Source organism: Kitasatospora sp. NPDC001159 (assembly GCF_053598235.1).
In genome coordinates this window covers 112,845-168,190 of record NZ_JBSFJV010000003.1, presented here as the reverse complement: position 1 = coordinate 168,190, position 55,346 = coordinate 112,845, and the positions used below count along the sequence as shown (strand labels likewise).

The window sequence follows — 55,346 nt, the reverse complement described above, 5'->3', positions numbered from 1 at the left end:
GGGGTGGCCCCCGCGCCCGTTGCCGTCAGGAGCGCCGCCGAACAGGCCGGCGAGCATGAGCCGCTGGGCGACGGAGGTGTCCTGGTACTCGTCGAGCAGGACGACCTTGAACTGGCCGCGCAGCAGTTCGCCGACCTCGGGGCGCTGCTGGGCGAGGCGGGCGGCGGCGGCTATCTGGTCGCCGAAGTCCATCAGCCCGGCGGCCTGCTTGCGGCGGCGGTAGTCCTCGACCAGGCGCAGCAGTTCCAGCCGGGCGCGGGCGGTGGCGGGGACGGCGCGCAGGTCGTCGTTGCTGAGCTTGACGGTGGAGAGGGTGTCGAGCAGGTCCTCGTCGTGGGCGCGCAGGGTGGCGGGCTCGATCAGGTGCTCGGCGAGTTCGCCGTCCAGGGCGGTCAGGTCGGCGACGAGGTTGGCGAAGGTGCCGGTGAGGGCGGGGAAGGGGCCGCGGGCGGCGCGCAGCACCTTGGCGGCGAGCTGGAAGCGGGTGGCGTCGGCGAGCAGGCGGACGTCGGGCTCTATGCCGATCCGCAGGCCGTGTTCCTTGAGGAGGCGGCCGGCGAAGGCGTGGTAGGTGGAGATCTCCGGGTCGCCGAGCGGTTCGGTGTCGTCGCGGTCGGCGATGCCGGCCCGGAGCAGGGCGGTGCGGACGCGTTCGGCGAGTTCGGCGGCGGCCTTGTTGGTGAAGGTGAGGCCGAGGACCTCTTCGGGGCGCACGGCGCCGGAGCCGACCAGCCAGACGACCCGGGCGGCCATCACGGTGGTCTTGCCGGAGCCGGCGCCGGCCACGATCACGGCCGGGGCCAAGGGTGCGCCGATGGCCGCCATCTGCTCCCGGTTGAAGGGGATGCCCAGCAGCTCCTTGAGCTGGTCGGGATGGCTGAGCACGGCGGTCACCCTGCAACCGTAACCGGAGCGGCGGACAGGCGGTCACGCCTGTCCGCTCCGCCCCGAGCCGAAGGGCGCGCCGGTGCCGAAAGCGAAGAGCGACAAGCGCCCGACGAGGGAGGGAGCGCCGGAGCGAAGAGCGTCGGCCCCGGGTCCGAGCGCCCGGAGGCGAGCGGGCGAGTCACGGACAAGCCCTCATTCCACGAGCTGCGCTCCGTCGCGCTGGGCGGAGCAGCTGCGGCGGAAGGTGCAGCGGTCGCAGCCGCCGCCGCTCTGCGGGACGAAGCGCTCGGCGAGGACCTTGCCGGCGGCCTCGGCGAGCAGGTTCTCGATCCACGGCTGGCCCTCGGGCGGCTCCTGGCGCTGCACCTTGGGGGCGTCCGGGGCGGCCTTGGCGGCGGGTTCGCGCAGGTGGACGAGTTCGGCGCCGCCGGTGGCCGGGGGGTGGGCGGTGAAGCCGGGCAGGTCGTTGAGGGCGCCGGCCCGCACGGCGAGCTGGTAGACGGCGAGCTGCTTGTGGTCGGGCAGCGACTTGTCGGTGGGTATCTGCTTGCCGGTCTTGAAGTCGACCACGTAGGCGCGTCCGGCCCGGTCCTTCTCGACCCGGTCCATGGAGCCGCGGATGCGCACCGAGACACCGCCGACGTCGAGGGTGACGTCGAAGCCGTGCTCGGTGGCGACGACGTCCCGGCCGCGTTCCAGGACGTGCCAGTTGAGGAAGCGCTCCAGGGCGGCGCGGGCCTCGGTCTTCTCCTGCTGGGACTTCCAGGGGGCGTCGAAGGCGAGCGCGTCCCAGACGGTGTCCAGGCGGGCCATGAGGACGGCGAGGTCGGCGGGGGTGCGGCCGGAGCCGACCTCGTCGGCGAGGGCGTGCACCACGTTGCCGAAGCCCTGGGCGGCGGAGCCGGCGCCCCGGGCCTTGACCTCCTTGTCCAGGAACCACTGCAGCGAGCATGCCTCCAGTTGTTCCAGGCCGCTGCCGGACAGCCGTACCGGCAGGTCGGCGCTGTGCAGCGGTTCGGGGGCGGTGGTGGCGTCGTCCAGGCCCCACCAGCGGTCGGGGTGGGCAGCGGGCACCAGCGGCAGGCCCTCCTCGTCGGTGGCGGCGGCGAGGGTGGCGAGGCGTTCGGCGGCGGCGCGGCGCAGTTCTGGCGAGCGGGTGGGGTCGACGGTGACGGCGCGCAGTTCGGCGACCAGGGCGGCGACCGACAGCGGGCGGCGCGGGCGGTGGGTGACGTCCTCGACGGTGACCGGCGGGGTGCGGCGCAGCACCTTTCCGGTGCGCGGGTCGACGTCCTCGCGGTAGAGCTCGCGCAGGAAGCGGGAGGGTTCGTCGCCGTCGTCGGCGGGTGCCTTGACGGCGGTGACGATCAGCCGTTCCTTGGCGCGGGTGGCGGCGACGTAGAAGAGGCGGCGTTCCTCGCCCAGCAGGGCGGCCGGGGAGAGCGGTTCGGCGAGACCGTCGCGGCCGATCCGGTCGGCCTCCAGCAGGGAGCCGCGGCGGCGCAGGTCGGGCCAGAGGCCGTCCTGGACGCCGGCGACGACGACCAGGCGCCATTCCAGGCCCTTGGCGCGGTGGGCGGTCATCAGCCGTACCGCCTCGGGGCGCACGGCCCGGACGGTGAGGGTGTCGGCGGCGATGTCCTGGGCTTCGAGTTCGGCGAGCAGGTCGAGGGCGCTGCGGTGGCCGGTGACCTGTTCCTCGGCGCGGGCGGCGGTCTCGAACAGGGCGCACAGCGCGTCCAGGTCGCGGTCGGCGTTGCGGCCGGCGGCGCCGCCGCGCAGGGCGGCGCGTTCCAGGCGTTCGCGCCAGCGGCGGCTGCCGTCCCACAGTTCCCACAGCGCCTCTTCGGCGGTGCAGCCGCCGGCCAGCAGTTCGCGGACCTTGCGCAGCAGGGTGCCGAGGTCGCGGGCGCGGCGGGCGATGGCGGGGTCGAGGGCGATCAGGCGGTCGGGTTCGGCGAGGGCCTCGCGGATCAGTTCGCCGGCCGGGCGGGGGGCGGCGGGGTCGCCGTCGGCGCGCAGGGCGGCGCGTTCCTCCTCGCGCAGGGCGCGGCCGAGGCGCCGCAGGTCGGAGCCGTCGAGGCCGCCGAGCGGGCCGGTGAGCAGGGCGTGGGCCAGTTCGGCGGTGAGCGGCTCGGGGGTGTCCGGCCCGGCGGTGTCCGGGTCGCCGTGCTTGCCGCGGGCGGCGAGTTGGGTGGCCTGTCGGGCGCAGACCCGCAGGGCGAGCAGCAGCTGGGCGACGGCGGGCTCCTCGCGCAGCGGCAGGTCGTCGCCGTCGATCTCCAGCGGGACCCCGGCCGCGCCGAGCGCCCGCCGCACGCCGGGGATGGAACGGGCGCCGGCCCGGACGAGCACGGCCATCTCGCCCCAGGGCACGCCGTCCTCCAGGTGGGCGCGGCGCAGCAGGTCGGCGATCGAGTCGAGTTCGGCGCCGGGGGTGGGGTAGGTGTAGACCTCGACCCGGCCGCCCTCGCGGGAGGGCAGCAGGGCGCGGTGCTGGGCCAGTTTGTCGGCGGGCAGGCGGCCCATCGGCATCCGGCGGGCGATCTCGCGGGAGGCGGCGAGCAGGACGGCGCCGGAGCGGCGGGAGACGCGCAGCACCTTGACCTCGGCGGGGCTGCCGTCGGCCTGTCGGAAGGTCTGCGGGAAGTCGAGGATGCCGTTGATGTCGGCGCCGCGGAAGGCGTAGATCGACTGGTCGGGGTCGCCGACGGCGACGAGGTCGCGGCCCCCGCCGGCGAGCTGGCGCAGCAGCCGGACCTGGGAGGGGTCGGTGTCCTGGTACTCGTCGACGAAGACGACGTCGTAGCGCCGGCGGAGGTCCTCGCCGACCTCGGGGCGTTCGGCGAGCAGGACGGCGCGGTGGACGAGTTCGGCGTAGTCGAGGACGCCGCGCAGGTCGAGGACGTCGAGGTAGTCGGCGAGGAAGTGGGCGGCGGCGGCCCAGTCGGGGCGCTGGACGCCCTGGGCGAAGCGTTCGAGTTCGGCTTCGCCGAGGCCGAGTTCGCGGCTGCGGGCGAGAACGGCACGGACCTCGTCGGCGAAGCCGCGGGTGGTCAGGCAGGCGCGCAGGTCGGGCGGCCACTGGATGCGGGTGCCCGCGGCGGAGCCTCCCCCAGCCTCCGGCCGGGGGTGCTCCCGGATCGACTCTGTGAGTTTGGCGTCCTCGGCGCCGCCGGCGAGCAGTTCGCGGACCATGACGTCCTGCTCGGGGCCGGAGAGCAGCCGCAGCGGTTCGGCGTAGTCCTGCGGCTCCTGGTGGGCGCGCAGCAGGGCGTAGCAGAAGGAGTGGAAGGTGGTGGCCTGGGGGGCGGCGGCAGTGCCGAGGCGGCCGGACATCCGGTCGCGCAGTTCCATCGCGGCCTTGCGGCTGAAGGTGAGGACGAGGATCTTCTCGGGGTCGGTGCCGTCCTGGACGCGCCGGGCGACCGCCTCGACCAGGGTGGTGGTCTTGCCCGTGCCCGGTCCGGCGAGGACGAGCAGGGGGCCGCCGGTGTGCTCGACCACGGCGCGCTGGTAGGCGTCCAGCGCGGGCGGGTCGGGCTGGACGAGCGGGCTGCGCACGAGCCGGTAGGGGGAGCTCACGCGCCCGCCTCACTGCGCTCGGCGGGGGCGTTCGCCCGCACGCGCCTCTTGACGGCTCGCTCGCTGCGCTCACTCACGGAATTTCCTGGGGTTGTACACAAGGGGGGTGTGGCCGGGGCGGGCCCGTCGGGGGCCCGCCCGTATCGAGCCTACGATCCTGCCCCGTCAATCCCGTCCGCGCGGGGGTTTCCCCTGACCGGGCCGCCCGTCCCAGCGGGCGCGCCTGAGGTCGACCCGGGGCGGGTCGGCGAGTTCGCGCAGCGGGGTGCCCTCCTCGCTGTAGTGGGCGAGGGCGCGGTGTTCGTGCCCGGGCAGGAAGCGGCCGTCGGCGCGGATCACCCGCCACCAGGGCACCGAGCCGCCGTAGAGGGCCATCACCCGGCCGACCTGGCGGGGACCGCCCTGGCCGAGGTACTCGGCGACGTCCCCGTAGGTCATCACTCGGCCGGGTGGAATCCGCTCGGTCAGGTCGAGCACCAGTTCGGCGAAGGGCGGCAAGGAGTCCGGGAGGCCGTCGTCTGTTACGTCCGTCACCTGCGGCATTCTTCCTTACAGGGGCGCACGCGCGGCCCCGGGTGAACGATCCGCCGCGCCCGATCCGCCCCCTGTCCAGCACAGGGGCGCGGGACATGCCACCATCTTCGGGGCGGTGAGTGGTGATACGAGGACAAGACCAGATGACCGGGACGGCTGACGTGGGCGTGGGCAGGGACTCCGACGAGTCCGAATCCGCCGTGCCCCCGGCGCCCGGCGGCGAGTCCGGAGGTGGGCCCGAGCACGGGCCGACGCCGGAAGTCTCCCTGATCAAGGACCTGACGATCAAGACCCCCACACCCGAGAAGGCGCCCGAGCCGACCGAGCGGCCCTCCGTGCCCGCGCCGTCGGCCCCGCCCGCACCGCCCGCCCCGCGGGCCGAGTACCACGACCCGCTGGAGGACGCCCCGCACCTGGACGTCGACGAGCCGCTGCTCGCCGCCCGCGCGCACCGCCCGTCCGACCTGATCCGCTTCCTGGCCGGCGTGCTCGGGATAGTCGCCGTCTTCGTCCTGGCCGGCATCGCCACCTCGACCACCACCGGCATCGAGCAGGACATCGCCACCAACGCGCCGCACTTCTCCGCGGTGCTGTCGACCATCACCGGACTGGTCTCCAGCGTCGCGGTGCTCGCCGTGCCGCTGGCGTTCGCCGTCGAGCGGCTGATCAAACGCGACGGCCTGCGGGTCGCCGACGGCGTGCTCGCCTCGGTGCTGGCGTACGGCGTCTCGCTGGGCATCGACTGGTGGGTGGCCGAGGGCGCCTCCGAGCACATCCGGGAAGCGCTGACCCGGCTGCCGATGGACAGCAACGGCACCCTGACCGACCCGGTGCACGGCTACCTAGCCCCGGTGATCGCCTACATGACCGCCGTCGGCATGTCGAGCAGACCCCGCTGGCGGGTGGCCCTGTGGGTGGTGGTGGTCTTCAGCGGGGTCACCGAGCTGCTCGGCGGTTACACCACCCCGCTGTCGCTGCTGCTCACCGTGCTGATCGGCTGGTCCGTCGCCTACGGCACGCTGTACGCGATCGGCTCCCCCAACATCCGGCCCACCGGCCAGCACCTGATGATCGGGCTGCGCAAGGTCGGCTTCACCCCGGACGGCGCCCACCGCGCCCCGGACGCCCCCGGCGGCACCCGCCGCTACCACGTCACCCAGCAGGACGGCCCGCCGTTGGACGTCCACATCATCGACCGCGAGCAGCAGGCCACCGGCTTCTTCTACCGGGCCTGGCGGCGGCTGCGGCTGCGCTCGGTGGCGGTGCGCCGCAGCCCCCAGTCGCTGCGGCAGGCGCTGGAGCAGGAGGCGCTGATCGCGTACGCGGCGGCCGCCTCGGGCGCCCGCGCGCCGCAGCTGGTCGCCACCTCCGAGCTGGGCCCTGACGCCGCGATCCTGGTGTACGAGAACGTCGAGGGCCGGACCCTGGACGAGCTCGCCGACGAGGAGATCACCGACGAGGTGATGGCCTCGTTGTGGCAGTCGGTGGCCGCCCTGCACGAGCGCCGGATCGCCCACCGTCGGCTCACCGGCGAGTCGCTGCTGGTGGCGGACGGGAAGACGGCCTGCCTGGTCAACCTCTCCGGCGGCGACATCGCGGCCACCGACCTGACGCTGCGCATCGACGTCGCCCAGCTGCTGACCACCTTCGCGCTGCGGATCGGCCCCGAGCGGGCCGTCGACACCGCCAACGCGGTGCTCGGCGCCGAGCGGGTCGCCCAGGCGCTGCCGCTGCTCCAGCCGGTCGGGATGAGCCGCTCCACCCGGGTCGACCTCGCCAAGCTGACCAAGGAGCGCAAGGCCGCCGCCCGGGCCAAGGCACTGGAGCAGGTCGCGGCCGGCGAGCGCACCCAGCAGCAGGCCGAGGAGGACATCGCGGCGGCCGGCGAGGACCTGCTCAGCCGCATCCGCGGCCAGATCCTGCAGATCGCCCCCGAGGCGCCGATGGAGCCGGCCAAGCTGGAGCGGCTGAAGCCGAAGAGCCTGATCATGGTGATCGCGCTCACCTTCGCCGCCTACCTGGCGCTGACCACCATCAAGCCGGCCCAGCTCAAGCTCTCCCAGATGAACTGGGCCTGGGCGGCGGCGGCCCTGCTGGCGGCCGCGTTCAGCTACGTCGCCGCAGCGATGAGCCTGACCGGTTTCGTCCCCGAGCGGCTGCCGTTCCGGCGCACCGTCGCGGCGCAGCTGGCCGGATCCTTCGTCAAGCTGGTCGCCCCCGCCGCGATCGGCGGCATCGCGCTCAACACCCGCTACCTGCAGAGGGCCGGCATCCGTCCCGGCCAGGCGGTCGCCTCGGTCGGCGCCTCCCAGCTGGCGGGCCTGGCCGGGCACCTGCTGCTGCTGTTCAGCTTCGGTCTGATCACCGGCAGCCAGACCAACGGCGACCTCTCCGCCTCCCGCGCGGTGATCATCGGCGTGCTGACCGCCGCCGTGCTCGCCCTGGTGGTGGCCGCCGTCGCGCCGCTGCGCCGCTTCGTGCTGGGCCGGCTGCGCTCGCTGTTCTTCGGCGTGGTGCCGCGGATGCTGGACCTGATGCAGACGCCCAGCAAGCTGCTCACCGGCTTCGGCGGCATCCTGCTGCTGACCCTCTCCTTCACCGCCTGCCTGGACTTCTCGGTGCAGGCCTTCGGCGGCGACGTCAGCTTCTCGGCCGTCGCGGTGGTCTTCCTGACCGCCAACGCGGCCGGCTCGGCGATCCCCACCCCGGGCGGCATCGGCCCGGTCGAGGTCGCCCTGATCGGCGCCCTGCTCGCCGCGGACGTGCCCCCCGCGGTGGCCACCCCGGCGGTCTTCCTCTACCGGGCGCTCACCTTCTGGCTGCCGGTGCTGCCGGGCTGGATCGCCTACAACGTGCTGCAGCGCAGGAACGCGCTCTGACGGCACGCGGGAACGCACGAGGGAGGGCCCGCCGGAGACGGCGGACCCTCCCTCGTTCCAGCCCCTCGGGAGACCGGCCCTCGCCCGACCGACCTCTAGTAGACCGGCTTGTGCGGCTCGATCTGGTTCACCCAGCCGAGCACGCCGCCGCCCAGGTGGACGGCGTTGGCGAAGCCCGCGGCCTTGACCACGGCCAGCACCTCGGCCGAGCGCACGCCGGACTTGCAGTGCAGCACGATCTTCTTGTCCTGCGGCAGCTTCTCCAGCGCGTCGCCCATCAGGAACTCGTTCTTCGGGATCAGCACCGCGCCGGGGATGTTGACGATCTCGTACTCGCCGGGCTCGCGGACGTCGATGAGGTAGATGTCCTCCTCCTCGTCCTGCCACTGCTTGAGCTGCTTCGAGGTGATGGTCGAACCGGCGGCGGCGGCCTGCGCCTCCTCCGACACGACGCCGCAGAAGGCCTCGTAGTCGATCAGCTCGGTGACCGTCGGGTTCTCACCGCAGACGGCGCAGTTCGGGTCCTTGCGGACCTTCACCTGGCGGTAGTTCATCTCCAGGGCGTCGTAGATCATCAGCCGGCCGACCAGCGGGTCGCCGATGCCGGCCAGCAGCTTGATCGCCTCGTTGACCTGGATCGAGCCGATGGACGCGCACAGCACGCCCAGCACGCCGCCCTCGGCGCAGGAGGGGACCATGCCCGGCGGCGGGGCCTCCGGGTACAGGCAGCGGTAGCAGGGGCCGTGCTCGGCCCAGAACACGCTGGCCTGCCCGTCGAAGCGGTAGATCGAGCCCCACACGTACGGCTTGCCGAGCAGCACCGCGGCGTCGTTCACCAGGTAGCGGGTGGCGAAGTTGTCGGTGCCGTCCACGATCAGGTCGTAGCCGGAGAAGATCTCCATCACGTTGGAGTTGTCGAGGCGCTCCTCGTGCAGGATCACGTCGACGTAGGGGTTGATCTCCTTGACCGAGTCTCGCGCCGACTCCGCCTTGGAGCGGCCGATGTCGGCCTGGCCGTGGATGATCTGACGCTGCAGGTTCGACTCGTCGACCACGTCGAACTCGACGATGCCCAGCGTGCCGACACCGGCTGCGGCCAGGTACATCAGCGCGGGCGAGCCCAGGCCGCCGGCGCCGACGCACAGCACCTTGGCGTTCTTCAGCCGCTTCTGCCCGGCCATCCCGACGTCGGGGATGATCAGGTGGCGGGAGTACCTGCGGACCTCGTCAACGGTGAGCTCGTCGGCCGGCTCGACCAGGGGTGGCAACGACACGGGGACTCCGATGGGTGTCTTGTTCAGGTGGCCCGGGGCCGCCTCGGACGGGGTTGTTGCTCCGCCACTCGGGTGGCTCTCTAGGCCAACAGTGTCATGCCCCTCCGGTATTCCGAGACAGCCCGTCCGGTGGGCGAGACGGGCCGCGCCGGATCGTGGAACCGCCCGCAGGGCCGCTCCCGGCGCCCCGGGCCCGGGATTCCGGGCCCGGGACCCTCCCCGCCCGACCTCACACCCGGCAGGCCGTCTCCAGCCAGACGTCCCCCAGCGACTCCTCCAGCGGCACCTGCGTCCGCCATCCGAGACGGTCCCGGGCGGTGCGCACGTCCGCCTGCCGCCACGGCACCGGCTCGCCCGGGGCGGGCCGGCCCTCCGGCCGCTGGCCCTCCGCCCGGTGGCCCGGCAGATGCTGCCCTGACTGGTGATTATGGCCGGGCAGGGGGTCGCCGGCCTGCCCGGCGACCTGCGCGGGCACCAGGACCTGCCGGTTCTCCTCGACGATCGCCCCCTCGAAGCCCGAGGCCCGCACCAGCAGCTGGGCCGCGTCCCGGGCCCGCACGGCGTGCCCGCTGCCGATGTTGACCACCCCGGTGGCGGCCGAGACCGCCGCCGCCTGGATCGCCCGCGCGACGTCCCGCACGTCCACGAAATCCCGGTATCCGGACAGGTCCGGCATCCGCACCTGGTTCTCGCCCCGCTCCAGCGCCCGGCGCAGCCCCTCGGCGAGCCGCCCGAACAGCGAGGCGGTCGGCGCCCCCGGCCCCACCACGTCGAACACCCGCAGCACCGCCGCGTCCAGCCCGGAGGCCAGCACCAGCTCCGTCCCGGCCAGCTTGGACACCCCGTACGGGCCGACCGGCCGCGGCTCGGCCTGCTCGGAGACCGGCACTCCGCCGGGCACCGGCCCGTACTCGGCGGCCGAGCCGACGTGCACCAGCCGGGCCGGCTCCCGACTGCGCCGGATCGCCTCGCAGACGGTCGCGACGGCCAGCGTGTTCGACCGGATCAGGGTGCGCGAGCTGCCGTAGGTGGCGCCCGCGCAGTTGATCACCACCTGCGGCGCGACCGCGTCCAGGAAGCGGGCCAGCGCGCCCGGGCTCCCGGTGGTCAGGTCGAAGCGGATGTCGGCCGAGTCGCGCCGGCCGAGCACCGTCACCTGCAACTCCTGGTCCATCAGCAGACGATCGGTCACCCGGCGGCCGATGAAGCCGTCGGCGCCCAGCAGCAGCACCCTCATCGGGGGCGTCCTTCCACGAAGCGAGGTCGGGGACGACCTGGCGGACTGAGAACTACGAACGAACAGCGTCTTTCGAGCATCGAAGCGTCGAAGCGGCAGGGCGGGCGTCGGGCGTCTAGGCGTCAGCGGTGCGAGCCGGCCCGGCCGAGCCGCGCCCAGGCGTACGCCAGCAGCACCGCCGCGACCGCGCCGCCGCCCAGCAGGACGGCCGACGGGGTGGAGCGGCCCAGGGCGAGCGCCGCCGCCGTCGCGGCGGGCCCGGCCAGCGCCCCCAGCGCGGCGGCCGTCGTCCGGCCGCAGCGCGCCAGCAGCGCGGGCAGCACCAGCAGCAGGCCCAGCACGCCCTGCGCCGCCCACTGCGCGGCACCGGCCCGCTCGGCGGCCACGTGCAGCAGCCCACCGCCGTGGCCGGGTCCGGGGCGCGGCGCCACCACGGCGAGGACCGCCAGCGCGGCGTACGTCAGCACTGCGAGCACCGCCAGGTGCAGCGCGACCGCGACCGGCAGCACCGGCCGCATCCGGGCCCGGAACCCGGCCAGCGTGCGGGCCGCCCCCAGGTGGCCCTGCCCGACCTGCCGGTACCAGCGGGCCGCCCGCTCGGCCGAGCCCGTCGACACCGCGGCGGCCAGCACCAGCGCGGCGGCCAGCGGCCGGTCCCCGCCCGGCGCGGCCAGCGGGAGCAGCAGCAGCGCGGCCAGGCCCAGCCCGTACCCGAGCGCGGCGGGGCTCCGGCGGGAGCCGGGGTGCGGGGGCGGGGTCCGGACCGGCCCCAGGGCGTCGCAGGCCGGGCCACCCGGCGGCGGGCCGGGCTCGGCCGGGGCCGGGGCGGTCAGCGCCGGCAGCAGCCCCAGGGGTAGGGCGGCGGACAGCAGCACCGGCCAGCGGGCGCCCAGCGCGGCCACCCCGGCGCAGGGCGGCGCGGCCAACGCGGCGGCGGTCAGCGCCGCCCGGGCGGCGGCCCCGCGCGGCCCGGGCCGGGTCGGCTCCGGCGCGGTGGGCGGGCGGCGGGGCACCCGGGCGTACAACTCCTCGGCCAGCGAGAACACGTCGGCGTGCCGGCAGCGCGCGGCGGCGTCCGGGCCGAGCCCGGCCTCCTCCAGCCCGGCGGCGATCTCCAGCGGGTCGACGGCGCGCTCGCACAGCTCCCGGTGCTCGGCCATCACTTCGCGCACCGGGTCGACAGCCGCGCCGCCGGACATCAGACGGCCTCCGCGAGTTCTTCGGCGAGGTCCTGCCCGCCGGGGTCGACGCTCCCGCCCTGCGGGGCGTCGGCGACGGACCGCAGCGTGGCGGGGTGCGGGTTCCGGCCCTGCCGGGCGGCGGGCTGCTCCGGGGCGCCGTCGGGGTCGTCGCCCCCATCCTCCGGGGCGTCGGCCCGACCCCCGCGCGGGCCGTCGGTGAGCCAGTACTCGGCGGGGCGGGCGAACGGGCGCGGCGCCCGGCCGCCCTCGCCGCCGTCCCCGCCGCCGGGGAAGGCCGGGTACTGCGAGACCAGCTCCAGGTAGACCTCCCGGAAGGCGCCGATCACCGGCTCCACGGCGAAGCGTTCCTGCGCGCGCAGCCGCCCGGCCAGCCCCAGCCGGGCCCGCCGTTCCTCGTCGCGCAGCAGCGCCAGGCAGGCCCCGGCCAGGGCGTGCGGGTCGCGGGCGGGCACCAGCAGCCCGGTCGGGCCGACCACCTCGCGGGCCACCCCGACATCGGTGGACACCACCGCCCGGCCGCTCAGCATGGCGTCCGCGAGCAGCCGGGGGCTGCGCTGGGAGAGTGCCGAGAAGACGGCCACCGTGCCGCCCTCCCAGGCCTCGGCGAGCGAGCCGGGGCGCCCGGCGAAGTCCACCGCCGTGGTGATCCCCAGCCGCTCGGCGACCGCCGCGCAGTGCGCCCGGTAGCCGGGGGCCGTCTCCTCGCCGTGCACCACCAGGCGCGCCCCGGGCAGTGCGGCGCGGACCCGGGCGAAGGCGTGCAGCATCAGTTCGGTGTCGCGCCCCGGCTCCAGCGCGCCCGCCCACACCAGGGTCGGCCGCTCGGGCTCCGGGCCGGCCGCCGGGCGGTCCACGGCCGGGGTGCCCTCGTACACCACCCGGGTGCGCGCCGGGTCGGCCCCGCAGCGGCGCTGCCACTGCTGGTCGTGGGCGCTGCCCGGGGTGAGTATCGCCGCTTGCCGGTAGGTCTCCTCGGTGAGCGCCCGGAAGAAGGACAGCAGCAGTGCGCGCACCGGCCAGCGGTACGGCGCCTCGCGGTAGCCGAGGTACTGCTCGCGCAGGTGGAGGCCGTGCTCGGTGACCACGAACGGCACCCCGTGCAGGTGCCGGGCCACCAGGGCGGGCAGCGCGGCCGGGCCGCCGCCGACCACGTGGCACAGGTCGGCGGCGCCCAGGCCCCCGGGGCCGGTGCCGTACCAGGGCGCGGACAGCGGCCGCAGGCACTGCTCCAGCAGGTCGGCGGCGACCAGCACGTCGCGGACCAGCGGCCGGCCGGCCGAGGTGTCCGTGCCGGGCAGCCGCCAGGTCCGCTCCAGGAGCCGCCGGGCGTGCGCGGAGGCCAGGAAGGCGGGCAGGGTGCCGTCCTCCCGGGCCAGCGCGGCCAGCCGGTAGAGCCCGGCGCCGAAACCGGCCCGCTGCCCCGGCAGCACCAGTGCCCGCACCAGTTCCTCGTAGGCTCTGGCGTACTGGCGTCTGCGCAGCGCGCCCGGCGCCCGGCCTCCCGGCCGGCGCCCCCACAGGGTCAGGTCGCGCACCCCGCGCCAGGCGGGCGAGAGCCGCTCGGCGGCGCCGAAACCCTCGGGGCCGGTCAGCAGGTACAGCTCGAACTCGTGCTCCGGCAGGCCCTCGGCCAGCCGGTCGCACCAGGCTCCGGAACCACGCTGGGGATGCGGACGGGCACCCTCGGTGAGCAGGGCGACGCGCACGGAAGACCTCCTTCTGCCTCGGAGGGGGGCGGCGACGGCAGCCCTCGGTCAGGGCCGGCTGTCCCCTCGCACCCCTTGGACGCCCCTGAGAAAGGGCCACGGGAGCCGCGGGGACGTACGCCGGGACCCTTGCTCGGGCCGCCCGCCGTGTGCTCCCGGCGTCAGCGGCCCTCCCCCACACCTGTTCGGTCCGGCAGCAGAAAGGTAGGACCGGCCCGGGGCGATCCATCGGTCACATGCCTGGCTGCCACCTGAACGAGTGAACCGCCGTGACCTCGCCCCGAACCGGGCCGTTAGCGGGCGCTATTCGGGTGCCCGCTCCGAGGACACCGCCTGGGCGCTCAGCGGCCGTTCCCCGCGATCAGCTCGCGGACGGCGCGGGCGACCGCGTCGGGGTGCTCCATCATGGCCACGTGCCCGGACTCCGGCAGCACCAGCAGCCGGGAGTCCGCGAAGGCCGCGCACGCGCGCCGGGCCGAGCGGTAGGCGACCAGCTTGTCGCGCAGTCCGTACACCAGCAGCACCGGCGCCTCGACCTGCTCCGCCTGCCGCCACAGCGCCTGGTCGCCGCGCTCGGTGTACGCCGAGACGATGCCGCGGGCCGAGCCGATCAGCGCCTGCATGGCGTGCGGCACCTCCAGCCGGCGCCGGTACTCGGCCACCGCCTCGGCCCGGGTGGCCGGACTCAGGCCGGTCGGGTCGCCGTAGACCAGCCGCAGGAGGTCCTCGGCGGCCGCCTCGACGTCGCGCCGGCCCGCGGACAGCCGGCGCAGCAGCGCGGGCACCCCGGGCAGGGCGAGCAGGCCGGTGGGCCAGGCGGAGCGCTGCGGGGGCAGTTCGGGCAGGGCGGGGGAGACCAGGGTGAGGCTGCGGACGAGGTCGGGGCGCAGCGCGGCGAGCCGGACGGCGACGGCGCCGCCGAGCGAGTTGCCGAACAGGTGGACCGGTCCGCGGCCGGAGGCCTCCAGGTAGCCGATGACGGCGCGGACGTGGCCGGAGAGACTGAGGTTGCCGTCGGTGGGCGGGTTGGAGCGGCCGAAGCCGGGCAGGTCGACGGCCTCGCCGTCGACGAGGCCGGACAGGCGGTCCATGAGGGCGGTCCAGTTGGCGGCCGAGCCGCCCAGGCCGTGCACGAAGAGCCCGGGCTCGCGCCCGTCGGCGCCCGCTTCCTCGGCCGGGCGGTGCACCGCGAGCACCGCGCCGGGAACTTCGACCGTACGTACCTGCTGCTCAGCGCTGCTCATGGTGGACGATGGTAGTGAGCCCCGGCCGGGGGCGGTGGAGGGTGGTCCGGCCGCTCCATCCCTTGTCGCACCACTGCCGACGCCGAGGTCAGCGCCGTATTGTGGGCTCCTGACAAGTAGGCCGAGCTGCTTTTCTCGCCTTCGCCGAACGCGGGAGCGGTTACCGAAAAGTAGAATTGCCCCTCTTGCCAGCCCCGAACAACCCCGAAGTGAGGAGCGCCGTGACGGCCATCCAGGAGGCGCAGGAGCGCCCGCGCGGTGCCCGCCTGCCGCGAAGCGCCCGCCGTGAACAACTGCTCGGTGCCGCCCAGGAGGTGTTCGTCGCGCAGGGCTACCACGCGGCCGCCATGGACGACATCGCCGACCGCGCCGGGGTCAGCAAGCCGGTGCTCTACCAGCACTTCCCCGGGAAGCTGGAGCTGTACCTGGCGCTGCTGGACAAGCACTGCGACGCCCTGGTCGAGTCGACCCGCGAGGCGCTGGGGACGACGACCGACAACAAGCTGCGGGTGGCCGCGACGATGGAGGCGTACTTCAACTACGTCTCCAGCGAGTCGGGCGCGTTCCGGCTGGTCTTCGAGTCGGACCTGACCAATGAGCCGGCCGTGCGCGAGCGGGTCGAGCGGGCCTCCGAGGCCAGCGCGACGCTGGTGAGCCAGGTGATCCAGGAGGACACCGACCTGCCGGAGTCGGAGTCCAAGCTGCTGGCCGCCGGGGTCTGCGGTCTGGCGCAGATCACCGCCCGGTACTGGCTGTCGCAGGGGCTGGAGATCCCGCGCGACGAGGCGGTGCGGCTGGTCGCCAGCCTGGCCTGGCGCGGACTGAAGGGCTTCCCGATGCACCCGGGCGAGCAGGCCGGGGAGGCCTCCTCGCAGCGGTGACGATCCGCTGGCCTTCGCCTGGGCGGTGATCCGGTGCTCTATGGTGAAGCCGTACGGCGCGGTCGCCGCGAACACCTGTTCCAGGTGGTCCCGGTGCCCGCGCGTGGAGGCTGCAACCCCGGAGGGACGGAAGCCGTGGAGGTCAAGATCGGCGTGCAGAACGCGCCGCGCGAGATCGTGATCGAGAGCTCGCAGACTGCCGATGAGGTCGAGAGCGCGGTCGCGAAGGCGCTGGAGGGCTCCACGAAGCTCTTCTCGCTGACCGACGAGCACGGCCGTCGCGTCATCGTCCCGGCCGAGCGCCTGGCGTACGTGGAGATCGGCGAGCAGGCCGCCCGCAAGGTCGGTTTCGGCACCCTCTGAGGCGCCGCCCGAGCAGCTCGTTCCGGTGCCCCGTTCCCTCCAGGGAGCGGGGCACCGCTGCGTGTACGGCCGGGTGGGCCTGGGTACGGCGACAAGTGCGGCGCCGGTGCCGCACGCCCGTCCCCCGGGAGGCTGCCTTGCTGGTCGAGTCGATCCTCTTCGCCCTGGTCGGCCTGGTCGCGGGTGCGGCCGCGCTGGTGGGACTGCCCGAGTACTTCCGGGCGCCGCGCCCGCTGGTCGTGGGCACGGCCCTGGCGGCGGCGCTGGTCGGCGGGGCGGTCGCGCACTTCTGCCTGGACGGGCGCTACCCGGTGGTCGCGGTGGCGTTCTCGGCGCTGGCCGCGGGGGTGATCACCTCGCTGCTGGCCCGGCCGGACCTGGCCGCCGGGCGGGCGCCGGCGCACCGGCACCACCCGCACCGGGCCGGTGCCCACCGCGCGCCGCGGCGGCACCGGCCGGTCTGACGGTCGTCAGGAGGCGAGGCCGAGGGCGGCCATCCGCTTGGTGTGGGCCTCGGTGATCCGGTTGAACATCTTGCCGACCTCGACCAGGTCGAAGCCCTGCACCTGGACGCCGCCGACCAGCAGGTTGGACAGCGCGTCGCGCTCGGCGACCACCCGCTGGGCCTGGCTGAGCGCCTCGCCCATCAGGCGCCGGCCCCACAGGGCGAGCCGTCCGCCGGCCCGCGGGTCGGCCTCGATGGCCTGGCGGACCTTGTCGACGGCGAACTGGGCGTGGCCGGTGTCGGACATGACGCCGAGGACCAGGTCGCGGGTGTCGTCGTCCAGCCGGACGGCCACCTCGCGGTAGAAGTCGGTCGCGATGGCGTCGCCGACGTAGGCCTTGACCAGGCCCTCCAGCCAGTCCGAGGGCGCGGTCATCCGGTGGAACAGCTCCAGCGGCTCGACGAAGGGGCGCATGGCCTCCTGCGGGTCGGCGCCGATCTCGGCGAGCCGGTCGTGCAGCCGCTGGTAGTGCTGGAACTCGGCGGAGGCCATCCGGGCCAGGGCCGCCTTGTCGGCGAGGCCCGGCGCCAGCTTGGCGTCCTCGGCGAGCCGCTCGAAGGCGCTCAGTTCGCCGTACGCGAGCGCGCCGAGCAGATCCAGCACCGCCGCGCGGTAGCCCGGCTCGGCCGAGCACGTGGCCCAGTCGCCGATCGAGCCGACCGCGCCGTCCTGCGTCTCACCATGGGTCTCCATGACCTGCCACCTTAGTCCCGCCCGGGCGGGAGCCCCACCACCCGGCGCACCCGGGTGACCGCTCGGAGTGCCCGGTCGCGGGCCGGTCGCCCGGGGCAATGTCAGACGCGTCACGTGTTCGAGTCGTCGCCTGACTGTATGGTGGTACGGAGCCCCGTCGTGCTCGCACGGTGTCACCGCCGTCTCGGTGGCCCGCGCAAGCCCGCTCCGTAGCGGCACCGTCCCCTCGGACGTGTCCGCACCGGAGGCACGGGTACTCACGTACGCGGATGCCCGGTCGGAGAGCCGATCGGCTCCGACCATGGCTTGGACTTCAAGCCTTGGCACCGCATCAGTGGCCGAGCGAGGGCCGCCGAGACCGCGCCCCCCTGGCGCAGGTCCCGCGCAGGTCCCTCACGGGAACCCTCCCCGACGCCGCCGGCGACGCGCCCCGCACCGGGCCGCGCGCACCGGCCGGCCGCAGGGACCGGCGCGGTTGTGCGTCCGCGCAGCTGTATTCGGGGCCGCCCAGGCCCGTACGCAGCCGCGCGGTTGCCCGCCCGCCGCTCGCTCTCGGCCCCTCCGAAAACGGAAGAGGCAGCACCCTGTCCACCACCGCTGAACCCATCAAGACGACGTTCCGGGAACTGGGGATCCTCCCGGAGACCGCCGAGGCACTCGAGTCCGTCGGCATCGTCCATCCCTTCCCGATCCAGGAGATGACCCTCCCGGTCGCGCTGACCGGCCACGACGTCATCGGCCAGGCCAAGACCGGCACCGGCAAGACCCTCGGCTTCGGCCTCCCGCTGATCGAGCGGGCCGTCGTGCGCGCCGACGTGGACGCCGGCCGGGCCACCGAGGAGCAGCTCTCCGACTTCCCGCAGGCGCTGATCGTCGTCCCGACGCGTGAGCTCTGCACCCAGGTCACCAACGACCTGCAGACCGCGGGCAAGGTCCGCAACGTGCGGGTCCTGGCCGTCTACGGCGGCCGGGCATACGAGCCGCAGGTCGAGGCGCTCACCAAGGGCGTCGACATCGTGGTCGGCACCCCGGGCCGCCTGCTGGACCTGGCCGGGCAGAAGAAGCTGAACCTGTCCAAGGTCCGCGCGCTGGTCCTGGACGAGGCCGACGAGATGCTCGACCTCGGCTTCCTGCCGGACGTCGAGAAGATCATCACGATGCTGCCGGCCAAGCGGCAGACCCTGCTGTTCTCGGCCACCATGCCGGGCCAGGTGATCAGCCTCGCCCGTCGGTACATGAGCCAGCCGACCCACATCCGGGCCACCGCCCCGGACGACACCGGCTCGACCGTCGCCAACATCGAGCAGCACATCTTCCGTGCGCACTCGCTGGACAAGGTCGAGATGGTCTCGCGCATCCTGCAGGCCGAGGGCCGCGGGCTGGCGATGATCTTCTGCCGCACCAAGCGCACCGCCGCCGACGTGTCCGACCAGCTCACCCAGCGCGGCTTCGCGGCCGGCGCCGTCCACGGCGACCTCGGCCAGGGCGCCCGCGAGCAGGCGCTGCGGGCCTTCCGCAACGGCAAGGTCGACGTGCTGGTCTGCACCGACGTCGCGGCCCGCGGCATCGACGTCGAGGGCGTCACGCACGTCATCAACTACCAGTGCCCCGAGGACGAGAAGACCTACCTGCACCGGATCGGCCGCACCGGCCGGGCCGGCGCCTCCGGTACGGCCGTCACCCTGGTCGACTGGGACGACATCCCGCGCTGGCAGCTGATCAACAAGGCGCTGGACCTGCCGTTCAACGAGCCGGAGGAGACCTACTCCACCTCGCCGCACCTGTACGAGCTGCTGAAGATCGCGCCCGGCACCAAGGGTGTCCTGCCGCGTTCGGAGCGCACCCGGGCCGGGCTCGGCGCGGAGGAGATCGAGGACCTCGGCGAGACTGGCAGTCGGAACTCCCGCCCCGGTCGCGGCCGCGGCGGGCGGAACGGCTCGGACCGTGCCGCCGTCGAGACCCCGGTCGAGGAGAAGCCGCGCCGTACCCGTGAGCGCCGCCGCACCCGCCGCGGCGCGGCGGTCGGCGCCGAGGGCGAGGTCGCTGCCGCTACCGCTGCCGTGACCGAGGCGGCTCCGGCCGTCGAGGGCGTCGAGGGCGAGGCCGCGCCGCGCCGTCGTCGCCGCCGTTCGCGCGGTGCTGCCGCCGGGGTCGAGGCCGCCGCGGTGGCGACCGAGGCCGTGGCCGAGGCGGCTCCGGTGGTCGAGGCCGCCGTGGCCGTCGCCGAGCCGGTGGCCGAGGAGAAGCCGCGCCGCACCCGGACCCGCAAGCCGAAGGCGGAGGCCGTCGAGGCCGTCGCCGAGGCCGTCGCCGAGGCTGCCGTCGAGGCTCCGGCGGAGAAGAAGCCCGCCACCCGGACCCGGACCCGCAAGCCCAAGGCGGAGGCCGTCGAGGCCGTCGAGGCCGTCGCCGAGGCCGTCGCCGAGGCTGCCGTCGAGGCTCCGGCGGAGAAGAAGCCCGCCACCCGGACCCGGACCCGCAAGCCCAAGGCGGAGGCCGCCGAGGCCGCCGAGGCCGCCGTCGAGGCTCCGGCGGAGGAGAAGCCCGCCACCCGGACCCGGACCCGCAAGCCCAAGGCGGAGGCCGCCGAGGCCGCCGCCGAGGCTCCGGCCGAGGAGAAGCCCGCCACCCGGACCCGGACCCGCAAGCCCAAGGCCGTCGCGGAGACCGCCCCGGAGGCCCCGGCCGCCGAGGCTCCCGCCGAGGTTCCGGCTCCGCGCAAGCGCACCCGCACCCGCAAGGCCGCGGCCACCCCGGAACCCGCCGTGGAGAGCTGACAGCCACAGCCCCGTAGGGGGGGCGGGCCGGGCCGCGGTGGCCCGACTCGCCCCCCTACGGGCGTTCGGGCTCGGGGGAGCGGCATAGGCTCGCTCTGTCGTCTTGTCGCGAGAGGAAAGCTGCCCATGAGTACTCCGCCGTTCCTGACTCTGCCCGGCTGTGCCCGGGCGGAGCGTGTGGTGACCGCGCGCGGGGAGTTCGCGGCACTGCGGGCGGAGCCGGACGGGCCGGTGCGCGGGTCCGCGCTGCTGGTGCCGGGGTTCACGGGCAGCAAGGAGGACTTCATCGGCCTGTTGGAACCGCTGGCGGTCGCCGGGTATCGGGTGACGGCCGTGGACCAGCGGGGCCAGTACGAGACCGGCGGACCGGACGAGGCGGGCGCCTACGGGGTGACGGCGCTGGGCTCGGACGTGCGGGCGCTGACCGAGGTGCTGGCGGCCGAGGGCGGGCCGCTGCACCTGCTGGGGCACTCCTTCGGCGGCCAGGTGGTGCGGGAGGCCGTGCTCGCGGCCGCCGCCGAGGGGCCGCTGCCCTGGCGCTCACTGACCCTGATGGCCACCGGCCCGGGGGCGATCGACCCGGCCGAGGCGGCCCGGACCAAGCTGCTGCTGGACGTCCTGCCGGTCATGACCCTGGAGGAGATCTGGCAGGTCATGCGGCAGATGGACGAGAGCAGCGACGCGCCGAAGCCCGTCCTGGAGCCGGACGTCGCGGAGTTCCTGCACCTCCGTTGGGTGGCCAATGTGCCGCGGGCGCTGGCCGTGACCGGCGGGCACCTGGTGGACGCGCCGGACCGGGTGGACGAGCTGGCCGCGGTGGCCGCCGGGGTGCTGCCGGTACTGGTGCTGTCCGGGGGGCGGGACTACGCCTGGCCGGTGCCGGAGCAGTCCCGGATGGCGGAGCGGCTGGGCGCCCGCCGGGTGGTCGTCGCGGACGCGGGCCACTCCCCCAACGCCGAGCAGCCGGCCGCCACGGCCGAGGCGCTGGCCGCGTTCTGGGTCTGACCGGCCGGGTTCCGGGCCGACGGAGCGGCCCCGACCTAGCCCGCGCGGCACCTCCGCCGGAGTGGTCTGAACCACTTCCGGAACTCCAACCGTCCTCGGCGCGGGACAAAATTCGTTAGTTACGGTAATCTTTGATTCTGTCCGGGAATCATCGCCGGCCCTCACGCGGGTGCCAATCAGTCGAAACCTGGACGTTACGGACGGGCAACGGCCCAGTAGCACCGCCACGGCACCGTGGTTGCACGAGGCATTGGACGCACCAGGCAAGCAGGGGGAGCCCTTGCCGCAGCAGACCGCCGCACGTACGACGCGATCGGTCCGGCCGCACCGCCGGATCCGCAGGACCCCGAACGGGCTGATACCGACTCAGCCGCAATCGCCCCGCCCCGCGGGGCCAGGAAAGGAGACGCCCATGACCAAGCCCATGCGCTTCGAGATCCTCCGACTGGACGACACCGACGGCTCCGCCACCGACCGTCTGATCGCCGACGCCGAGACCGTCCGCGAGTACGTCGAGGCCGCCGCCCGCACCGGCGAGCGCCTGCTCATCCGCCCGTGCCCGACCGTCTGACCAAGCGCGGCGCCTCCGACCGGGAGCCCCCACCCGCCGCCGACGAGCCCGGCGCGTCCGATCCGGACGTTCCGATACCCGACTGACGCCCCGTCACCGCATTCGCCGATGACGGGGCGTCAGTGCGTTCGGGGGTGACCCCGGGGACGTTTGCCACCGCCTGCGACGGGACATGCCCCAACGGGAACCGCCCGCGTCCGCCCACCCCGCGCCGACCGGGCGTCCGCCACCGACAGGTGCCGCCGAGCCGTCCGTACGGGTGATCGTCCTTGACGCGGCGGTCCGGAGGGAGGAGCGTTGTCGGCTATGAGGGGCGAGCCAAGCTGCCCGAGGTGCGCCGGCCGGGTCCGCGCCCCCGGTCTGTTCTCAGACACCTGGCAGTGCGACCGGCACGGAGCCGTGCACCCGATGCAGCCCGTACTGCCCCCGAGCGTGGAAGCCCTGGGCGTGGCCGTCGCCCGCTCACAGGTTCCCGTCTGGCTGCCCTGGCCGCTCCCGGTCGGCTGGCTCTACACCGGCATCGCCCACGTCGGCGACGACGTCTCCGGCGCCCGGGCCACCGCCGTCGCCTGCTCCGGGCCGGCCCCGCTCGGCGGCTTCGGCGAGCTGGTGCTGATCGCCGAGGAGCTGGGCGTAGGGCTCGGCGCCCGCTACGCCGGACTGCCCGGCCCGGACCCGGGCGACTCGGTCGGCCTCTACAAGCCCGCCGACGCCAAGCTGATGGCCGCCGGGCGCCCCACCCCGATGTTCCACGTCCCGGACGCCCCGGCCGACCGCGCGGTGTTCGCCGGCGAGGCCCGCGGGCTCTGGCTCTGGGCGGTCGCCTGGCCCGAGCAGTCCGCCCTGGTGATGTACGACGAGCTGGTGCTCACCGACCTGCGCGAGGCCGGCGCCGAGCTGGACCTGCTGCCCTGCGGAGCCCTCTCCCCCCGGCTGCTCGGCTGACCGGCCCGTTAACGGCCTATCCTGGGCGGCACCCACGAGCCTCCAGGAGTCCGCCCCGTGCGCATCGACCTGCACGCCCACAGCAACGCCTCCGACGGCACCGACAGCCCGGCCGAGCTGGTCGCCGCGGCGGTCGCCGCCGGTCTCGACGTGGTGGCCCTCACCGACCACGACACGGTCGCCGGCCACGCCGAGGCCGCCGAGGCGGTGCACGCGCTGCCGGACGGCGCTCGGCTGACTGTCGTCCCGGGCGCCGAACTGTCCTGCGTGGTGGACGGCATCAGCATGCACCTGCTGGCGTACCTGTTCGACCCGCAGGAGCCGGAGTTCGCACGCGAGCGGGAGCTGGTGCGCACCGACCGGTTCCGGCGCGGGCGGGCGATCGTCGAGCGCTGCCGCGAACTCGGCGCGGACATCAGCTGGGAGCAGGTGCGGCGGATCGCCGGGGCCGGCTCGGTCGGGCGGCCGCACATCGCCAGCGCGCTGGTCGAGGCGGGCGTGGTGGCCACCGTCTCGGACGCCTTCACCCAGGACTGGCTGGCCAACGGCGGCCGGGCGGACGTCCGCAAGCACGAGACCGACCCGGCGGAGGCGGTCCGGCTGGTCCGGGCGGCCGGCGGGGTGCCGGTCTTCGCCCACCCGGGCGCGGTCAAGCGCGGCCGGACGGTCCCGGACCGGGTGATCGCCGACCTCGCGGCGGCCGGGCTGGCCGCGCTTGAGGTCGACCACACCGACCACGACGAGGAGACCAGGCAGCGGCTGCGCGGCCTGGCCGGCGAGCTGGGCCTGCTGGTCACCGGCTCCAGCGACTACCACGGCAGCCGCAAGACCGTCCGGCTCGGCGAGCACACCACCGACCCGGCGGTGTACGAGGCGCTGCTGGCGCAGGCCACCGGCGCCAAGCCGATCGAGCGCTGAGGAGGGGACCCGAGAAGGGACGCTGAGCGGAGCGCCTCGCGGGGCCCGGAGCGGCCGTACCGGCATGCGGGAAGCCTCTGTGCCGCACTCCCGCGTACGGAGGCGCGGCACGGGCGTGCGCTGTGGCCCGCACGCCCCGCCTGAACGGCCGTCAGTCGAGCCGGACGCCGCGCCGGTCCGGGTCGCGCAGGTCGGTGCCCTGGTTCAGCCAGCGCTCCTGGAGCGCGGCCGCGCCGTGCACCCGCTTCCAGCCCGCCTCGTTGGGCGTCATCGGCAGCAGCGGCAGGAAGCGCACCGGCTCGGCGGGCTCGGCCAGTTCGAGGTCCTCGACCAGGCCGCCCGGCTCGGCGGCCAGCACCGAGGTGAAGGGGGCGCCGTCCCAGAGCGGGGCGCCGAGGTCCAGCGAGCCGCCGGGGGCCACCACCAGTCCCTCGACCTGCGGGGTCGCGGCGAAGGTGGCGAGGCTGCGCAGCACGCTGTCGTGCCCGCCGCGCACGGTCAGCACCAGTTCGACGCGCGGCCCGCGCACCTGGTCGGCGACCAGCGCGGTCGGATCGGCCATCGGCGCGGCGGACATCCCGAGCGTGGTGTAGCGGACCAGTCCGTCGGCGTCCGGGCCGAAGCGCAGCACCTCGATCCGGTCGGCGCCGAGGAAGGTGACGGCGGCGCGGCCGCCAGGTTCGCCGAAGGTGGAGATCAACCGGGCCTCGACGGCGGCCAGCACCGCCTCCCGGGAGAGTTCCGGGGAGTTGCCGCCGTGGGGGTCGCCGAAGGACGGGAAGTCGTGGGCCATGCCGGTGAGCGTAACCCGCCGGGGTGCGCGGGCTTCGTGCGGGCGGTGCGGCCGGCCGGGGCGTCAAGGGCCCGCAAAGGGATGGGAAACCCCTCGGCGCCGATGCCCGGTCAGATGTTAGGGTGAGCGACTGGCCACCGGGATCGCTCGTCCCGGGGCGGCGGCGCGAAGGAGGTGGTTGCGGTGGATACCGGCCGGCCATGCAGTACCGGCAGCTCTGCCCGGCCCCGACTTCCCCGCACCCCTCGCCTCGCAGGCCCTACCGGCTGATCCAGCCGTAGTGGCCCCGGGCGCGGATCGACGGCGGACGGACCGGCCGGGAGAGCACCCTCATCCCCTTCACCGGTGTTCCTCGCCGTCGCACCATGGCCCTGCTTCCCGCGTTCTCCGTGCCGCCGTGCGACGGCTCCTGCCCCAGGGAGCCTGCCATGTCGATGATCAACAGCCTGCGCGCCGCCGTCCGCACCAACCGCCGTCGGGGCGTCACCGGTCCGTACGACGCCGTGCCGGAAGGCGGCAGCTCGGCGGTCGTGGACTGCGCGGTCTACCAGCACGGCCGGCGCAGCGGTGAGGCCTGCAGCCCGCACGACGCCGCCCGGCGGGTCAAGGCGGCGCGCCAACTCCCGGACAGCTCGGGGTCGTTCAGCTGGATCGGGCTGCACGAGCCGACCGAGGACGAGTTCGAGGGCATCGCGCAGCGCTTCGGCCTGCACCCGCTCGCGGTGGAGGACGCGGTGCACGCGCACCAGCGGCCCAAGGTGGAGCGCTACGACGACGTGCTGTTCGCCGTCTTCAAGACCATCCGCTACGTCGAGCACGACCAGCTCACGCCGACCAGCGAGGTGGTGGAGACCGGCGAGCTGATGGTGTTCGCCGGGCGGGACTTCGTGATCACGGTCCGGCACGGCGGCCACGGTTCGCTGCAGGAGCTGCGGCACCGGCTGGAGGCGGACGCGGACGAGTCCGGGCTGCTGGCCAAGGGCCCGTCCGCGGTGCTGCACGCGATCGCCGACCACGTGGTGGACAACTACCTGCTGGTCGCCGAGCGGCTGCAGAACGACGTGGACGAGATCGAGTACGGCGTCTTCTCGGCCAGGGGCGCGCGCAGCACCGATGTCGGCCGGGTCTACCAACTCAAGCGCGAGGTGCTGGAGTTCAAGCGTGCGGTGGTGCCGCTGCTGCGTCCGATGCAGCAGTTGTCGGAGCCGTCGCAGGGGCTGGTGGACCCGGACATCCAGAAGTACTTCCGGGACGTCGCGGACCACCTGGCCCGGGTCACCGAGCAGGTGCACGGTTTCGACGAGCTGCTGAACTCGCTGTTGCAGGCAAGCCTGGCGCAGGTGTCGGTGGCGCAGAACGAGGACATGCGCAAGATCACCGCCTGGGCGGCGATCTTCGCGGTGCCCACCATGATCACCGGCGTGTATGGGATGAACTTCGACTACATGCCGGAGCTGCACAACCCGTACGGCTATCCGGCGGTGCTCGGCGCGGTCACGTTGATCTGCGTCGGGATGTACCGGGGCTTCCGTCGCAACGGCTGGCTGTAGCCCCGGCTCAGGGCCGCCGCCCACCGCGGGCGACCAGGACCAGGCCGAGCAGGATCAGCACCACCGCCGGGTAGGCGGCCGCCGGGGGCCACTGGCCGAGCCAGAGGGCGGCGATCAGGGTCGCGCCCGGGGTCTCCAGCAGGATCGCGGTGGAAGTGATCGAGGGGCCGAGGTTGCGCACCACCCGGTTGCTGAGCGAGTGCCCGAGCAGCTGGGCGACGACCATCAGCAGCACGATCTGCCACCAGGCCCCGGCCGACCAGCCGGACAGGGGCGTCCCGGTGGCCAGGCAGATCACGAGCAGGCCGACCGCGGTGGTGGCGTAGCAGATCAGGGTGTAGCCGGTGGTGCTGACGGTCTTGCGGACCTCGGCGCCGAGCAGCATGTACCCGGCCGCGGCGAGGCCGGCGGCGAGGGCGAGGGCGTCGCCGAGCAGGGCGCGCGGGGAGAGTGAGAGGTCGACGCCGGTCAGGACGAGGACGCCGGCGAAGGCGACGACCGTGCCGAGCCAGACCGTGCGCGGGGCGCGGACGCCGAACAGCCGCATCAACAGGATGGTCCACAGCGGGGTGGTGGTGACCAGGGCGGTGGCGGAGGCCACCGAGGTCATCCGCAGGCTGGGCATCCAGAGGGCGAAGTGCACGGCGAGCAGGGCGCCAGCGGCGATCGCGAGCAGCAGTGCCCGGCGGCCGATGCCGCGCAGTTCGGCACGGTGGCGCAGCAGGGCGTAGGGGCCGAGGACGCCGACGGACATGACGTTGCGCCAGAGGGCGATGGCCAGCGCGGGTGCGGCGGTGGCGCTGATCAGCGGTCCGGAGAACGAGATGCCGCCGATGGAGACGGCGAGCAGCAGCAGGTCGAGGGCGGGGAGCGGGTGCGCGGGCCGGGGGTCGTCGGCGGCGGGGGTGGCAGGGGCGGTCGCGGGCCGGGCGGCGGGCACGGCGCTCCTTCGCTGGTCATGGTGTGGGGCGCTCATACGGTAAGGCCCGTGGTGCGCGAATGGAACTGTCGCCCGGAGGCTGAGACATCCGGTGGACAGAAAGGGACGGGAAGCACGGCGAAGGCGGGGAACCCGTACGCTGTCGGCCATGGACCGTACGCCCGCCGCCGCGACCGCCGACGACTTCCTCGACCAGGCCCTGATGGAGGAGGCCGCGAAGAAGTCCGGTCTGCTCTGGGTGCGCGCGGACGGCCAGGAGCAGGCCCGGCCGCTGTGGCACGCCTGGCACGACGGCGCGGTGGTGGTGGTCGGCGACGGCGGCGAGCAGCCGCTGCACGGTCTGACGCCGGGCGCCGCGGCCGTGGTCACGGTGCGCAGCAAGGACAAGGGCGGCCGACTGGCCGGCTGGGGCGCCAGGGTGGTGGAGCTGGTGCCGGGCAGCGAGGCCTGGCGGGGCGCCGTGGAGGAGCTCAAGGGCAAGCGGCTGAACGCGCCCGACACCGACGCCATCACCGAGCGCTGGGCCCGCGAGTGCCGGGTGCTGCGGCTGGAGCCGGCCGGCACGCTGACCGAGCGCCCGGGGGCGATGCCGGACGGCTCGCACGCGGCCCAGCCGATGCCGACCCCGGCCACCACCCGCCGCCCGATCCCTGCCGGTCTGCCCAGACTGCTGTTCAAGCGCCGCTGACGGTTCATGTCCACGACTCCTGCGGCCGCTACCGTGCCACTCCGAGCCGGGCCCCGAGCACACGGGTAGCCTTGGCGGCGGGTGTGCTCGGCGCACCCTCCCCACGGCGTCGAGCGATCGGAGGGAGTCCATGGCAGGGCCAGGCGCCCGGGTCTTCATCTCCCATCTCTCGGCCATCGCGGTCTTCGACCCGAACGGCGACCAGGTCGGGCGGGTCCGGGACGTGGTGGTCTCGCTGCGGCTCGGCGGCCGCCCGCCGCGGGTGCTCGGTCTGGTGGTCGAGGTCGTCGGCCGGCGCCGGATCTTCCTGCCGATGACCCGGGTGACCAGCCTGGAGTCCGGCCAGGTGCTCACCACCGGCCTGATCAACCTGCGGCGCTTCGAGCAGCGCCCGTCCGAGACCCTGGTGCTCGCCGAGCTGCTGGACCGCACCGTCACCTGGTCCAAGACCGGTGAGGAGGTCACCGTGCTGGACGTCGGCATGGTGCAGACCCGGTTGCGCGAGTGGGAGATCAGCAAGGTCTTCGTCCAGGTCGGCCGGGCCGGCCGGCTGCGCAAGGGCAAGGGCGAGCGGCTCACCCTGGACTGGCAGGACGTCACCGGCTTCACGCTGCCCGAGCAGGACCAGGGCGCGGCCAACCTGCTGGCCACCTTCGAGCAGCTGCGCCCGGCCGACCTCGCCAGCGTGATGCACCACCTGTCCGCGAAGCGCCGCGCCGAGGTGGCCGCCGCACTGCCGGACGACCGGCTCGCGGACGTCATGGAGGAGCTGCCCGAGGACGACCAGGTCGAGATCATCGGCAAGCTGAAGGACGAGCGCGCCGCCGACGTCCTGGAGGCGATGGACCCGGACGACGCCGCCGACCTGCTCTCCGAACTGCCCGGCGACGAGGCGGAGCGGCTGCTCCAGCTGATGGAGCCGGAGGAGGCCGCGCCGGTGCGCCGCCTGCTGTCCTACGAGGAGGACACCGCCGGTGGTCTGATGACCACCGAGCCAATCGTGCTGGAGCCGGACGCGACGGTCGCCGAGGCGCTGGCCCGGATCCGGGTCAGCGACCACAAGCCCGCGCTGGCCGCGCAGATCTTCGTCTGCCGCCCGCCGAACGAGACCCCGACCGGCCGCTACCTGGGCACCGTGCACTTCCAGCGGCTGCTGCGCGAGCCCCCGTACGTCCTGGTCGGCTCGCTGGTGGACGACGACCTGGACCCGCTGCCACCGGACACCCCGCTGTCGCTGGTCACCAGCTACCTGGCGACCTACAACCTGGTGGCCGCGCCGGTGGTGGACGAGGCGGACCACATGCTGGGCGCGGTGACCGTCGACGACGTGCTCGACCACCTGCTGCCCGAGGACTGGCGCGACGCCGCGCTGCACGCCCGCGACGACGAGAGCGAGGAGATGGCCGGTGGACGGTGAGCGCAACGGACGGCCGGACGACTCCGCGCGCCGGCGCCTGGTGGGTGAACTGCGGGAGCTACGCCGGCTGCGCGAGCTGCGCACCCGCGAGGGCGGCCGGGACCGCCTGGAGACCGCCCCGATCACCGGTTCCAGCCGCACCCGGCTCGACCAGCCGCGCACCGCCCGGCCCGGCCTGCTCACGCTGCCGTCCTACGACCCCGAGGCCTTCGGTGTGCTGTCGGAGCGGATCGCCCGCTTCCTCGGCACCGGGCGGTTCATCGTCTGGATGACGGTGGTGGTCGTCATCTGGATAGGGTGGAACACCCTGCTGCCGACCAGCGCGCGCTTCGACGAGTACCCGTTCATCTTCCTGACCCTGGCGCTGTCGCTGCAGGCCTCCTACGCGGCGCCGCTGATCCTGCTGGCGCAGAACCGCCAGGACAACCGGGACCGGGTCAACATGGAGCAGGACCGGGCCCGCAGCGACCGCAACATCGCCGACACCGAGTACCTGACCCGCGAGGTCGCCGCGCTGCGGCACGGGCTCGGCGAGGTCGCCACCCGTGACTTCATCCGCTCCGAGCTCCAGTCGCTGCTCAAGGAGATGGACGAACGCCGGAACCCCTCCGGGACGTTGTGACCGGCAGCACGCTACCGACCGGTTAAGCAGTTCGCCCGGAGCCGTACCATCAAGACATGGCCAACGAGACAGAGGTCGCGGGCGGCGTCACGGAGGAGTCCGTACGCGAGGCACTGGCGACCGTCAACGACCCGGAGATCAACCGCCCGATCACCGAGATCGGCATGGTGAAATCGGTCGAGATCGCCGAGGGCGGCGCGGTGCGCGTCGCGGTCTACCTGACCGTCTCCGGCTGTCCGATGCGCGACACCATCGTCACCCGGGTCCGCGAGGCGGTCGGCAGGGTGCCCGGCGTGACCGGCGTCGAGGTCGAGCTCGACGTGATGAGCGACGAGCAGCGCAAGGAGCTCTCCCAGCTGCTGCGCGGCGGCGCCCCCGAGCGGGAGATCCCGTTCGCCAAGCCGGGCACGCTGACTCGTGTCTACGCCGTCGCCTCCGGCAAGGGCGGCGTCGGCAAGTCCTCGGTGACGGTCAACCTGGCCGCCGCGATGGCCGCGGACGGCCTGAAGGTCGCCGTGGTGGACGCCGACATCTACGGCCACAGCGTGCCGCGCATGCTGGGTGTCGAGGGTCGGCCGACCCAGGTCCAGGACATGATCATGCCGCCGCAGGCGAACGGTGTGAAGGTCATCTCGATCGGCATGTTCACCCCGGGCAACGCCCCGGTGGTCTGGCGCGGCCCGATGCTGCACCGCGCGCTGCAGCAGTTCCTCGCCGACGTGTGGTGGGGCGACCTGGACGTGCTGCTGCTGGACCTGCCGCCCGGCACCGGCGACATCGCGATCTCGGTGGCCCAGCTGGTCCCCAACGCGGAGATCCTGATCGTCACCACCCCGCAGATGGCCGCCGCCGAGGTGGCCGAGCGGGCTGGCACCATCGCGGTGCAGACCCACCAGAAGATCGTCGGCGTGATCGAGAACATGTCCGGCATGCCGTGCCCGCACTGCGACGAGATGATCGACGTCTTCGGCACCGGCGGCGGCCAGACCGTCGCGGACGCGCTCACCCGCACCGTCGGCGCGACCGTCCCGGTCCTCGGCTCGATCCCGATCGACGTCCGGCTGCGCGAGGGCGGCGACGACGGCCGCCCGGTCGTGCTCGCCGCCCCCGACTCCCCGGCGGGCGCCGCCCTGCGCGCCGTGGCCGGCAAGCTCGGCGGCCGCCAGCGCGGCCTGTCGGGCATGTCCCTCGGACTGACGCCCAAGAACAAGTTCTGACATCGGCGGACCGAACGGGCCGGGTGCGCTCGCACCCGGCCCGTTCGCATGCCCGCGGACGGCGACGACCCGTCAACCGCCCTGGCACCGTGGCCGCTTGTGATCCTCAGCGAGATCCTCAGTGACGGCGACCACGACTTCCCGCCGCTCGTCAACCACCTCGTGGTGACATTGGTCGGGCTGCTGCCGCCGTGCTACGGCCCAGCACCGCGGACCGTGTTCCTCGCCGACTGACCCGCCCCTCGCGGGCCCTACGGGCGGGCGTAGGCGCTCAGGTCGGGGACGGTGGCGAAGCCGACGCCGTAGGCGCTGACGCCGCGGCCGAAGGCGCCGAGCAGGACGCCGGGGGCCTCGCCCGCGAGCACCCAGCCGTACTCCGACTCGCGGTAGCGGAAGGGCTGCGGCAGGCCGTTGACCGGCAGGCTGAGGGTGGACCAGCCGGGCCCGGCCAGGTCGTCGGCGAGGTCCCAGGCCAGGGCGCTCTGCTGGTCCAGCCAGTCCTGGCGCAGCGTCCGGTCCAGCTGGCCGGGCCAGGTCGCCGCGAGCAGGCCGGAGCCGGCCAGCCAGGCGGCGGAGGCGGCGGAGGTCGCCTCCAGGATGCCGGTGTTGTCGGCGCTGCGGCGGCTGTCCCGGCGGGCCACGGTGACCACCACGGCGAACTTGCGCATGTCACGCGGCTCGTACTGCCTGGCCAGCTCGTCGCCGTGGCCGAGGGTGCCGTAGTCGACGCCGCCGGCCGCCGCCCCGGCGCGGGGGGCGCCGGCGCCCGCCTGCATCAGGAAGCGGCGGCCGGTCCAGCCGTCGTCCAGGCCGTACCAGGCGAAGTCGGCGGACAGGTAGGGCACCAGCGGGTCCGCCGGGCCGGCCTGCCCGCCGACAACCGGGCCGCCGGCCGTGGCCGTCGCCCCTCCCACCTGACTCGTCGCGTCCATCCCCGGGCCTCCTCAAAACGCACGTATGCCTGCCGTGGCGCGCTCCCATGGTGGCGCACCTCGGCGTTCCCGGGCCGTTCCTGGTCCGCGCAAGCGCGGATGTGACGGACGGCTCAGCGGGAACAATCAGCACAATAGCGGCGTAGACGCCGCTGCCCCGCTCAGCCGGGCGGCCGGGCGGAGCGGTGGCGTCGAGTTCCGGCCGAAGGCCGCAGGGCCTGTCCGGTGGGTTCTGCCGGACCCGCCGAGGACCCGCCGGACAGGCCCTACGTCGCGTCGGGGTCGAACGGGGGCCGCTCGCCGGGCTGCAGCGGGGCACCGGTGGAGGCGGCCGCCGGGGCGGCCTTCTCGAAACCCACGCTGCCCTCCCGGCCGTTCACCGGCCCCGCGGGCTTGTCGTCCAGGACGGAGCGGATGTCGAGCGAGTCCTTCATGTCCTTGAAGCCCAGCGGGTCCTCCTCGCCGCCCATGAGCTGCTTGCGGACGAAGGTCTTGGGGTTGAGGTCCTCGAACTCGAAGTCCTTGAACTCGGGACCCAGCTCGCTGCGGATGTCCTCCTTCGCGTTGTCGGCGAAGGAGCGGACCTTGCGGATGAAGCCCATGGTGTCCTGAATCAGCTTCGGGAGCTTGTCGGGGCCGAAGATGATGATCGCCATCACGATCAGGGTCAGGATCTCCAGCCCGCCTACGTCGCTGAACACCTTTGCTCCCTAGCTCGCCGGACGACGGTTCCTCCAGGGTAATGGCCACGGCGAGTCCGTGGTCCACGCTGCGATGAAGCCGTGGTGAAGACCAGCCGGTGGCCGGGCCCGAAGGCGGGGTGTTCGCTAGCGGACCTGCTGGCGAAGGGCCGCGATGGTGCCCGGGTAGCGCTCCGGTGAGGAGGACGGGCTCGCCCCGCGGGTGGCGGCGGCCGGGCGGCCCGGGAAGTCCACCTGGATCTGCGCGGTCATCGGGACCAGGCCGCTGCGGCCGGTGGTGCCGTTGCCGCCGATCGGGCTGACCGTGGTGCCGTGCTGGTCCTCGCCCGGGGTGAGCCCGCCGACGCCGCCGAGCGTCACCGCGGCGACCGAGAAGGCGCCCGCGGCGGCGAACACCAGGCGGCGCCCGCGCGCGGGGGGGCGGACGGCGGCCGCGGCCGGCTGCGGCCGGGCGGCGGTGCGGTCGGCGGACTCCGGACGGCCGGTGCGCCGGCCCATCAGGGGTCGCAGCACCGAGCCGCGGCCGAAGGCGCGCGGGTCGACCCCGGGTAGCGGGGTGTCGGCGCCGAGCGCGCCCGCGCCGAAGGAGGCGCCGGCCCCGCGACCGAAGGAGCCGCCGGTGAGCCGGCTGCCGCCGAGCGTGCCGGTGGCGGCGACCCCGCCGCCGGGCAGGTCGTCGTCGTCGCGTCGGCCGGGGTCGCCCGGCCAGCCACCGTCCGCCGGGGCGCCCTCCGGCAGGTTGCCGACGGCCATCAGCCGGGCCATCAGCGAGGTGGACGGGCCGGGGGTGTCGGTGCGGGTCAGCAGGTGCTTGACGGCGCGGCCCTCGTCGGCCTCGGCCTTGCACTGCGGACAGGTGGCCAGATGGGCCTGGACCCGCTCGCGCGAGTCGTGCCCGAGCTCGCCGTCCAGGAAGGCGGACAGGCGGTCGCCCAGGTGGTGTTCCTCGGCGACGGGCTCCACGGGGCGTACCGGCACCGCGCGCAGCGCCGTGTCGCCCGGCAACGGGACGGCGGGCAGCAGCGGCTCACCGGGGTCGTCACCACCCCGGCGGCCCAGCGCCCAGCTCCGCCAGGTCTGGGACCGGTCGGACGCCTCCGACCGTTCCGGACCGGACCGGCTGGTTCCGCTCACGATCGCCTCCGTCCGCGCCCACCCGGCGCAGCCGCGGCCTCGGCGGCGACGGCGCCCACCGGCACCGGCTCCTCCGAGCCGCCACGGCGCTCACGGCCGGGGACCTGGCCGGGGGCGCGGTGCTTGAGCGCGGCGCGCAGGTGCGAGCGGCCGCGGTGGATGCGGCTGCGGACGGTGCCGAGCTTGACGCCCAGCGTGGCGGCGATCTCCTCGTAGGACAGACCCTCGATGTCGCAGAGCACCACGGCGGCGCGGAACTCCGGGGCGAGGGTGTCCAGGGCGTGCTGCACGTCGGCGTCGAAGTGGGTGTCGCTGAAGTGCTGGGCCGGGCTGGGCTCGCGGGAGGCGAGCCGCTCGGCCGCGTCCTCGCCGAGCGCGTCGAAGCGGATGCGCTGGCGGCGGCGGACCATGTCCAGGAACAGGTTGGTGGTGATCCGGTGCAGCCAGCCCTCGAACGTGCCGGGGGTGTAGGTCGACAGCGAACGGAACACCCGGACGAAGACCTCCTGGGTGAGGTCCTCGGCGTCGTGCTGGTTGCCCGTCAGCCGGTACGCGAGGCGGTAGACGCGGGCGCTGTGCGCCTCGACGATCTCCTCCCACGTCGGCGGAGTCCAGCTCTGCGCGTCGGGGCCCTCGGCGAAGGTCGCGAGGGCGGGGGCCACGGTGGTACCGACGGCCGGCGTCTCGGCGGCGGCGGGGTCCAGGTCGGAGTGCGCAGGCTGGTTCATCACGGGCTTCGGCGTACGGGCCGACGCGGTGCCGCGGGAGTGCCGCCGCACAGGGACGTCGCCCTCGGCCACACCTCCTCGGTCGGCTCTTCTGCCCAGCAGGGCCACCACCATATCCACCTCACCCGTCAAGCCCGGATAAAAGTGCCCGGGAGGTCTCCCGCACCCGGTCCTCAGTGACAACGGCCCGCCGCCGTACGCGGTTCCCGCCCGGCCAGTAATCTGTGGCAGGAAATATCGACATCCCTCGGCACCGGGCCGCCGCCCGGGGCTCCGAAAGAGGCAGCCATCAGCGAGTTCGGGCCCGCGCGCGCGGCCCTCGCCGACACCTACGTGGGCGAGGACGCGGTGCTGACCTACGCCCGGGCGCAGTCCGCGCGGACCGGGATACGGGCCATCGGGCCGAGCGGCGGGGCGTGCCTGCGGCTGCTGGCCGCGGCGCTGGACGCCAAGGCGGTGGCCGAGATCGGCACCGGCACCGGTGTGTCCGGGGTCTACCTGCTGCGCGGGATGCGGCCGGACGGCGTGCTCACCACGGTGGACTCCGAGCCGGTGCGCCAGCAGCTGGCCCGTGAGGCGTACCAGGCGGCCGGGTTCGCCGCCAACCGCTCCCGGTTCATACCCGGCCGGGCACTGGAGGTGCTGCCCCGGCTCGCCGACGGCCAGTACGACCTGGTGTTCTGCGACGGCGATCCGGCCGAGTCCCGGGAGTACCTGCTGGAGGCTCTGCGGCTGCTGCGGCCGGGCGGGATGGTCTGCTTCGAGGGGGTCTTCCAGGAGGGCCGGCTGGCCGAGCCGGAGCTGCAGGACCCGCAGACCGGCGCGGTGCGGGACCTGGTCCGGGACGTACGGGAGAGCGACGCGCTGCTGCCCGCGCTGCTGCCGGTCTCCGACGGGCTGCTCTGCGCCGTGAAACGCTAGCGGCCCCGCAGAACGCGCGAGCCCGGGCCGACATGACGTCGTACCCGGGCCCGGCAGCACATCTCCAGGAGATGGCGAGCACCCGCTGCGGTCAGCCGCAGGCCTTCTTCAGGGCCTCGCCGAGGGCGTCGGCCTCGTCAGGCGTGAGCTCCACCACGAGGCGTCCGCCGCCTTCGAGCGGAACGCGCATGATGATGCCCCGCCCCTCTTTGGTGACTTCGAGCGGGCCGTCACCCGTCCGCGGCTTCATGGCCGCCATGCTCGTTCCCCTTCCTGCAACCGCTCAGCTACGCACCGGCAGTCCGTCCACCGCCGGTATCGAACGCATTGATCGGAAGCCATTATCCCGCATGCCACGGCCTGATGACCAACATCACTCTCGGTGCAACCTCGGCCGGACCGGCCCCAACCATCGCAATTGGCGTCATAAGCCCCGGCGTGGCGGCCTTGCCGCCACCGCCGGAAGGTGCGATACCTCACACTCCCCAGCTCGCCGTGCGCTCCGGCATCCTGGCACAACCACCGACACGACGATCGTTTAGGGAGCCCTCGCCCATGTCCGATTCCGTGCTGTACGAGCTGGACGGCGGCCTGGCCGTCATCACCATCAACCGCCCGGAGGCGATGAACGCCCTGGACGTTGTCACCAAGGTCGCCCTGCGCGACACCGTGACCGAGGCGGCCGCGGACCCGGCCGTGCGGGCGGTGCTGCTGACCGGGGCGGGCGAGCGGGCGTTCTGCGTCGGGCAGGACCTGAACGAGCACCTGACGCTGCTGAAGCGGTACGAGGAGACCGGTGAGGGCGCGCTGCGGACCGTCGCCGAGCACTACAACCCGCTGACCCGGGCGCTGGCCGGGATGCGCAAGCCGACCGTGGCCGCGGTCGGCGGGGTGGCGGCCGGCGCGGGCGCCTCGCTCGCCTTCGCCTGCGACTTCCGGATCCTCTCCGACCGGGCCGGCTTCAACACCGCCTTCGCCGGGATCGGCCTGACCGCCGACTCGGGCGCCTCCTGGACGCTGCCCCGGCTGGTCGGCCACGCCAAGGCCACCGAGCTGCTGATGCTGCCCCGGACGGTCAAGGCCGCCGAGGCGATGGAGCTGGGCCTGGCCACCAAGGTGGTGCCGGCCGAGGAACTCGCCGCCACCGCACGGACCTTCGCCCGCGAGCTGGCCGAGGGGCCGACCGTGGCCTACGGCGCCATCAAGGCGTCGCTGGCGTACGGCGCTTCGCACTCGCTGGACGAACTGCTCGACAAGGAGGACGAGCTGCAGACCCTGGCCGGCGAGAGCGAGGACCACCGGATCGCGGTGCGCGCCTTCATCGCCAAGGAGAAGCCGAAGTACGTCGGCCGCTAGGGCGCGCCCCAGGGCTCAGCGCTTCCGCCTCCCGCCGGTGCGGACGTGGCAGTCCGCCAGGTGGTCGTCGACCAGACCGCAGGCCTGCATCAGGGCGTAGGCGGTGGTCGGGCCGACGAAGCGGAAGCCCGCCTTCTTCAACGCCTTCGCCAGCGCCGTCGACTCGGGCGTGACGGCCGGCACCTCCGCCAGTGTGCGGGGGGCCGGCCGGGCCGGGTCGGCGGCGAACTGCCAGATCAGCGCGTCCAGGCCGCCGTCCAGGTCGCGGGCGACCTTGGCGTTGGCGATCGCCGCCTCGATCTTGGCCCGGTTGCGGATGATGCCCGCGTCGGCGAGCAGCCGCTCCTTGTCCGCCTCGCCGAACTCGGCGACCTCGGCGATCTCGAAGCCGGCGAACGCGGCCCGGAAGCCCTCGCGGCGACGCAGGATGGTCAGCCAGGACAGGCCGGACTGGAAGGCCTCCAGGCAGACCCGCTCGAACAGGGCGTCGTCGCCGTGCACCGGGCGGCCCCACTCGGTGTCGTGGTAGACGCGGTAGTCGTCGGTCGAGTCGCCCCAGCCGCAGCGGCGCAGGCCGTCCGCGCCGAGCACCGCGCCCTCCGCGACGTCGGTCACTGCTCCGTCCCCGGCTTCGCGTCCTCGGGGGCCTTGGCGGGCGCCGCGGCGGGCTGGACCACCTTGGCGAACTCCTCCAGGCCGGGCAGCGGTTCGGCGTCCGGGTCCGGGGCGGTGGTGGCCTCGACCGCGCCGCGCAGTTGGGCGGCGGCCTCCAGCTCGGCGATCCGCGAGTCGCGGTAGGCGAGTTCGGCGCCGAGGCGGTCCAGGACGTCGTCCACCTCGTCCATCCGGTAGCCGCGCACGGCCATCGGCAGGCGCAGGTCGTCCACGTCCGTCTTGCTCAGCGGTCGGTCCTGCGGCAGCCGCGCGGCGATGCGGTCCGGCACCGCCTCCGGCATCGAGCCGCCCCCGCCCAGCGCCACCAGCGCGGCGCCGCCGACCACCACGGCCATGGCGACCACGATCACCCAGAACACGAGCTGTCCTCCCGAACTCCCGGCCGGTCCTCGATCAAGTGCCAGGGAACCAGACTGATCATGACAGCATGGTCCCTAGTGAGGCCGGGGGCCATCATCGCACCCGCAGGAGCTGTGGAGGAGACATCGGTGGCACTGCGCCTGGGACCGCGCGAATTCGGTGACGACGAGCTGGTGATCATGGCGATCGTGAACCGGACGCCGGACTCGTTCTTCGACAAGGGCGCGACCTTCGCCGACGAGGCCGCGTTCGCCGCCGCCGACCGCGCGATGGCCGAGGGCGCGGCGATCCTGGACATCGGCGGGGTGAAGGCCGGTCCCGGCGACGAGGTCACGGTCGAGGAGGAGCTGCGGCGCACCGTCCCCTTCGTGGCCGAGCTGCGCAAGCGCCACCCCGACGCGGTGATCAGCGTGGACACCTGGCGGCACGAGGTCGGCGAGGCGGTCTGCGAGGTGGGCGCGGACCTGCTGAACGACGCCTGGGGCGGGGTGGACCCGAAGCTCGCCGAGGTGGCCGCCCGGTACGACGTCGGGCTGGTCTGCACCCACGCGGGCGGCGCCGAGCCGCGCACCCGGCCGCACCGGGTCGGGTACGAGGACGTGATGGCGGACATCCTGCGGGTGACCGTCGGGCTGGCCGAGCGGGCGGTGGGGCTGGGCGTCCGCCGGGACGCGGTGATCATCGACCCGGGGCACGACTTCGGCAAGAACACCCGGCACTCGCTGGAGGCCACCCGGCGGCTGCCCGAGATGACCGCGACCGGCTTCCCGGTGCTGGTCTCGCTCTCCAACAAGGACTTCGTCGGCGAGACCCTGGACAAGCCGGTGAACGAGCGGCTGCTCGGCACCCTGGCCACCACGGCGGTCTCGGCCTGGCTGGGCGCGCAGGTGTACCGGGTGCACCAGGTCGCGGAGACCCGCCAGGTGCTGGACATGGTCGCCTCGATCCGGGGCACCCGCCCCCCGGCGGTCGCCCGCCGGGGGCTGGCCTAGGGCCCCTTGATGGCGCTCGGCTCGCCTCCGGAGCGCTCGGGACCCGGTGCCGACGCTCGGCTCGCTCGCGCTAGATCTCGTTGGCGGGTCGGCGGGCGTCGGCGAGGATCTTCATGACCTCGTCGATGTCGTCGGTGATGTGGAACAGCTCCAGGTCGTGCGGGGCCGCCTTGCCCTGCTCGACCAGGGTGTTCTTCAGCCACTCGTAGAGGCCGCCCCAGTAGGCGCTGCCGTAGAGGATCACCGGGAAGCGGGTGACCTTCTTCGTCTGCACCAGGGTGAGCGCCTCGAACAGTTCGTCCAGCGTGCCGAGCCCGCCGGGCAGCACCACGAAGCCCTGGGCGTACTTCACGAACATCGTCTTGCGGACGAAGAAGTAACGGAAGTTCAGCCCGAGGTCGACGAACTCGTTGAGGCCCTGCTCGAAGGGCAGCTCGATGCCGAGCCCGACGCTCAGCCCGCCGGCTTCCGAGGCGCCGCGGTTGGCGGCCTCCATGGCGCCCGGGCCGCCGCCGGTGATCACCGCGTAGCCGGCCTCGGCGAGGGCCCGGCCGATGGCCACCCCGGCCTCGTACTCGGGCGAGTCGACCGAGGTGCGGGCGGAGCCGAAGACGCTGATCGCGGGCGGGAGTTCGGCGAGGGCGCCGAAGCCCTCGACGAACTCGGAGGTGATCCGCAGCACCCGCCAGGGGTCGGTGTGCAGCCAGTCGGTGGGACCGGTGGTGTCCAGCAGGCGCTGGTCCGTGGTGCTCGTGCCGACCTGGTCCCGGCGCACCAGCACCGGGCCCTTCTGCTTCTCGGGCCAGGCCTTCTTCTTCCGCGGCACGCCGACCTGCTCCGGGCCGTGTCCGTACTGCTTGTCGTCTCCTGTGCCTGTCATGACGAAACCCTACGCCGACCTTCCCCCGTTTTCAGGCAACGGGGGAAGGTCGGTTGGGCAACCGGAAGGTGGCGTTCGGCTGCTGGTCGGATCAGCTGTCGAACCCCGGACCGGCGCGGGTCAGCTGGTCAGCCAGGCGCGCAGCCGGGCCTCGGTCTCGGCGATGGCGGTCAGCGAGCAGTGCTCGTCCCGCTTGTGCGCGAAGTTCGGGTCGCCGGGGCCGTAGTTGACCGCCGGGACGCCGAGCGCGCTGAACCGGGCGACGTCGGTCCAGCCGAACTTGGCCCGGGCCTGACCGCCGGTGGCCGCCAGGAAGGCCTGCGCGGCCGGCTGGGAGAGGCCGGGCAGGGCACCGGCGGCGAAGTCGGTCACGGTCAACTCGAAGCCGCCGAAGACCTCGCGCACGTGCTTCTCCGCCTCGGCCTCGCTGCGGTCCGGCGCGTAGCGGAAGTTGATCGTGATCACGCACTCGTCCGGGATCACGTTGCCGGCCACGCCGCCGTCGATCCGCACCGCGTTGAGGCCCTCGCGGTACTCCAGGCCGTCGATCTCCACCCGGCGCGGCTGGTAGTCGGCGAGCCGGGTGAGCACCTCGGCGGCGTGGTGGACGGCGTTGTCGCCGAGCCAGCTGCGGGCCGCGTGGGCGCGCACGCCGGTGAGCCGGATCTGCGCCCGCAGGGTACCCTGGCAGCCGCCCTCGACCACGGCGTCGCTGGGTTCCATCAGCACCGCGAAGTCGGCGGCCAGCCACTCCGGGCGGTCCTTGGCGAGGTGGCCGAGGCCGTTGCGGTGGGCCTCTACCTCCTCGCAGTCGTAGAACACGTAGGTGAGGTCGCGGTTGGGCTCCGTCAGGGTGGCGGCCAGGCGCAGCGCGACGGCCACGCCGGACTTCATGTCCGAGGTGCCGCAGCCGTAGAGCAGGTCCCCCTCGACGTACGAGGGCAGGTTGTCGGCGATCGGCACGGTGTCCAGGTGACCGGCCAGCACGACGCGCTCACCGCGGCCGAGGTCGGTGCGGGCGACCACGTTGTTGCCGTAGCGGTCCACGGTGAGGTGCGGGTAGCCGCGCAGGGCGGCCTCCACGGCGTCGGCGAGCGCCTGCTCGTCGCCGCTCACCGAGGGGAAGTCGACGAGTCGGGCGGTCAGCGCGCCGCCGTCGAGGGTGAGGTCCAGGGGCGTCGGGTTCGGGCTGCTCATGGCGTCAGCCTATCCGCGTGGATGTGCGGCTCGTGTGGGTGTTCTGTGACACGGAAGGTGCCCGGATCGGCAACCGGAGTACGCCGCACATCCGTCCGAGTGGGTACGGTGTCGGATCAAGATGGCGGGCGCGAGAGGGGCGAGGGTGGCCAGGAGAAGGAACAGCGAGGAGCTGGGCGAGGAGCTGGGCGACGAAGCGGCGCCCCGCCGCCGCGGTCCCGTGCGCGCGCTGTTGCTCGTGCTGGTCGGGCTACTCGGCCTGGCGATGGTCGCCGGCCTGGCGGCGGTCGGGATCTGGTGGTTCGGGTTCCGGCCGGGCGTCTCCGAGGAGTGCTCGGTGAAGACCGCGGCCGGCAGCGGCACGCTGGAGCTGCCGCAGGCCGCCAACGCCGCGACGATCGCCGCGGTGGCGCGTTCGCGCGGGCTGCCGGACCGGGCGACCGCGATCTCGCTGGCGACCGCCATGCAGGAGTCCAAGCTGCGCAACCTCGCGGGCGGTGACCGGGACTCGATCGGCCTGTTCCAGCAGCGGCCCTCGATGGGCTGGGGCACCCCGGCACAGATCGCGGACCCGGTGTACGCGACCAACAAGTTCCTGGACGGTCTGGTCAAGGTCAACGGCTACACCCGGATGCCGCTGACCGACGCGGCCCAGGCGGTGCAGAAGAGCGGCTACCCGCAGGCGTACGCCAAGCACGAGACCAAGGCGACCCTGCTGACCTCGGCGCTGGCCGGGCGTGAGCCGGGCTCCTTCAGCTGCGTGGTGCACGACTACGCCAAGCCGGACCCGGCCGACTCGCCGTCGCCGACCGCGGGCGCCACGGCGACCCCGGTCGCGCAGCCGGACCGCGCCCAGGTGCTGTCCGACCGGGTGCGCCGGGAGTTCGGCCGGACCGTGACCCCGGCCACCGGCTACACCTCGACGATCAAGGGCGCCGAGAACGCGGTCTCGCTGACCCCGGACCCGTCCGCCGCGGCGCTGACCTCCTCGGCGGACGCCGGGGCCGACGCCGGGGCGAGCGCGGAGCGGGCCAGCGGCTGGGAGGTGGCGCACTGGGCGGTCGCGCAGGCCCAGCAGCTGGGCATCGCGACAGTGGCCTACGACGGGAAGATCTGGCGCAAGACCAAGTCCGAGGACGGCTGGCAGACCCAGACCTCGGGGACGTCGACCAAGCTCGTTCAGGTCACCCTGGCCCCGTACGACAAGAGCTGACGCACTGACGTACGGGTTGCCGCCGAACGGGTGGTTCCGGTCAACTCCGGTGGACCGACCGCCCGTTCCGGCGAACCCGGGTGGAGAACCGTCACTTCCCATGGCCGGGGCCGATTCGACGGCGTGCGGTAGGGCCCGGTGGACCCCACTGCTGTGATCATACGATCCGATGGTCGGTCAGGAACTTTCCTTGCACCGGCCGAAACCTTCTGGCTTCTCAAGCGGTAACAACCTCGTCCGCCCGGTCCCGTCCAGGCCCGGTCGTCCACCGGCTGACGGGACGGACCCAGACCCCTTCGAGGAGCCCCATGTCTCACCCCCTCACGCGCCGGATCGCCCAGGCCGCGCTCGTCGTGGCCGCCGGAGCGACCCCGCTGGTCGCGGCCGGCTCCGCGTCCGCCCTGGGCGGGGACGCCCTGCTTCCCAAGAGCGACCTCGCGGCGCCGCTGGGCCAGCTGACCAACGCCGACACCGGTTCCACCCTGCAGCACACCACCCACCAGCTCGGCCAGGCCGCCGGCACCACCGGCGCGGCCACCGTCGCCGCCGGTGTGCCGGCCTCCGCCGATGCCGCCGGCGGCATCGTCGCCCACCAGCTCCCCGAGGCGAACGAGAAGGCCAGCTCGCTGACCGCTCCGGTCGACCAGACCGCCGCCACCACCGGCCAGCTCTCCGCCGTCACCCCGAAGGTCGCCTCGGCGCTGGCCGGCAAGCTCGGCGAGGCCGTCACCGGCAAGGGAATGGGCACCCGCAGCGCCAACGCCGGCGCCAGCCCGGTCGGCGGGCTCGGCCAGGCGGGCGCCGTCGCCCAGGCGCTGCCCGGCACCGACAAGCTCTCCGGCGCCGTCCCCGGCACCAACGCCGTCACCGACGCGCTGCCGCTCGGCTCGGTGGAGCGCGCGCTGCCGGTCGGCTCGGTCGAACACGCCCTGCCCGGCACCGACGTCCTGGGCCTCGCGGAGCACGGCTCGGCCAACCGCCTCGGCGGTGCCGACCTCGGCCCGAACAACCCGCTCTCCGGCCTGACCGGCGCACTCGGCCCGGTCAGCGGCCTGCTGGGCGGCGTGAACGGCGGCGGCATCAGCGGCCTGCCGCTGTAGTCCCGACACGCCGGGGCGTGTCCTGTGGGTCTTGTCGGACCCGGCGGAGATCGGCAGGACACGCCCTGACCCCATGGCGAAGGGGCCGGTGTTCCACTCGGAACACCGGCCCCTTCGGCGTGTCGTCAGCGCGCCGTGTTCAGCCGCTCGACGGCCGCGGCGACCCGCTCGTCGGTCGCGGTGAAGGCGACCCGGACGAAGCGCTCGCCGGCCGGCCCGTAGAAGTCGCCGGGCGCCACCAGGATTCCCAGCCGGGCCAGTTCGGCCACGGTCTCCCAGCACGGGCGGTCCTGGGTCACCCACAGGTAGAGGCTCGCCTCGGAGTGCTCGACCCGGAAGCCGTACGCCTCCAGCGCCGCCCGCAGCGCCGAGCGCCGGGCCGCGTACCGCGCCCGCTGCTCGGCCACGTGCGCGTCGTCCGCCAGGGCCGCGACCGTCGCCGCCTGGACCGGCGCCGGCACGATCATGCCGCCGTGCTTGCGCACCTCCAGCAGCTCCTTGACCACCACCGGGTCGCCCGCCACGAAGGAGGCGCGGTAGCCGGCCAGGTTGGAGCGCTTGGAGAGCGAGTGGACGGCCAGCAGGCCGTCGTGCTGCGTTCCGTCGCCGGGGTCCCCGCAGACGTCCGGGTGCAGGACGGACACCGGGTCGGCCTCCCAGCCCAGCTCCAGGTAGCACTCGTCGCTGACCAGCAGCGCCCGGTGCTCCCGGGCCCACTCGACGGCGCGGCGCAGCTCGTCCTTCCCGAGCACCCGGCCGGTCGGGTTGGACGGCGAGTTCACCCAGAGCAGGCGCACCCGGGAGCCGTCCAGCTCGTCCACCGAGTCGTACTCGACCGGCTCGGCGCCGCACAGCCGGGCGCCCACCTCGTAGGTCGGGTAGGCCAGCCGCGGGTAGGCGACCTGGTCGCCCGGGCCGAGGCCGAGCTGGGTCGGCAGCCAGGCCACCAGCTCCTTGGAGCCGACGGTCGGCAGGACGGCCTGCGGGGCGATCTGCGCGCCGCAGCGGCGGTGCAGCCAGCCGGCGATCGCCTCGCGCAGCTCCAGCGGTCCCCAGACGGTCGGGTAGCCGGGCGTGTCGGTGTGGGCGGCCAGCGCCTTCTGGATCACCTCGGGGACCGGGTCGACGGGGGTGCCGACCGAGAAGTCGCAGAGGCCGCCCGGGTGGGCGAGGGCGGTGGCCTTGTAGGGCTCCAGCTTGTCCCAGGGGAACACGGGGAGTCGGTCCGACAGCCTTGTCCGGCCAGAATGGCGGCGCGCCGCCCCCGGGTGGCCCGGGAACGGCGCGCGCGTGCTGTTCGTGTTCACAGCTCAGTAGCCACCGATCGTCAGTGGTCGGCGTTCTGCGGCGGCAGAGCGGCGATGAACGGGTGGTCCCGCTCGATCAGGCCGAGCTTCGAGGCACCACCGGGCGAGCCGAGGTCGTCGAAGAACTCGACGTTCGCCTTGTAGTAGTCCTTCCACTCCTCCGGAGTGTCGTCCTCGTAGAAGATCGCCTCGACCGGGCAGACCGGCTCGCAAGCGCCACAGTCGACACACTCATCCGGGTGGATGTAGAGGGAACGGCTGCCCTCGTAGATGCAGTCAACCGGGCACTCTTCGATGCACGCCTTGTCCTTCACGTCGACACAAGGCTGCGCGATGACGTAGGTCACGCTGTCGTTCCTCCTCGGAAGGGCCCTGGCGGCCCGTTCTGTTCTGCTCGCGTGCGCGGTGAGCGCGGCGTCGTCGATGCCCGCCCCTAGTATCGCGGGTCTGGGACCGCAAATGCACAGGAGGTGGCCGGATCATGACTCGGGACCCGCTGGAGAGCCGTCCGGAAGTCCGGATAGATCGCTCTGACGTGGGACGACGCGTGTCCGCGCGCCGCGTGTCGGAGTTCGTGGACGGCCGCCCCGTGTTCCGCGATGTGATCGGCGTGCTCACATCGTGGGACGATCAAGGACTCGTGATCGTACCGCGCTCGGGCGAGCCGGTCTCCTTCCCGGAGAAACTGCTGGTCGCGGGCAAGACCGTCCCGCTGTTCCCGGCCCGGCGCGCGGCACATCCGGACGCCACGCCCGTCGAGCTGCAGCGGATCGCCGGGCGCGGCTGGCCCGGGGTCGAGCAGGAGGCACTCGGCGAGTGGACGCTGCGGGCCGCCGCCGGGTTCACCCAGCGGGCCAACTCCGTCCAGGCGCTCGGGGACCCGGGGCTACCACTGCCGCGGGCGCTGACCGCCGTCCGGGACTGGTACGCGGCGCGCGGCCTGCCCGCCCTGGTCGAGGTGGTCACGCCCGGGACCACGGACGAACTGCGGGCGCTGCTGGGCCCGCTGCGCTCGCCGACCCTGGTGCGCACGGCGCCGCTGGCCGGGGTGGCCCGGGCCGGCTCCGGGCACGACAGGGTGCGGCTCTCGCGGACGGCGAACGCGGAGTGGATGTCGCTGTACGGGCGGCTGAGCGAGGACCCGGCGGTGCGGGAGGCGGCCCGGCGGGTGCTGCACGGCGGCCCGTCGGTCTGGTTCGCCACCGTGCCGGGTGCCCCCGGGCAGCCACCGCTGGCGATCGGACGCTGTGTCATCGACGGCCCCTGGGCCTGCTTCGGCGCGATCGAGGTCCAGCCGTACGCCCGGCGGGCGGGGCTGGCGACGGCGGTCATGGCGGTGCTCGCCGCCCGGGCGGCCGAGGAGGGCGCGAGCGGCGCGCACCTGCAGGTCGAGGCCGGCAACGAGGGTGCGATCGCGCTCTATGACGGACTCGGCTTCACGACCAGTCACACTTACCACTACGCGCCCCTGCCCCAGGGGTAGCCGCCCGACCGTTACGCCCTCGTTTGTCCGCTTGTCCGTCCGTCGTACGAAGGCCGTCGTCGTCACCGTGACCGAGCAGAGCAGAGACCGCTTCCGGACCGCCGCCCGCGCCGAGCAGCCCGACCCGGTGCTGCTCTGCGTACTCGCCGCCGCCGAACACGGCCCGGTCCTCGACCCGGGCGACCCGGGCGAGCCGCCGGGCGTGGACGCCCTGCTCGCCGCCTGCGAGGCCGCGCTGGACCGGCACGCGGCGGCGGTACGGCTCGCCGTGGCCGAACGCTCGCCGTCCGGGCCGGAGGAGACCGCCGCCCTGCTCGCCGCCGTCCTCGGCGGGCGGGAGCGGTTCCACGGGCGGCAGTCCGACTACCGGCGGCTGGAGTCCTCGCTGCTACCGGACGTGCTGCGGCGTCGGCGCGGGCTGCCGATCATGCTCTCGCTGGTGTGGATGGCGGTCGGGCAACGGGCCGGGCTCACCGTCCACGGCATCGCGCTGCCCGGCCACTTCATCGTCGCGGTCGGCGGCCCGGCCGGCGGCGAGGAGTACGTGCTCGCCGACCCCTTCCACGGCGGCCGGCTGCTCGACCCTGCCGACGTCGAGCAGTTGGTCGCCGCCGCCGGGCACGACTTCACCCCCACCCTGCTCACCCCGGCCCAGCCGCTGGACATCGTGCTGCGGGTGCTCGGCAACATCCGGGTCTGGGCCGCCGACCGCCCCGAGCACGCCCGCACCCAGCTGTGGGCCACCGAGCTCGCCCTGCTGCTCCCCCGGCATCCCGCCCAGCTGCGCCTGGAGCGGGCCGAACTCCTGGTGCGGATGGGGGACTTCCTCGGCGGATCGGCGGAGATGGACGCCTACGCGCAGATCCTGGACGCCTTCGACCCGGACGGCGCCGCCAAGGTCCGCCAGGAGGCCCGGGCGGCCCGGCACCGGCTCAACTAGCGGCTCACAGCCAGCCCTTCTCGCGGGCGATCCGGACCGCCTCGGTGCGGTTGCGGGCCTCGGTCTTCTGGATCGCCATCGAGAGGTAGTTGCGGACCGTCCCCTCCGACAGGTGCAGCCGCTTGGCGATGTCCGCGTTCACCGCGCCGTCGGCGGCCGCGCCCAGGACGTCCCGCTCGCGCGGGGTCAGCGGGTTGGCGCCCTCGGCCAGCGCGGCCGCGGCCAGCACCGGGTCGATCACCCGCTCGCCGCGCAGCACCCTGCGGATGGCCTCGGCGAGCTCCGAGGCGGGCGCGTCCTTCACCAGGAAGGCGTCCGCACCGGACTCCATCGCCCGGCGCAGATAGCCGGGGCGGCCGAAGGTCGTCGCGATGACCACCTTCGTCCGGGGCGCTCGGCGGCGCAGCTCGGCGGCCGCCTCGATGCCCGTCATGCCCGGCATCTCGATGTCCAGCACGGCGACCTGCACGTCGTTCCCCAGCACCGCCGCCACCACCTCGTCCCCGCGGCCCACCTGCGCGACGACGTCGATGTCCCCCTCCAGCCCGAGCAACGCCGCCAGCGCCTCGCGGACCATGCCCTGGTCCTCGGCGAGCAGCACGCGGATCGAGGGGCTGTTCTCTGTGTTACCCATGGCCATGACCTTAGGGCCTGCCGGGAAAGGGGCTTGAGCCTCCGATAGGGGGAGACCGCACAGTGGTGCCCATGGACGGCCACGACACCCGCTACTCGATCGGCGACCTCGCCCGGCGCACCGGGCTGACGGTCAAGACCCCGTCCTGGACGAGGTGCTGTCCGCTCTTCCCCCGGGGCCGCGGGCCGAACTCTCCCGGCTCATCCGCCCCCTGGACGCGGCCTACCTCCGTCGCACCCTGCCCGATCCCTTCGCCGACCGCCGCTACTCGGACTCGTGGTGGTACCGCCGTCTCAGCGAACAGTGGGAGTGCGGGGAGGGAGGCCGGCGGGGCCGGCCGCCCACTCCCGGGCCCAGCGGCGCCCTTGAGGATCCCTAGCCCACCTTCGAGGACTCCGGGGTCGCCGCCGGCACCGTCCGCAGCGGCACCGAGGCCCGAACCCTGAAGCCCTTCCCGCGTTCCCCCGGCCCGGTCTCCAGCCGCCCGCCGACCAGCGCCAGCCGCTCCTCCAGCCCGGACAGCCCGTTGCCCGGCTGGGACTTGCCCGGCCCCCGCCCGTCGTCGGTGATCTCCAGGACGGCGTACCGCTCGCCGCTCGTCTCCCAGCCCTCGTCCGCCGTCACCGTGCAGACGGTGGCGCCCTCGCCGTGCCGGACGATGTTGGTGACGGCCTCGCGCAGCGCCCACGCCAGCGCGCCGGCCTCCTCGTTGGCCAGCGACGGCCAGGCGTCCACCAGCTCCGCAGCGGCCTCCAACCGCACCTGCGCGGTGGCCAGGGCGGTCCGGGCTGCGGCGAGCTCGACCGGCAGGGTCGGACGGCGGAAGCCGGTGACGGCCTCCCGGACGTCGATCAGCGACTGGCGGGCGACCTGCTCGATGTCGGCGACCTGTGCCCGCGCCGCCTCGTCCTTGCCGGCGTCCATGAACCGCCCGGCCAGCTCGCTCTTCAGGGTGATCAGCGAGAGCGAGTGCCCGAGCAGGTCGTGCAGGTCGCGGGCGAGCCGCAGCCGCTCCTCGGAGGCGGCCAGGTGGGCGACGGCCGCGCGCGCCTCGCGCAGCTCCTTCATGGTGGCGACCAGCCGCTGCAGGCCGGTCATCGCGACGCCGGAGAGGAAGGCGCTGAGGGTGAAGGTGACGATGTTGTCCGCACTGGCGTGGATCAGCAGACCGACCACGGCGGCGAGCCCGGCCATGCCGCCGAGGGCGGCCAGCGCGTAGTTCGCCGGTGTGATGATCGCAACGCACACCGAGGCGTAGATGAAGAGGGTCAGGAAGGCTTCGCCGAGGACGAAGGGGGCGGTGGCCGCTAGCGCGACCATCGTCACGACGATCACCTGGCAGGCCCGCGGCCGCATCCCCGCCTGCGAACGGAAGATCACCAGCAGGATGTACGCCGCCACGAACGCGCCCAGGCAGCACCAGCCGAACACTTGGGCCGCCGGGCCGTGGTCCCTGTTCAGCAGGTTGCCCGCCGGGTAGGCCAGGTAGGTCATCCAGAGCAGCATCCAGGCGACCTTGACCAGCAGCTGCCGCCTGCTCTCCACCGGCGAGCCGGGGACGTTCATGAATGACGCGCGCGCCACACCCGCCTCCGGCTGTTCGTCGGTGCGGTGGGTCTGGCGCGCGTCGCTCATGTCGATCATCATGCCTGGCGGGTGTCACGGCGGTACAGCGCCGCGGCAGCGGCCACGAACACCGCGAGGAAGGCGGCCAGCCCGGCGACCGCGGCGGTGTCCAGGGAGTGCCCGGGCTGGGTGAAGCCGGCCAGCTTGTTGTACAGGTACACCGGATTGAACCGGGCGTACGTCTCCAGCGAGCCGCTCACCGGGAACCAGGTGCCGCCGAACAGCGACATCAGCATGTACGTGATCATCACGATGGTCTGCACCGAGTCCGGCGCCGCCGCGTAGCCGAGCGCCACCCCGAGCGCGGCGAAGACGAAGCTGCCCAGCCACAGCGCGGCCGCCAGCCCGATCCACTGCGCCGCGCCGAGTTCGACGCCCTGGCTCGCGCCGACCGCGAAGACCACCAGGATCGCCGGCAGCGTGGTCACCGCGCTCGCGCCGATCTTGCCGAAGGTGTACGCCCGGCCCGGCAGCGCGGTCAGCCGCAACTGGCGCACCCAGCCGCTCTTGCGCTCCAGCGAGATCCGCTGCGCGCTGCCGGTGAGGACCGCGCCGACCGCGCCGAAGGTGGCCATCGAGACCATGAAGTAGGTCTTCACCGGCAGACCGCCGGCCAGCTTGTCGGAGCTGTAGGCGTGGATGAAGAAGAAGTACATCAGCGCCGGGTAGGCGATGGTGAAGAGCAGGTAGCGCCGGTTGCGGAGGGTCCGCAGGATCTCCAGCTTGATCAGGGTGGTCATCGCACGCTCTCCTTCTCGGCGCCGACCTCGCGGTCCAGCTCGCCCGTGATGGTCAGGAAGGCCTGCTCCAGGCCCACCCCGGCGACCTCCAGCCCGCGCGGGTACAGCCCCGCCCGGTAGATGCCGGCCACGCTCGCGTCGGCGTCCGCGGTCCGGATCCGCACCGTCCGCACCCCCGGGACCCTCGCGGTGACGTCCAGCGACTGCACGCCCGGCAGGGCGCGCAGCACGGCCTCCTCGAACTGGCCGGCGGCCGGGGCGAAGTCGGCGTCATGGAGTTCGAAGGCGATCCGGCGGGCCCCGGCGCGCGCCTTGATCTCCGCGGAGCTGCCGTCGGCGATCAGCCGGCCCCGGTGCAGCACCAGGACGCGGTCGGCGATCGAGTCGGCCTCCTCCAGGTAGTGGGTGGCGAACAGCACCGTGCGACCGGCGTCGGCCTGCGCCCGCATGCTCGCCCAGAACGCCTGCCGGACGCTGACGTCCATGCCGGTGGTGGGCTCGTCGAGCACGATCAGGTCGCTGTCGCCCGCGATCGCCAGGGCGAATCGGACCCGCTGCTCCTGGCCGCCGGACAGCTTGTCGACCCGGCGGTCGGCGATCTCGGTGATCCCGGCGTCGGTCAGCACCCCCGTGACCGACCGACCGCTCGGGTGCACCTTGCAGGCGAGCTCGACCAGCTCGCGGACCTTGACGTCGGTCATCAGCCCGCCGCTCTGCAGCATCGCGCCGAGCCGGCCGGCCGCGATCGCCTCCCGCGGGGTGCCGCCGAACAGCGTGACGCTGCCCTGGTCGGGCTCGCGCAGGCCGAGCAGCAGGTCCAGGCTGGTGGACTTCCCGGCGCCGTTCGGGCCGAGCAGCGCGACGGTCTCGCCCGGCCGCAGCACGAGGTCCAGTCCGTCCACGGCGCGCACCCGCCCGTAGCTCTTGCCGACGCCGCGGAAGGCGGCCACCTCGGTACCCATCGCCCCGCTCCTCTCCCCTGAAGGTGTCGCGTGCGGCGCTGTCCGCACCACCTCAGAGTCCCGCGCGGGCGGGGGCCGACGGCAGTGGCGGCCGTCGTGCCTTCGGTATGACGGATGTCATGCCGGCGGCCGGTACCCCCGTCACGCCCGATGAGGCAGTAGGGGGGCCGGCCGCCGAATCCGCTGGTCAGGAAGGATCTACAGCCCCAGCGAGCGCTTCACGAAGTCGACCTGGAGCAGCAGCAGGTTCTCCGCGACCTCCTCCTGCGGGGTCATGTGGGTGACGCCCGACAGCGGCAGCACGGTGTGCGGGCGGCCGGCCGCGAGCAGTGCCGAGGAGAGCCGCAGGGTGTGGGCGGCTACCACGTTGTCGTCCGCGAGGCCGTGGATGATCATCAGCGGGCGCTCCAGCCCGGCCGCGTAGCCGTTCAGCGAGTTCTCCCGGTACACCTCGGGCCGCTCGGCCGGGTGGCCCAGGTAGCGCTCGGTGTAGTGGGTGTCGTACAGCTCCCAGTCGGTCACCGGCGCCCCGGCCACCGCCGCGTGGAACACGTCCGGGCGGCGCAGCACCGCGAGCGCGGAGAGGTAGCCGCCGTACGACCAGCCGCGGATGGCGACCCGGTCGAGGTCGAGCGGGAACTCCCCGGCGAGCGCCTGGAGCGCGTCCACCTGGTCGTCCAGGGTGGCCCCGGCGAAGTCGAAGGCGATCGACTTCTCCCAGGCCGGCCCGCGCCCGGGGGTGCCGCGGCCGTCGGCGACGATCACCGCGAAGCCCTGGTCGGCGAACCACTGCGAGTTGAGGTGCGGGTTGTGCGCCTGGACGACGCGCTGGCCGTGCGGGCCGCCGTACGGGTCCATCAGGACGGGCAGCAGGCCGTCGCGCTCGCGGTCGTAGCCGGTGGGCAGGAAGACGGCGGCCGGGATGCGGCGCTCGCCGGCGAAGCGGAAGACCGGGCGGGCGGTGATGACCGGGGTCTCGGCGTGGGAGGCGATGACGGCGACGTCGTCGACCACCACGCCCTCCGGCAGGTCGCGGGCGACCTGGACCAGGGTTCCGGGCAGGTCGGGCTCGGCGGTGGCCCGGACGGTGATCCCGCCCGCGTGCACCGCGCTGGTGACGGAGGTGAACGGACGGCCGTTGGAAGACTCCCAGGCCAGCCGCTTGCCGTCGTGGCTGATCCGGCCGACGGCGATCCAGCCGGGCTCGGGGTCGGTCTCCCCGGCACCGCCGGAGGCGCTGAAGAACACCTCCTCCTCGGTGACCGCGATGACCGACCGGACGTGCAGGTCGGCCCCGGTGACGGACTGGTCGCCGACCACCAGCGCCCGCACGCCGCCCTCGTCGGAGATCCGGACCAGCTTGCCGTCCGGGGTCCAGGCCGGGACGCCCGGGAAGGCCTCCAGCCAGGCGTCGTCGCGCTCCTCGAACAGCACCTCGGTGGCGCCGGTGGCCACGTCCAGGCCGAGGATGCGCTGAGCGCGCTGGTCGCGGGACTCGACCAGCAGCAGCGGCACGCCGCCCTTGGACCAGTGGACCCGGGCCAGGTACGGGAAGGCCTCGCGGTCCCAGGCCACCTCGGTGCGCCCGCCGTGCAGGTCGAGCACCCAGAGGCCGACCTCGGCGTTGGCGGTGCCGGCCGCCGGGTAGGCGACCTCGGCGGGCTCACGGTCCGGGTTGGCCGGGTCGGCGATCCACCAGCGGCGCACCGGGCTGTCGTCGGCGCGCTCGGCCAGCAGCCGGTCGCTCTCCGGGGACCACCAGAAGCCGCGGTCGCGGTCCATCTCCTCCTGGGCGATGAACTCGGCCTGCCCCCAGGTGACGTTCGGACCGTCCGGCTCGGCGAGTGCCCGGTCGCCACCGCCGTCGGTGCGGGTCAGCCGCAGCTCGCCGGCGGTGTTGGCGTAGGCGACGTGCGAGCCGTCCGGGGAGAGCCGCGGGTCCAGCAGCGGTCCGCGGGCGGGCAGTTCGGCGGTGGCGCCGGTGGCCAGGTCGGCGGTGAACAGCCGGCCGGACAGCGCGAAGGCGGCCGACCGGCCGTCCGCGTCCAGGGCGTAGCCGACGATGCCGGCCGAGCCCTCGCGGCTGCGCTCGCGGCGGGCCTTCTCGGCCGGCGAGAGGTCCTCCTCGCCGCCGCCGAGCAGGACGGCCGGGTCGGCGGCGATCCGCTCCTCGCCGGTGGCGGTGTCGAGGGTCCAGAGCAGGTTGGCCCGGTCGCTGCCCGAGCGCGAGCGGAGGAAGACGACCCGCGAGCCGTCCGGTGCGACGGAGAAGGAGCGGGGCGCGCCGACGGTGTAGCGCAGGGTCCGCGCGTACTGCCGGGGGAAGGTGTCCGCAGGGGTGTGGGAGGTCATGGCACCAGACCCTACGACGGCGGACTCTCACTGCCGGGTGACTGGTGATCACTCGTTCGGAGCATCGTTCCCAAGTACGCCCTAAAGAGGTCCAAACCCCCTCCGACCGGCCCATGCGCCCCGGGAGTGCCCAGATGCCCCGACACACGTGGACTCACCGAATGTAATGCTCCCCTTACCCATCGGGTATGACTGGTCAGGCGAGTGACCGTCGGGCCCGTCCCGGCCCCCCGGTCACCCGACCCCGATTCCCGTACGGTCCCACCGCCGCCCTCCCCAGGGATCGGCGCCCGAGAAGGGGGCATGAGCCGACATGGCCATGAACATCTCCGCAGTCGTGCTGATGCTGACGATCGTGGTGGTGCTGATCCGCCGCTCCAGCCTGAAGCTGGCGCACGCCATCGTCTGCGCGCTGCTCGGCTTCTACCTGGCCTCCAGCTCGATCGCCCCGTCGATCACCCAGGTCACCAGCAACCTCGCCGGAATGATCAACGGCCTGAAGCTCTAGCACCCTCCGGCCGGTGGACACGGGCCTGCCGCCCCGCCCGCCCTCCGGGCGAACGACGCGAGTTTGGCGGCAGGCCCTAGGCTTCCTCCCATGACCGCGACTACCGGCCGCAGCCTCCTCCTGGTCCACGCCCATCCCGACGACGAGTCGATCGGCAACGGCGCCACCATGGCCCGGTACGCCGCCGAGGGCACCCGGGTGACGCTGGTGACCTGCACCCTCGGCGAGGGCGGCGAGGTGATCCCGCCGGGGCTGGCCCATCTGACGGCCGATCGGGAGGACACCCTCGGCGCGTACCGGATCGGCGAGCTGACCGAGGCGATGCGCGCCCTCGGCGTCACCGACTTCCGCTTCCTCGGCGGCCCGGGGCGCTACCGCGACTCCGGGATGATGGGCGTGCCCGACAACGACGTCCCCGGCTGCTTCTGGCGGGCCGACGTGGACGAGGCGGCCGGCCACCTGGTCGCGGTGATCCGCGAGGTGCGGCCGCAGGTGCTGGTCACCTACGACGAGAACGGCGGCTACGGGCACCCGGACCACATCCAGGCGCACCGGGTCGCGATGCGCGCGTACGAGCTGGCCGCCGACCCGGCGCACCACCCGGAGCTGGGCGGTGCCTGGCGGATCGCCAAGGTGTACTGGAACCGGATGCCCCGCTCGGTGATCGAGGCCGGGCTCGCCGAGGCCGCCGCCGAGGCGCCCTTCCCCGGCGTCGCCCAGCCCGCCGACGTGCCCGGAGTGGTGGCCGACGAGGTGGTCACCACGGTGCTGGACGGCGCCGCGTACGTCGCCCCCAAGGCCGCCGCGCTGGCCGCGCACGCCACCCAGATCACCGTGGACGGCGCGTTCTTCGCGCTCTCCAACGACCTCGGCCAGCCGCTGTTCGCCACCGAGTACTACCAGCTGGTGCACGGCCAGGCCGGGCCGGAGCGGCCCGAGCGCGACCTGTTCGCGGGCCTGGACCACGTCACCGCGACCGCCACTGAGGAGAGCGCCCGATGACCGCGCCCGCCACGCCGCCGCGCCGCTCGTTCGCGGCCGCCGTCCTCGGCACCCAGAAGGAGCGGCTGGCCGAGCCTCAACCCCCGCGCACCGTCCGGATCGCGGCGTATGTCCTCTTCTTCCTGCTGGGCATCGCGGTGTCGATCTGCGGATCCTTTGTGCAGGCCCTGTGGCCGCCGGTGGGAGTTCTGCTGGCACTCGCCGCGAGCGCCGCGACCTTCTACGCGGGTCTGCGGATCACCGGCACCCGGCTCGGCGCCGCGATGCCCGCGGCCGGCTGGTTCCTGGCGATGCTGCTGATGATGGTGCCCCGGCCGGAGGGCGACAACGTGCTGTGGTCCAACGCCACCTCACTGGCCTGGCTGTTCGCCGGCTCGGTCCTGGGCGTGATCTGCGCCACCCTGCCCACCCGGAACAGCTGGCTGCTCGGGGTGCCCGGCCCTCCGCGCTGACCCCGCCCGCGAGCGGCGCCCGGTACCGCGCACGACGCGCAGTCAGGACCACACGGCCGTACTCTCATATCGGAGGAACCGGACGTATCAGGATCTGTCCGAAGCCGTTCACCGCTCAGTTCTTCCCAGTATGGTGGTCCCGCAGTACGACGTCCCCGACCGCCGCCCGCCCGCCCAAGGCCCGGCGACCACGAACCGCGGTCGCGCCGCACGGCCCGCCCGCGAACCCGGAGCAGAGCAGCATTGAGCAGCCGCGAATCTGACAACGCCAACCCGACGCCCCGGCGTACGGGTCCGGACGCCTACCCGTCGGGCACGCCGCCCTACGGCACCCCGGGCCTCCCTGGCGGCGACCGGGCTGCCGCCGGTGCCGACCACGGCGCCGCGTCGGGCGGCGAGGACGATGGTCCGAAGACCGAGACCACCCTGACCACCCGGGTCCGGATCAACATCCCCGGCTCACGCCCGATCCCACCGGTCGTCGTCCGCAGCACCGTCAAGAACGAGGACGGCCCGGGCGACCAGGCCCCGGCCGCCGCCGAGCCGGGCGGCCCGCGGCACCGCTCCGCGCCCGCCTCGCCCGTCCTCGGCGTGATGGACGGCGGAAGCGGCACGGCCACCCCGCCGAACCTGCCGCCGGAGTGGCAGATCCCGCCGATCCCGCCGGCGACCTCCGAGTCCGAGTCCACCGGCGCCTGGTTCCGGCCGCGGCAGAA

At 74.0% G+C, this 55,346-nt stretch carries 53 protein-coding genes (2 of these 53 cut by a window edge); 26 read left to right on the top strand and 27 right to left on the bottom strand.

Features of this window, described 5'->3' with window-relative positions; all coding sequences use genetic code 11:
* From ACWC9T_RS03255 to ACWC9T_RS03245, 3 genes are all read right to left on the bottom strand, one after another.
* Positions 1-894 carry the start of a UvrD-helicase domain-containing protein gene (locus ACWC9T_RS03255; RefSeq protein WP_449819320.1) on the bottom strand. Its footprint begins 2,337 nt before the window's first position, so only the first 894 of its 3,231 coding nucleotides appear in the window; the start codon lies at positions 892-894; its stop codon lies off the left edge, out of view.
* A gap of 186 nt (positions 895-1,080) precedes the next feature.
* Entirely contained in the window at positions 1,081-4,473 is a 3,393-nt protein-coding gene (locus ACWC9T_RS03250; RefSeq protein ID WP_449819319.1) for an ATP-dependent helicase, read from the bottom strand.
* Between the two features lie 165 nt (positions 4,474-4,638).
* Positions 4,639-5,016, bottom strand: a complete 378-nt coding sequence (locus ACWC9T_RS03245) for an MGMT family protein (protein ID WP_449819318.1) — start codon at positions 5,014-5,016, stop codon at positions 4,639-4,641.
* Positions 5,017-5,150: 134 nt separating this feature from the next.
* On the opposite strand from ACWC9T_RS03245, the gene ACWC9T_RS03240 reads away from it, so the two are divergent.
* Positions 5,151-7,886: a flippase-like domain-containing protein gene (locus ACWC9T_RS03240; protein WP_449819317.1), complete on the top strand. Its 2,736-nt coding sequence runs from the start codon at positions 5,151-5,153 to the stop codon at positions 7,884-7,886.
* A 95-nt stretch (positions 7,887-7,981) separates the two neighbouring features.
* Here ACWC9T_RS03240 and moeZ read toward each other — a convergent pair whose 3' ends face one another.
* The 5 genes from moeZ to ACWC9T_RS03215 form a co-directional block, all read right to left on the bottom strand.
* The gene (gene moeZ / locus ACWC9T_RS03235) at positions 7,982-9,160 is read right to left on the bottom strand and encodes an adenylyltransferase/sulfurtransferase MoeZ (RefSeq protein ID WP_355672488.1); all 1,179 of its coding nucleotides are present in this window, start codon (positions 9,158-9,160) and stop codon (positions 7,982-7,984) included.
* A 229-nt stretch (positions 9,161-9,389) separates the two neighbouring features.
* Positions 9,390-10,397 carry an NAD-dependent epimerase/dehydratase family protein gene (locus tag ACWC9T_RS03230; protein WP_449819316.1) on the bottom strand — a complete coding sequence of 336 codons (1,008 nt, stop codon included), beginning with the start codon at positions 10,395-10,397 and terminating at the stop codon, positions 9,390-9,392.
* Positions 10,398-10,519: 122 nt separating this feature from the next.
* Complete coding sequence (locus tag ACWC9T_RS03225) at positions 10,520-11,596, bottom strand: hypothetical protein (protein WP_449819315.1); 1,077 nt, start codon at positions 11,594-11,596, stop codon at positions 10,520-10,522.
* Positions 11,596-13,305 (bottom strand): DUF3492 domain-containing protein, encoded by a 1,710-nt coding sequence (locus ACWC9T_RS03220; RefSeq protein ID WP_449819314.1) that lies wholly within the window; start codon positions 13,303-13,305, stop codon positions 11,596-11,598. The genes ACWC9T_RS03225 and ACWC9T_RS03220 overlap by 1 nt, the downstream gene beginning before the upstream one ends.
* Positions 13,306-13,646: 341 nt before the next feature.
* Positions 13,647-14,549: an alpha/beta fold hydrolase gene (locus tag ACWC9T_RS03215; RefSeq protein WP_449819313.1), complete on the bottom strand. Its 903-nt coding sequence runs from the start codon at positions 14,547-14,549 to the stop codon at positions 13,647-13,649.
* 221 nt (positions 14,550-14,770) lie between these two features.
* On the opposite strand from ACWC9T_RS03215, the gene ACWC9T_RS03210 reads away from it, so the two are divergent.
* The 3 genes from ACWC9T_RS03210 (at position 14,771) to ACWC9T_RS03200 (ending at position 16,257) form a co-directional block, all read left to right on the top strand.
* A complete protein-coding gene (locus tag ACWC9T_RS03210; RefSeq protein ID WP_449819312.1) occupies positions 14,771-15,430 on the top strand; it encodes a TetR/AcrR family transcriptional regulator in 660 nt (219 codons plus the stop codon).
* 135 nt (positions 15,431-15,565) lie between these two features.
* Complete coding sequence (locus ACWC9T_RS03205) at positions 15,566-15,793, top strand: DUF3107 domain-containing protein (protein WP_270144341.1); 228 nt, start codon at positions 15,566-15,568, stop codon at positions 15,791-15,793.
* Positions 15,794-15,930: 137 nt separating this feature from the next.
* Positions 15,931-16,257: a hypothetical protein gene (locus tag ACWC9T_RS03200; protein WP_449819311.1), complete on the top strand. Its 327-nt coding sequence runs from the start codon at positions 15,931-15,933 to the stop codon at positions 16,255-16,257.
* Between the two features lie 6 nt (positions 16,258-16,263).
* Here ACWC9T_RS03200 and ACWC9T_RS03195 read toward each other — a convergent pair whose 3' ends face one another.
* A complete protein-coding gene (locus ACWC9T_RS03195; protein ID WP_449819310.1) occupies positions 16,264-16,992 on the bottom strand; it encodes a ferritin-like fold-containing protein in 729 nt (242 codons plus the stop codon).
* A 698-nt stretch (positions 16,993-17,690) separates the two neighbouring features.
* Here ACWC9T_RS03195 and ACWC9T_RS03190 point away from each other — a divergent pair.
* From ACWC9T_RS03190 to ACWC9T_RS03170, 5 genes are all read left to right on the top strand, one after another.
* On the top strand, positions 17,691-19,769 hold the full coding sequence (locus tag ACWC9T_RS03190; protein ID WP_449819309.1) for a DEAD/DEAH box helicase: 2,079 nt from the start codon (positions 17,691-17,693) through the stop codon (positions 19,767-19,769).
* Positions 19,770-19,895: 126 nt separating this feature from the next.
* Positions 19,896-20,774 (top strand): alpha/beta fold hydrolase, encoded by an 879-nt coding sequence (locus ACWC9T_RS03185; RefSeq protein WP_449819308.1) that lies wholly within the window; start codon positions 19,896-19,898, stop codon positions 20,772-20,774.
* Between the two features lie 412 nt (positions 20,775-21,186).
* Entirely contained in the window at positions 21,187-21,345 is a 159-nt protein-coding gene (locus ACWC9T_RS03180) for a hypothetical protein (protein ID WP_380615731.1), read from the top strand.
* 306 nt (positions 21,346-21,651) lie between these two features.
* Positions 21,652-22,290, top strand: a complete 639-nt coding sequence (locus ACWC9T_RS03175) for a DUF6758 family protein (RefSeq protein ID WP_359903520.1) — start codon at positions 21,652-21,654, stop codon at positions 22,288-22,290.
* A gap of 57 nt (positions 22,291-22,347) precedes the next feature.
* The gene (locus ACWC9T_RS03170) at positions 22,348-23,208 is read left to right on the top strand and encodes a PHP domain-containing protein (RefSeq protein ID WP_449819307.1); all 861 of its coding nucleotides are present in this window, start codon (positions 22,348-22,350) and stop codon (positions 23,206-23,208) included.
* A 151-nt stretch (positions 23,209-23,359) separates the two neighbouring features.
* Here the strand turns inward: ACWC9T_RS03170 and ACWC9T_RS03165 are convergent, their stop codons facing one another.
* The gene (locus tag ACWC9T_RS03165) at positions 23,360-24,001 is read right to left on the bottom strand and encodes a suppressor of fused domain protein (protein ID WP_355672500.1); all 642 of its coding nucleotides are present in this window, start codon (positions 23,999-24,001) and stop codon (positions 23,360-23,362) included.
* 428 nt (positions 24,002-24,429) lie between these two features.
* Here ACWC9T_RS03165 and corA point away from each other — a divergent pair, with 428 nt between their 5' ends.
* On the top strand, positions 24,430-25,551 hold the full coding sequence (gene corA / locus ACWC9T_RS03160) for a magnesium/cobalt transporter CorA (protein ID WP_449819306.1): 1,122 nt from the start codon (positions 24,430-24,432) through the stop codon (positions 25,549-25,551).
* A gap of 7 nt (positions 25,552-25,558) precedes the next feature.
* Here the strand turns inward: corA and ACWC9T_RS03155 are convergent, their stop codons facing one another.
* On the bottom strand, positions 25,559-26,527 hold the full coding sequence (locus ACWC9T_RS03155) for a DMT family transporter (RefSeq protein ID WP_449819305.1): 969 nt from the start codon (positions 26,525-26,527) through the stop codon (positions 25,559-25,561).
* A 112-nt stretch (positions 26,528-26,639) separates the two neighbouring features.
* On the opposite strand from ACWC9T_RS03155, the gene ACWC9T_RS03150 reads away from it, so the two are divergent.
* From ACWC9T_RS03150 to ACWC9T_RS03130, 5 genes are all read left to right on the top strand, one after another.
* Positions 26,640-27,179 (top strand): hypothetical protein, encoded by a 540-nt coding sequence (locus tag ACWC9T_RS03150; protein ID WP_449819304.1) that lies wholly within the window; start codon positions 26,640-26,642, stop codon positions 27,177-27,179.
* Between the two features lie 130 nt (positions 27,180-27,309).
* Positions 27,310-28,596: a magnesium transporter MgtE N-terminal domain-containing protein gene (locus tag ACWC9T_RS03145; RefSeq protein ID WP_449819303.1), complete on the top strand. Its 1,287-nt coding sequence runs from the start codon at positions 27,310-27,312 to the stop codon at positions 28,594-28,596.
* Positions 28,597-28,672: 76 nt separating this feature from the next.
* Positions 28,673-29,218, top strand: a complete 546-nt coding sequence (locus ACWC9T_RS03140; protein ID WP_449819351.1) for a DUF1003 domain-containing protein — start codon at positions 28,673-28,675, stop codon at positions 29,216-29,218.
* A gap of 56 nt (positions 29,219-29,274) precedes the next feature.
* Entirely contained in the window at positions 29,275-30,435 is a 1,161-nt protein-coding gene (locus ACWC9T_RS03135; RefSeq protein WP_449819302.1) for an Mrp/NBP35 family ATP-binding protein, read from the top strand.
* 99 nt (positions 30,436-30,534) lie between these two features.
* On the top strand, positions 30,535-30,669 hold the full coding sequence (locus tag ACWC9T_RS03130) for a hypothetical protein (protein ID WP_449819301.1): 135 nt from the start codon (positions 30,535-30,537) through the stop codon (positions 30,667-30,669).
* Between the two features lie 17 nt (positions 30,670-30,686).
* Here ACWC9T_RS03130 and ACWC9T_RS03125 read toward each other — a convergent pair whose 3' ends face one another.
* From ACWC9T_RS03125 to sigE, 4 genes are all read right to left on the bottom strand, one after another.
* Positions 30,687-31,367, bottom strand: a complete 681-nt coding sequence (locus tag ACWC9T_RS03125; RefSeq protein ID WP_449819300.1) for a hypothetical protein — start codon at positions 31,365-31,367, stop codon at positions 30,687-30,689.
* Positions 31,368-31,633: 266 nt separating this feature from the next.
* On the bottom strand, positions 31,634-32,068 hold the full coding sequence (locus ACWC9T_RS03120; protein ID WP_449819299.1) for a sec-independent translocase: 435 nt from the start codon (positions 32,066-32,068) through the stop codon (positions 31,634-31,636).
* 126 nt (positions 32,069-32,194) lie between these two features.
* Positions 32,195-33,202 (bottom strand): anti-sigma factor family protein, encoded by a 1,008-nt coding sequence (locus ACWC9T_RS03115; RefSeq protein ID WP_449819298.1) that lies wholly within the window; start codon positions 33,200-33,202, stop codon positions 32,195-32,197.
* Positions 33,199-34,044 carry an RNA polymerase sigma factor SigE gene (gene sigE, locus ACWC9T_RS03110; protein WP_449819297.1) on the bottom strand — a complete coding sequence of 282 codons (846 nt, stop codon included), beginning with the start codon at positions 34,042-34,044 and terminating at the stop codon, positions 33,199-33,201. Before sigE ends, ACWC9T_RS03115 begins: the two co-directional genes overlap by 4 nt.
* Positions 34,045-34,218: 174 nt before the next feature.
* Between sigE and ACWC9T_RS03105 the strand changes: the two genes are divergently transcribed.
* A complete protein-coding gene (locus ACWC9T_RS03105; protein WP_045700929.1) occupies positions 34,219-34,851 on the top strand; it encodes an O-methyltransferase in 633 nt (210 codons plus the stop codon).
* Between the two features lie 91 nt (positions 34,852-34,942).
* Here ACWC9T_RS03105 and ACWC9T_RS03100 read toward each other — a convergent pair whose 3' ends face one another.
* Positions 34,943-35,110, bottom strand: a complete 168-nt coding sequence (locus tag ACWC9T_RS03100) for a DUF3117 domain-containing protein (protein WP_014137929.1) — start codon at positions 35,108-35,110, stop codon at positions 34,943-34,945.
* Between the two features lie 296 nt (positions 35,111-35,406).
* On the opposite strand from ACWC9T_RS03100, the gene ACWC9T_RS03095 reads away from it, so the two are divergent.
* Positions 35,407-36,207, top strand: a complete 801-nt coding sequence (locus ACWC9T_RS03095) for an enoyl-CoA hydratase-related protein (RefSeq protein ID WP_449819296.1) — start codon at positions 35,407-35,409, stop codon at positions 36,205-36,207.
* A gap of 15 nt (positions 36,208-36,222) precedes the next feature.
* On the opposite strand, the gene ACWC9T_RS03090 is transcribed toward ACWC9T_RS03095, so the two are convergent.
* Both ACWC9T_RS03090 and ACWC9T_RS03085 read right to left on the bottom strand, forming a co-directional pair.
* A complete protein-coding gene (locus ACWC9T_RS03090) occupies positions 36,223-36,822 on the bottom strand; it encodes a DNA-3-methyladenine glycosylase I (RefSeq protein WP_449819295.1) in 600 nt (199 codons plus the stop codon).
* Positions 36,819-37,241 carry a DivIVA domain-containing protein gene (locus tag ACWC9T_RS03085; RefSeq protein ID WP_449819294.1) on the bottom strand — a complete coding sequence of 141 codons (423 nt, stop codon included), beginning with the start codon at positions 37,239-37,241 and terminating at the stop codon, positions 36,819-36,821. The genes ACWC9T_RS03090 and ACWC9T_RS03085 overlap by 4 nt, the downstream gene beginning before the upstream one ends.
* A 180-nt stretch (positions 37,242-37,421) precedes the next feature.
* Between ACWC9T_RS03085 and folP the strand changes: the two genes are divergently transcribed.
* Positions 37,422-38,234: a dihydropteroate synthase gene (folP, locus tag ACWC9T_RS03080; RefSeq protein ID WP_449819350.1), complete on the top strand. Its 813-nt coding sequence runs from the start codon at positions 37,422-37,424 to the stop codon at positions 38,232-38,234.
* A 70-nt stretch (positions 38,235-38,304) separates the two neighbouring features.
* Here the strand turns inward: folP and ACWC9T_RS03075 are convergent, their stop codons facing one another.
* Both ACWC9T_RS03075 and dapE read right to left on the bottom strand, forming a co-directional pair.
* Positions 38,305-39,114: an LOG family protein gene (locus ACWC9T_RS03075; protein ID WP_449819293.1), complete on the bottom strand. Its 810-nt coding sequence runs from the start codon at positions 39,112-39,114 to the stop codon at positions 38,305-38,307.
* A gap of 120 nt (positions 39,115-39,234) precedes the next feature.
* Positions 39,235-40,311 carry a succinyl-diaminopimelate desuccinylase gene (dapE, locus tag ACWC9T_RS03070; protein WP_449819292.1) on the bottom strand — a complete coding sequence of 359 codons (1,077 nt, stop codon included), beginning with the start codon at positions 40,309-40,311 and terminating at the stop codon, positions 39,235-39,237.
* 145 nt (positions 40,312-40,456) lie between these two features.
* Here dapE and ACWC9T_RS03065 point away from each other — a divergent pair, with 145 nt between their 5' ends.
* A complete protein-coding gene (locus ACWC9T_RS03065; RefSeq protein WP_449819291.1) occupies positions 40,457-41,524 on the top strand; it encodes a hypothetical protein in 1,068 nt (355 codons plus the stop codon).
* A gap of 308 nt (positions 41,525-41,832) precedes the next feature.
* Positions 41,833-42,624, top strand: coding sequence for a hypothetical protein (locus ACWC9T_RS03060; protein ID WP_449819290.1), 792 nt, complete (start codon positions 41,833-41,835; stop codon positions 42,622-42,624).
* Between the two features lie 125 nt (positions 42,625-42,749).
* On the opposite strand, the gene dapC is transcribed toward ACWC9T_RS03060, so the two are convergent.
* Together dapC and fdxA are read right to left on the bottom strand one after the other, a co-directional pair.
* Complete coding sequence (dapC, locus tag ACWC9T_RS03055) at positions 42,750-43,856, bottom strand: succinyldiaminopimelate transaminase (RefSeq protein WP_449819349.1); 1,107 nt, start codon at positions 43,854-43,856, stop codon at positions 42,750-42,752.
* A gap of 95 nt (positions 43,857-43,951) precedes the next feature.
* Entirely contained in the window at positions 43,952-44,278 is a 327-nt protein-coding gene (gene fdxA / locus ACWC9T_RS03050) for a ferredoxin (RefSeq protein ID WP_350511846.1), read from the bottom strand.
* Positions 44,279-44,412: 134 nt separating this feature from the next.
* On the opposite strand from fdxA, the gene ACWC9T_RS03045 reads away from it, so the two are divergent.
* Together ACWC9T_RS03045 and ACWC9T_RS03040 are read left to right on the top strand one after the other, a co-directional pair.
* Positions 44,413-45,414, top strand: a complete 1,002-nt coding sequence (locus ACWC9T_RS03045) for a GNAT family N-acetyltransferase (protein ID WP_449819289.1) — start codon at positions 44,413-44,415, stop codon at positions 45,412-45,414.
* Between the two features lie 31 nt (positions 45,415-45,445).
* Positions 45,446-46,354 carry a transglutaminase family protein gene (locus ACWC9T_RS03040; RefSeq protein ID WP_449819288.1) on the top strand — a complete coding sequence of 303 codons (909 nt, stop codon included), beginning with the start codon at positions 45,446-45,448 and terminating at the stop codon, positions 46,352-46,354.
* Positions 46,355-46,358: 4 nt separating this feature from the next.
* Here the strand turns inward: ACWC9T_RS03040 and ACWC9T_RS03035 are convergent, their stop codons facing one another.
* The 5 genes from ACWC9T_RS03035 to ACWC9T_RS03015 form a co-directional block, all read right to left on the bottom strand.
* On the bottom strand, positions 46,359-46,988 hold the full coding sequence (locus ACWC9T_RS03035; RefSeq protein WP_449819287.1) for a response regulator: 630 nt from the start codon (positions 46,986-46,988) through the stop codon (positions 46,359-46,361).
* A 375-nt stretch (positions 46,989-47,363) separates the two neighbouring features.
* A complete protein-coding gene (locus ACWC9T_RS03030) occupies positions 47,364-48,623 on the bottom strand; it encodes a sensor histidine kinase (RefSeq protein ID WP_449819286.1) in 1,260 nt (419 codons plus the stop codon).
* A gap of 8 nt (positions 48,624-48,631) precedes the next feature.
* Positions 48,632-49,354, bottom strand: coding sequence for an ABC transporter permease (locus ACWC9T_RS03025; protein WP_449819285.1), 723 nt, complete (start codon positions 49,352-49,354; stop codon positions 48,632-48,634).
* Positions 49,351-50,316, bottom strand: coding sequence for an ABC transporter ATP-binding protein (locus ACWC9T_RS03020; protein ID WP_449819284.1), 966 nt, complete (start codon positions 50,314-50,316; stop codon positions 49,351-49,353). The genes ACWC9T_RS03025 and ACWC9T_RS03020 overlap by 4 nt, the downstream gene beginning before the upstream one ends.
* A gap of 198 nt (positions 50,317-50,514) precedes the next feature.
* A complete protein-coding gene (locus ACWC9T_RS03015) occupies positions 50,515-52,668 on the bottom strand; it encodes a prolyl oligopeptidase family serine peptidase (protein WP_449819283.1) in 2,154 nt (717 codons plus the stop codon).
* A gap of 313 nt (positions 52,669-52,981) precedes the next feature.
* Between ACWC9T_RS03015 and ACWC9T_RS03010 the strand changes: the two genes are divergently transcribed.
* The 4 genes from ACWC9T_RS03010 to ACWC9T_RS02995 form a co-directional block, all read left to right on the top strand.
* Positions 52,982-53,176, top strand: a complete 195-nt coding sequence (locus ACWC9T_RS03010; RefSeq protein WP_396246886.1) for a DUF2304 family protein — start codon at positions 52,982-52,984, stop codon at positions 53,174-53,176.
* A 90-nt stretch (positions 53,177-53,266) separates the two neighbouring features.
* On the top strand, positions 53,267-54,178 hold the full coding sequence (gene mshB / locus ACWC9T_RS03005) for an N-acetyl-1-D-myo-inositol-2-amino-2-deoxy-alpha-D-glucopyranoside deacetylase (protein WP_449819282.1): 912 nt from the start codon (positions 53,267-53,269) through the stop codon (positions 54,176-54,178).
* Positions 54,175-54,630: a DUF6113 family protein gene (locus ACWC9T_RS03000; RefSeq protein WP_449819281.1), complete on the top strand. Its 456-nt coding sequence runs from the start codon at positions 54,175-54,177 to the stop codon at positions 54,628-54,630. The genes mshB and ACWC9T_RS03000 overlap by 4 nt, the downstream gene beginning before the upstream one ends.
* Before the next feature lie 243 nt (positions 54,631-54,873).
* On the top strand, positions 54,874-55,346 hold the beginning of the coding sequence (locus ACWC9T_RS02995) for a peptidoglycan binding domain-containing protein (RefSeq protein ID WP_449819280.1). The gene runs 1,912 nt beyond the window's last position; the window shows 473 of its 2,385 coding nt (coding positions 1-473); it begins with the start codon at positions 54,874-54,876; the stop codon falls past the right edge of the window.

Excerpts from the sequence above, each read along its gene's own strand:
- ACWC9T_RS03245 (WP_449819318.1), bottom strand. The coding sequence starts at position 5,016 with ATGCCGCAGGTGACGGACGTAACAGACGACGGCCTCCCGGACTCCTTG.
- ACWC9T_RS03240 (WP_449819317.1), top strand. The coding sequence starts at position 5,151 with ATGACCGGGACGGCTGACGTGGGCGTGGGCAGGGACTCCGACGAGTCC.
- ACWC9T_RS03230 (WP_449819316.1), bottom strand. The coding sequence starts at position 10,397 with ATGAGGGTGCTGCTGCTGGGCGCCGACGGCTTCATCGGCCGCCGGGTG.
- ACWC9T_RS03225 (WP_449819315.1), bottom strand. The coding sequence starts at position 11,596 with ATGTCCGGCGGCGCGGCTGTCGACCCGGTGCGCGAAGTGATGGCCGAG.
- ACWC9T_RS03215 (WP_449819313.1), bottom strand. The coding sequence starts at position 14,549 with ATGAGCAGCGCTGAGCAGCAGGTACGTACGGTCGAAGTTCCCGGCGCG.
- ACWC9T_RS03195 (WP_449819310.1), bottom strand. The coding sequence starts at position 16,992 with ATGGAGACCCATGGTGAGACGCAGGACGGCGCGGTCGGCTCGATCGGC.
- ACWC9T_RS03190 (WP_449819309.1), top strand. The coding sequence starts at position 17,691 with ATGACCCTCCCGGTCGCGCTGACCGGCCACGACGTCATCGGCCAGGCC.
- ACWC9T_RS03185 (WP_449819308.1), top strand. The coding sequence starts at position 19,896 with ATGAGTACTCCGCCGTTCCTGACTCTGCCCGGCTGTGCCCGGGCGGAG.
- ACWC9T_RS03180 (WP_380615731.1), top strand. The coding sequence starts at position 21,187 with ATGACCAAGCCCATGCGCTTCGAGATCCTCCGACTGGACGACACCGAC.
- ACWC9T_RS03175 (WP_359903520.1), top strand. The coding sequence starts at position 21,652 with ATGAGGGGCGAGCCAAGCTGCCCGAGGTGCGCCGGCCGGGTCCGCGCC.
- ACWC9T_RS03165 (WP_355672500.1), bottom strand. The coding sequence starts at position 24,001 with ATGGCCCACGACTTCCCGTCCTTCGGCGACCCCCACGGCGGCAACTCC.
- corA (WP_449819306.1), top strand. The coding sequence starts at position 24,430 with ATGTCGATGATCAACAGCCTGCGCGCCGCCGTCCGCACCAACCGCCGT.
- ACWC9T_RS03155 (WP_449819305.1), bottom strand. The coding sequence starts at position 26,527 with ATGAGCGCCCCACACCATGACCAGCGAAGGAGCGCCGTGCCCGCCGCC.
- ACWC9T_RS03150 (WP_449819304.1), top strand. The coding sequence starts at position 26,640 with ATGGACCGTACGCCCGCCGCCGCGACCGCCGACGACTTCCTCGACCAG.
- ACWC9T_RS03145 (WP_449819303.1), top strand. The coding sequence starts at position 27,310 with ATGGCAGGGCCAGGCGCCCGGGTCTTCATCTCCCATCTCTCGGCCATC.
- ACWC9T_RS03135 (WP_449819302.1), top strand. The coding sequence starts at position 29,275 with ATGGCCAACGAGACAGAGGTCGCGGGCGGCGTCACGGAGGAGTCCGTA.
- ACWC9T_RS03125 (WP_449819300.1), bottom strand. The coding sequence starts at position 31,367 with ATGGACGCGACGAGTCAGGTGGGAGGGGCGACGGCCACGGCCGGCGGC.
- sigE (WP_449819297.1), bottom strand. The coding sequence starts at position 34,044 with ATGGTGGTGGCCCTGCTGGGCAGAAGAGCCGACCGAGGAGGTGTGGCC.
- ACWC9T_RS03100 (WP_014137929.1), bottom strand. The coding sequence starts at position 35,110 with ATGGCGGCCATGAAGCCGCGGACGGGTGACGGCCCGCTCGAAGTCACC.
- ACWC9T_RS03095 (WP_449819296.1), top strand. The coding sequence starts at position 35,407 with ATGTCCGATTCCGTGCTGTACGAGCTGGACGGCGGCCTGGCCGTCATC.
- folP (WP_449819350.1), top strand. The coding sequence starts at position 37,422 with ATGGCGATCGTGAACCGGACGCCGGACTCGTTCTTCGACAAGGGCGCG.
- ACWC9T_RS03075 (WP_449819293.1), bottom strand. The coding sequence starts at position 39,114 with ATGACAGGCACAGGAGACGACAAGCAGTACGGACACGGCCCGGAGCAG.
- dapE (WP_449819292.1), bottom strand. The coding sequence starts at position 40,311 with ATGAGCAGCCCGAACCCGACGCCCCTGGACCTCACCCTCGACGGCGGC.
- ACWC9T_RS03060 (WP_449819290.1), top strand. The coding sequence starts at position 41,833 with ATGTCTCACCCCCTCACGCGCCGGATCGCCCAGGCCGCGCTCGTCGTG.
- ACWC9T_RS03045 (WP_449819289.1), top strand. The coding sequence starts at position 44,413 with ATGACTCGGGACCCGCTGGAGAGCCGTCCGGAAGTCCGGATAGATCGC.
- ACWC9T_RS03035 (WP_449819287.1), bottom strand. The coding sequence starts at position 46,988 with ATGGGTAACACAGAGAACAGCCCCTCGATCCGCGTGCTGCTCGCCGAG.
- ACWC9T_RS03030 (WP_449819286.1), bottom strand. The coding sequence starts at position 48,623 with ATGAGCGACGCGCGCCAGACCCACCGCACCGACGAACAGCCGGAGGCG.
- ACWC9T_RS03025 (WP_449819285.1), bottom strand. The coding sequence starts at position 49,354 with ATGACCACCCTGATCAAGCTGGAGATCCTGCGGACCCTCCGCAACCGG.
- ACWC9T_RS03020 (WP_449819284.1), bottom strand. The coding sequence starts at position 50,316 with ATGGGTACCGAGGTGGCCGCCTTCCGCGGCGTCGGCAAGAGCTACGGG.
- ACWC9T_RS03015 (WP_449819283.1), bottom strand. The coding sequence starts at position 52,668 with ATGACCTCCCACACCCCTGCGGACACCTTCCCCCGGCAGTACGCGCGG.
- ACWC9T_RS03010 (WP_396246886.1), top strand. The coding sequence starts at position 52,982 with ATGGCCATGAACATCTCCGCAGTCGTGCTGATGCTGACGATCGTGGTG.
- mshB (WP_449819282.1), top strand. The coding sequence starts at position 53,267 with ATGACCGCGACTACCGGCCGCAGCCTCCTCCTGGTCCACGCCCATCCC.
- ACWC9T_RS03000 (WP_449819281.1), top strand. The coding sequence starts at position 54,175 with ATGACCGCGCCCGCCACGCCGCCGCGCCGCTCGTTCGCGGCCGCCGTC.